This is a genomic window from uncultured Brevundimonas sp. (assembly GCF_963974615.1).
GTDB lineage: Bacteria > Pseudomonadota > Alphaproteobacteria > Caulobacterales > Caulobacteraceae > Brevundimonas.
In genome coordinates, this window is sequence record NZ_CAXBDH010000012.1 from 54222 (window position 1) to 109993 (window position 55772).

A 55772-nucleotide genomic window follows, 5' to 3' on the forward strand; every position below is an offset into this window, starting at 1 on the left:
AGACTTGAAGCGCCACTATCGCGCGAATGCCGAACTGCCTCCAATGAAATCGGCGTCACCTGAATTTGCGCAGGCCCCGCGGTCCCATCCGTCCGGCTCCAGCCCGCTTGCCCAGCCAGTCCTTCCAGTCCGGCCAGTTGCGCCGCCGCCCGCCGCCGTCGGTCCATTCCGGCCCCGGTTCGGCGTTGAATACGGTCAGGTCCTGCAGTCCGCCCTGCTTGTACGACTGCAGCTTGACCCCCTTGCCGCGGCCCATCTCGGGCAGTTCGGCCAGCGGGAAGATCAGGGCCTTCAGGTTCTCACCCAGCGTCGCGATGTGGTCCCCCGTGACCCGCAGGGCCGCCAGAAGTTCACCGTTCAGCACCTGTTTGCCGCCGCGCTTCTGGGCCAGCAGGTCGTCTTCCGGCGCGATGAAGCCGTATCCGGCCTTTGACGCCACCAGCAGTTTTGCCCCCGGCTGATGCGCCAGTACGGCGACGATCCCGGCGCTCTCGTCGAGGTCGATCATCAGCCGCAGGGGCTCACCGTGTCCGCGACCGGATGCCAGCTTGTCGGCCCCGATGGTGAAGATACGCCCGTCCGACGCCGCCACCAGTATCTTGTCCGTGGTGAAGGCCGGCTCGAGAAAGGCCAGGGCGTCGCCCTCCTTGAATTTCAGCTCCGACGGGTCCTCGACCTTGCCCTTGGCCGCCCGGATCCAGCCGCGTTCGGACAGGATGACGGTGATCGCCTCGCGCGGGATGAAGGCCTCGACCGGGGCATAGGCTGAAACGTCGACGGCTTCGGCGATCGTGGTCCGACGTGGCGACACCAGCGCCTTGCGCACCAGCTCCAGCTCCTTGGCGATGGCCTTCCACTGTTTGGCCGGCGACGACGACAGCGCCTGCAATGCGGCAAGCTCCTCGGCCAGAGTCTTGTATTCCTTCTCGATCGTCATTTCCTCGATCCGCGCCAGCTGGCGCAGTCGGGTATCGAGGATGAAATCGGCCTGCAGCTCCGACAGGCCGAAGCGCGCGATCAGCACCGCCTTGGGCTGCTCCTCCTCGCGGACGATACGAATGACCTCGTCGAGGTTGAGGAAGACGATCCGCAGCCCTTCCAGCAGGTGCAGCCGCTTCTCGACCCGGTCAATGCGCCAGTTCGAACGCCGCACCAGCACGTCACGGCGGTGATCGAGGAAGGCCTGCAGACAGGCCTTCAGCCCCATCACCCCGGGTGTTCCGCTGGCGTCCAGCACGTTCATATTGATCGGAAAACGTACCTCGAGGTCGGACAGCTTGAACAGGCTCTCCATCAGCACCTCGGGCTCGACCGTGCGCGACTTGGGCTCGATGACCAGCCGGATATCCTCGGCCGATTCGTCGCGCACATCGCCCAGCAGCGGGGCCTTCTTCTGGTCGATCAGATCGGCCAGCCCCTCGATCAGCCGGCTCTTCTGCACCTGATAGGGCATCTCGGTGACGATGATCCGCCACACGCCCCGGCCCAGGTCCTCGGTCTCCCACCGTGCCCGCAACCGCACGCCACCGCGCCCGGTCTCATAGGCGTCGAGGATCGAGGCGTGGCCCTCGACCGCCACCCCGCCGGTCGGGAAATCCGGTCCCGGTACGATGCTGGCCAGTTCCTCCGTCGTCGCCTCCGGGCGCTCCAGCAGCAGGAAGCAGGCGTCGATCAGCTCGCCGACATTGTGCGGCGGGATCGAGGTGGCCATGCCGACGGCGATGCCGGAACTGCCGTTGGCCAACAGATTGGGAAAGCCCGCGGGCAGGACGACCGGCTCTTCGTCCTGATCGTCATAGGTGGGTCGGAAGTCGACAGAATCCTGATCGATGCCGTCCATCAGCAGAACGGCGGCGGCCGTCAGCTTGCACTCGGTGTAGCGCATGGCCGCGGCGTTATCGCCGTCGATGTTACCGAAATTGCCCTGACCGTCGACCAGCGGATAGCGCTGGGCGAAATCCTGGGCCAGACGGACCAGCGCGTCATAGATCGAGGCGTCGCCGTGCGGGTGATAGCCACCCATGACCTCGCCGACAACCTTGGCGCATTTGCGCGCTGCCGCCTGCGGGTTCAGCCGCATCTGGTGCATGGCGTACATGATGCGCCGGTGCACCGGCTTGAAGCCATCGCGCACGTCCGGCAGGGCCCGGTTGGTGATGGTCGACAGGGCGTAGGCCAGATAGCGCTTGGACAGGGCGTCGCCCATCGGCTCGTCGACGATGCGGCCGCCTTCGGGCGGAGGAGTGTGAACGGTCATGCAACTTCGAATCAGGGATGCGGAGCCGGAAGTCTAGAGCAACCAGGCTTCAGCGGTGGATCATTGCCGTTCGTCGGCACAGGCGACGCAGACGGCCGCACAGGGATCCAGCGCCAGGCGCGCGGCAGGGATCGCCTCGCCGCAGTCATTGCAGAAGCCATAGTCCCCCGCGGCCAGCCGGGTCAGGGCCGCGTCGAGGCGGCGCACCTGAAGTCCGCGTTGGGCATCAGCCGCCTGGGCCATGGCCTGCATCTGCAGCGCATCCTGACGCGACAGCCGTCCGACGCTCTGTTGATCCAGTTCCACCGGACGACGGTTGTCGGCCGCGCCTTCCCGCAGGGTGACGAGCTCCTGTTTCAGGGCTTCAAGGCGGCGACGGATCCCGGTGTCAGTCATCCGGACAGCTAATCCCGATCTCGCCGGTCCCGCAAATCTACAGCCGGTCCATCTCTCCCAGCTTGTCGATCATCCAGACCCGGGCCGCGGGGATCGGCCGGTTTTGCGGATGAAACACGAACTGTTCGAGAAAATGCCCGGTCAGGGCCAGTCCGGCCCCGACGTCGCCCGGCCCCAGTCCCGCCTGCGCCCCCAGCATGAAGGGCGGCAGCACCAGCAGCTTGTCGGCATAGGGTGCACCCGCGTCGCGGCTGACCGCCCGGCCAGTGCGCGGGCTGACCCAGACCAGATCGTCCATCGACCCGCTGACGGCGCAGCTGGACAGGTCGAGGCCAAAGCCCAGATCCTCCAGCAGACCGGCCTCGAACCGCACGAAGACGGCCGGCCAGACCTCGGGCAGGGCAAAGGCCGCCATCAGGGCTTCGAACGCCAGAAAGGCTCCCGGATGGGGCTCACGCTCCGGCAGGGCCCCTTGTGCGACCGCGGCGGCGGCGGCCAGGCCGGTCAGGGCCATGGAATCCTCGAACAGGGCGCTGGGCCCCTCGCCTACCGCCTCCAGCCGGGCCGAACCCAGATGGTCCGAGGTCCGGGCACGATAGTCGGCGATGACCCGGGCCCCGGGCTGCAGGAAGGGTTTCATCTTGCGCGAGGCCCCGCCGGCCACATAGGCGGCCCGCCGCCCGTGGCTCTCGGTCAGCAGTTCGACCACCACGCCGGTGTCCCCGTGTGACCGGGCCGACAGGACGAAGGCTTCCTCGTTGAAATCCATGGGCCGGTGTTAGCTGGCCGAACCGACTATGGCTACGTGGCGACCTCTGTCTTATTCGGCAGCGGCCCTGATCCTGGCCGTCATGTCTCGGGCCAGGGCGTTGGGAATGGGAAAGGTCAGGGCATAGAGGGCCACGCGCCAGCGGCCATCCTCGCCGCGCACCACGACACCCGTCCCGCGACTGGTACCGTAGCTGGCACTGTCCAACGCTTCGTCGAACCAGATGACACAACGGCACTCCAGTGGAACCATGCTGAGCGAGCGCGAGCGCGGCGTGTAGGTCCAGCCCCGGCCACGGGCGAAATAGGGATCGGCATAAGCCCGGAATTCGGCAACGCTCCAACGCTCGGATACATCGGTGCCGATGTAGACGGCATCCGGCGCGAACAGGTCGAAATAGGCCGCGCCGTCGGCCAAAGCCGCCGCCTTGTGCAAGGCATCCAGCACCGCTGCGGCGGCCAACGCCTCCGGTGCGTCGGTGACCTCGCCCGGCGCATCGATCACGGGCGTGGCCGCTTCAAAGGCACGAATCTCGGCAGTCATCCCTTCGGCCAGATCGTTGGGAATGGGATAGCTCAAGGCATAGCGGTACACGCGCCAGTCTGCGCCTTCGCGGACCAGCACCCCCTCGCCCCGCGCTGTCCCGTAGGTCGTACTGTCCAGAACCTCGTCGAACCAGGCCACGCAGGCGCAGGGGTCCGGGGCCAGGGTCACATGGCGTTCGCGTGCCGCGTAGACCCAACCCTCACCACGCGCGAATATCGGCGCGGCCAGGGCCAGAAAACCCTCCCGGTTCCAGCGCTCCGATGTCTCGTTGCCGATCCAGACCATGTCGGGCGCAAGACGTTCTGCCCAGGCTTCGGCGTCTGATCCTGCGGCGGCGGCATGCATCTCCTGCAGGGCTGCAGCGGCTGCCTGTTCCGGGGGATCGACCCGGTCGGCCCCGGGGGCGGGCCCGGTCAGGACGATCAGGGCTGAGGCGATGAGAGACAGCATGGCGGGGCTCCGGGACGGCTCGACCATGCCTGACACCCCCCGGACGAACAATGCCATTCCGTCGGTCACCGGGACGCGGGTCCTTGCCCGGTCCTAGCGGGCCAGCGCTGTCGGGAACGGCCGCCCCAGGGTCTCGGCCATCGCCTGTTCAGCGATCAGGAACACCTGGTCGCGCTGGTGGTAGTTGTTGGACAGGACGATCACCGTGACATCGGCCTCAGGCTGGTAGGTCACCAGGTTACGGAACCCGGACCAGCTGCCGGTATGATAGATTTGCCGGTCCTCAAAGGCGGGCCGCACCTGCCGTCCCAGACTGTTGGCGAACAGGCCGAAGCCCCAGTCGCGCCGGACCCGTCCCCGCTCCTTGGGTGTGCTGTTCGGAGCATGATCGGCCGTCATCTGCGCATAGGCCCTGGGACTGACGACCCGGTCGTGGTGCAGGGCGCGCTCCCAGACCAGCATGTCGTCCAGAGTCGAATACAGGGCTCCGGCCCCGAAAACGATGCTGACGTTGGCGTCCTTCTGCGGCGTCAGACCGCCGGGGAAATGGGCGTAGCCGGTGACCAGATTCCGAGCCTTGCCGTCGGCGTCAGACCCCGTATCGGCCATGCCCAGCGGCGTGAAAAAGGTCCGCTGCAGATAGGTGGCCAATGACATCCCTGACGCCACTTCGACCACGGCCCCCAGCAGGTTATAGCCGGCATTATCGTAGCGAACCTTGGTTCCGGGCGGAAACTGAAGCCGGTACTGTTTTGAGTCTTCAGTTAATTCTTCGGAAGTCGCGGGCGTGACCCGCTGCAGGCCCCAGGCCGGTCGGGCCATCAGGTCCGGCACGCCCGAGGTGTGAGCCAGCAGGTGGCGCAGGCGGATCGGAGCCCAGGCTTCAGGGCATGGCTGGATCCATTTGCATAGCGGATCATCGACCGACAGCACCCCCTCGTCCTGCAGCTTCAGGATGGCGGCGGCGGTGAACTGTTTGCTGACTGAAGCCAGACGGAATCTGGACTCCAGCGCCAGGGGGCGGCCCTGCTCGTGGTCGGCCATGCCATAGACCTGACGGACCAGAACCTGATCGCCACGCGCCACCAGTACTGCCCCGCTGAATCCGCGCCCCCCGCGCGAGACCCGGTCCAGGGCTTCGGTCAATTCAGGCAGGGCCTGGACCACCTGAACGGGCGGCCGTGGAGCCGGGGTCTGGGCTGCAGCCGGGATCTCGGAGGTGACAGGTCGGCTCGAGGCGACCCCTGCCGCGACCGCCGCGCCGAGCACGGTCGCCGCAATCAGGGCCAGGGTCAGTCGCGGATGGCCACCGGCCTGTCGGGGAACATGGAACACGAAACGTCTACTCTCGTTCGATCCGGCGGCCCTTCGGCCCACCTTGCTCAATCTGCCTCAGTCCGGCGATTCTGCGCGATGCGCCACAGCAGGTCTGGCAGACGATCCTGACCGAAGAAGGGCTCGCCGCGATAAACGAACAGCGGCACGCCCCAGTGACCCGCCGCCGCCTGGGCTGCCTCATGAGCGTCCAGCACTGCGTCCAGCCGGTCAGCATCGGCCACGGCACCAGACTCCAGCGTCGCCGGATCCAGTCCGGCCGCGACGGCGGCACGGGCCAGATGATCGCCCTGGTCCCAGCCGTCGACCTCGCCCGACCAGATCAGATGCGAGACCGCCTCGACATAGGCCAGACCCGCGCCCTGTTCGGCCGCCAGCACACCCAGTCGGCTCAGACGGCCGATATAGGGCTGGTCGGCGGCGATGGTCCCGCTCGCCAGATCCTGTACGACCGGATCGGGCCGCGGCCAGCGAAACGACAGACCCAGACGTTCGGCGATCCGGGTCACGTCCCGGAACAGATAGGGCGGCCACATCGGATTGACCGACTTGAAAAAGTCCGGGGTCCGCACGGCCAGCGGCCGCACCACGCGCAGGACGAAGTCGATGTCGTGTTCAACCGCCAGCGCCCGGACCTGGCTGACCGCCAGCCAGGAATAGGGACTGCGGAACGAGAAGTAGAAGTCGACCGGGGCCGGTGTCACCCCGGCGGCCATCAGGCGTTGAAGTCCAGGCCGAACTGGGCGTACAGCGCCTTGCTGTCCTGCCATTTCGGGTCGACCTTGACCGTGACGAACAGGTGGACCTGACGGTCCAAAAGCAGGGTCAGTTCCTCGCGCGACTTCTGGCCGATCCATTTCAGCGTCTGGCCGCCCTTGCCGATGATGATCGGCCGCTGGCTCTCGCGCTCAACATAGACGGTCTGTTCGATCCGCACCGAGCCGTCCGGTTTCTCGTCAAAGGCCGTGGTCTCGACCGCCGCCGAATAGGGCAGCTCTTCGTGGACGCGCAGATACAGTTTTTCGCGCGTGATCTCGGCCGCCAGCACCCGGATCGGCACGTCGGCGCTCTGGTCCTCGGGATACAGCCAGTGCCCCTTGGGCATGCCCCGGGCCAGCCGCTGCTTCAGGTCATCGACCCCGTCACCGCTCAGGGCCGAGATCATATAGACCTCGGAATAGACGCCGGTTTCGAACAGGGCGTGGGACAGGGCCAGCAGGGTGTCGCGGCGCATGCCGTCGATCTTGTTCAGGGCCAGAATGACCTGGACCCCGGTCGCCTTGAGATTGGCGATGATGGTTTCGGTATCCTCGGCCGAGCGGCGGTCAGCGGGCGTTCCATCCTTGCCTTCCGAAGCGATATGCGAGGCCGCGTCGATCAGGTGAACGACCACGTCGGCGTCCTGGGCTCCACCCCAGGCTGAGGCGACCATGGCCCGGTCCAGCCGGCGGCGCGGCGTGAAGATACCGGGGGTGTCGACCAGAACGATCTGGGCGTCGCCGTCGATGGCGATCCCGCGCACGGGAAAGCGCGTCGTCTGAACCTTCTGGGTCACGATCGAGACCTTCGACCCCGTCAGCCGATTGACCAGCGTCGACTTTCCGGCGTTCGGCGCGCCGATAATGGCGGCGAATCCGGCGTGCTGGTTGGGGTTTTCGGTATCGGTCAAATCAAGCCTTCACGTTTCAGGAGTGCCGTCGCGGCCGCCTTCTCCGCCTCCTGACGTGATCGGCCGGTCGCGGTCAAGGCTTCGACCCCTTCTACCACGGCTTCGACGGTGAAAGTGGGGGCATGATCGGACCCGCTGCGATTGACTACGCGATAGACCGGCAGGGGCCGCCCCAGCTTCAGCGCCCATTCCTGCAGCACCGATTTCGGATTGCTGACGGCCCGTTGCGGCGCGGCAGCGAATTCCGGGGCCCAGGCCCGGTCGAAGACCTGACGGGCGGCGTCGAGGCCGCCATCGAAATAGACCGCGGCGAGAATAGCCTCCATGGCGTCGCCCAGCACGCTCTCGCGGCGGCGACCGCCCTGTTTGGATTCCCCGGCCGACAGACGCATGGCCGGTCCGACTCCGAGGGCCTCGGCCACGCGGGCGCAGGCGACCTTGTCGACCAGGCTGTGCAGGCGCGAGGACATGTCGCCCTCATCAGCCTCGGGAAAGTCCCGCATCAACCGTTCAGCCACCAGCAGACCCAGGACCCGGTCGCCGAGGAACTCCAGCCGTTGATTGTCGAGAATGGGCCGTCCTGCGGCATCCCGCACTGCGCCCTCGCCGACGCTGGCATGGGTCAGGGCGCGCTCCAGCAGGGCTGGATCATGAAACGCATAGCCGAGGCGGCCCCGGAATGTGGTGACCGCCTCGGCCCTGAGATTGGCCATCAGTCCAGAACGGTGAAGAACCGGCTCGGACGAATCTTCGAGAACCAGCTGACCGGATTCCACAGCGAAGCTCCCGGCGACCAGGAGAACATGATGATCTGCGCCTTGCCGACCAGATTTTCGGCCGGCACCAGACCGACGCCGCCGCGCTCCGGATACTCCCGGCTGTCGACCGAATTATCGCGATTGTCGCCCATCATGAAATAATGGCCGGCCGGAACGGTGAAGACCTCGGTGTTGTCGAGCGGGAAGCCCGGGCCGAAATCATTGATCGTGAAGTCCTTGCCGCCGGGCAGGGTCTCGACCAGGCGGGTCACCGGACGCGGGCCGAAACTGTCGGCGACCTGCGTCTGGTTCACCACCACATCCTGAACCAGGGTTCCGTTGAGGAACAGCTGGTTATTGATCATCTGGATCCGGTCGCCCGGCAGGCCGATCACCCGCTTGATGTAGTCGGTCCTGTTGTCCGACGGCAGTTTGAACACCGCGATATCGCCACGATGGGGCGACCGCTCGAGGATCCGGCCATTGAACAGCCCCGGGCTGCCCGGAATGGAGTGTTTGGAGTAGCCGTAGCTCCATTTGGTCACGACGATATAGTCGCCCTCATAGAGGTTGGGCTCCATCGACGCCGATGGGATGGTGAAGGGCTGGAACAGGAAGACCCGCAGAACCAGCGCGATCAGCAGGGCGAACACGATCGTCTTCACGATCTCGACGAACTCGTTACCGGCACCGCCGGACGATTTTCCCGACGACTTGTCGCGCGCCGCTACCGGCACAGGGTCCGTTTCTTCGAAAGGCGCATCGCCGTCATCGCTCCAGACCGGACGCTTTTCGTCGCCGCCTGCAACGGGCGCTGCCTCGGCCACGTCATGATGGGATTCCGTAGTCTCGCTGTGGGCATGCGCTCCGTCATCATGAATTTCATGCGCGTGGGCCTCATGGCCGTGATCGTCATGACCCGCGACAGCCTCGTGGTGCCCATGGTCGGCAGGGACATCTTCAGGGGCATGTCCGGCGTGATCCTCGGCCGGCACGGCTGAATGAGGCTCATCATGACCCTGCGGTGCGGCATCATGGTCCACTGCCGCAGCAGCGTGATCGTCATGATGGCCGGACTCGTGCGCATCGTGCGGCTTGTGTTCGTCGCTCATGTAACCCTTGTCCCCCAGCCGCTGTCCGCGGTTTTTGACTGCGCACGGGTATAACGTGATTAAGCCATCGGCAAGGCTTCGATCACCACGAAGGCGAGTGCATACGGATACTCGTCGCTGAGCGTCAGGTGTATCCGGGCTTCGTGACCGTCAGGTGTCAGCCGGACCAGGTGATCGGCCGCGTGGCCCGTCAAGGTCAGCGTCGGCTGACCGCTGCGCTGATTCACCACCCCCATGTCCCGCCAGTAGACGTCACGGCGCATCCCTGTTCCCAGGGCCTTGGCGCAGGCCTCCTTGGCCGCGAAACGCTTGGCGTAGCTCCAGGCCGGCTCGGGCTTGCGGTCAGACCGGGCGCGCTCCAGTTCCGTGAAGCAGCGCAGTTTGAACCGGTCGCCGAACCGCTCCAGCGAGGTCTGGATGCGGCGAATATCGGTCAGATCCGTTCCGATACCGAGGATCATCGGCAAGCCTCGTCCATCACCGTGCGCATGCGCCGCACGGCCGCATCCAGCCCGACAAAGACCGCCTCCCCGATCAGGAAATGGCCGATGTTCAGTTCGCGAATATGCGGAATGGCCAGCATTCGGGCTGCCGTGGCGAAATCCAGTCCGTGACCCGCATGAACCTCGATTCCTTGCTGATCTGCTGACTCCGCTCCAGATCGTATACGGCTGAATTCATTCATCTGGTCCTGGCCCTGCAAATGGCAGTAGCGCCCCGTGTGAAACTCGATCACATCGGCCCCGACGGTCGCTGCCGCCGCGATCTGGCGGGGATCGGCCTCGATGAACAGGGACACCCGGATGCCGGCCGCCTTCAGCGTCGAAACGACCGGGGCGATCCGGGCCTCGTTCCCGGCGACCGCCAGACCGCCCTCAGTGGTCACCTCCTCGCGCCGTTCGGGCACCAGACAGGCGGCGTGCGGCCGGTGACGCAGGGCGATGGCCAGCATCTCGTCGGTGACGGCCATTTCCAGATTCAGCGGCCTTTGTGAGCCCGCGCACAGCGCGACCAGAGCCTCAATGTCGGTATCGGTGATGTGGCGTCGATCCTCACGCAGATGCGCCGTGATCCCGTCTGCGCCGGCCGCCAGCGCTTCCCGGGCCGCGCGAACCGGGTCGGGGTGGACGCCGCCGCGGGCGTTCCTGACCGTCGCCACATGATCGATATTGACGCCAAGCCGGACGCGATCCCTCATCGTCGCCTCCTAGGCTCCGGCCAGACGACGGCTGCCGGGATCCTCGATCGGCAGCGCCGCCAATTCCGGCGGCAGGGCATCGGCGGGCCAGGCCGGTACATCCAGCGTCGCCAGGGCGATCAGGGGAACGCCGACGTCAGCGCGCCCACCGGAGCGATCGACGATACAGGCCGCGGCCACGACCTCGCCCCCGGCGGCCTGGATCGCCGCGATACATTCGCGTGAGCTTAACCCCGTGGTGACGATGTCCTCGACCATCACCACCTTTTGGCCCCGCTCGATCTGGAAGCCGCGCCGCAGTTTGAAGGTCCCGCCCTCACGCTCGACATACATCGACGGCACCTTGAGGTGGCGGGCCGTCTCATAGCCGGGAATGATCCCGCCCACGGCCGGGGAGATAGCCACATCGACCGGTCCGACGGCGGCGATGATCTTCTGCGCCAGCGCCTTGCACAGCCGTTCGCAGCGCGCGCCGTCCATGAACACGAGGTTCTTCTGCAGGAAGACCGGGCTGTGCAGGCCGGAGGACAGGACGAAATGTCCCTCGCGCAGGGCACCCACGGCGCGGAACTCGTTCAGGACGTCTTCTGAGGTCATGGGCATCGTCATAACGATCCCCGGTGCCCACGGCAAAGCCTATCCCCGCGTGCGCTCGACCGTGTCGACCGAGGGATTGGCGCGCAGGGCCGCCATGATGGTGGTGGCATGTTTGGCATCCTCGACCTCGAGGTCGATATCGACATCGAAGAAATCCTGCTGGCGCAGTTTCATCACCAGATTGAGGATATTGCCGCCGGCCTCCCCGATCAGGGTGGCAACCTCGCCGAGGACCCCCGGCGCGTTCTTGATGGTGGCATGCAAACGGGCGGCGGCGACCGCGCCCTGCTCGGCATGGGCTGTCCATTGCAGATCCTGCCAGACCGAATCGTCATCGGCGACATCCGCCAGGCGTTGGCAATCTATGGTGTGCACCGTCAGACCCACGTCCGGCTCAAGGATACCGACAATGCGGTCGCCCGGGACAGGAGAACAGCACTGGCCGAAATGAACGCTGATGCCCGGGGTCAGACCCCCGCCGCGCACAAACAGTCGCGCCTGCTCGTCCACAATCCGGGTACGGTCAGGTCCGGCCTTCATCCGCCCCTTCAGGGCCGGGAACAACGTCTCCGCGACCTTGGCGGCCGGCAGTCGCCCCCGACCGATAGCTTCATAAAGGTCATCCTCGCTGGCGATCGCCATTGTTTCCAGAACGGACACCAGCGAGACTTCGGCCAGCAGCTTTTCACCCCGGGCCAGGGTCTGCTCCAGGGTCGCCCGGCCCAGCTTCTGAAACTCTTCGCGCTCGCTGGTGCGAATGTGGCGACGGATCGCCGAGCGGGCGCGACCGGTGACAGTCAACGACCGCCAGTCGGCCGGAATTTCCCGCTTGGCCCCGCGAATGACCTCGACCACGTCACCGTTCTGAAGCTGGGTCCGCATCGGCTTCAGCTCGCCGTTGATCTTGACCCCGACAGCCGTGTCCCCGACCTCCGTATGAACCGCATAGGCGAAATCCAGCGCCATACCGCCCCGGGGCAGGGTGATCAGAGCCCCCTTGGGGGTGAACACGAAGACCTGGTCGAGATACATTTCCAGCTTGGCGTGTTCGACCCAGTCCTCACCGCCCTCGCCGTGCTCGATGACCTGCACCAGATGCCGCAGATTTTGCAGGGGGTCACGACCGCCATCCCGCTCCATGGCCTCCTGATCGAAGCCGTAGCTCTTGTTCTTGTAGGCCCAGTGCGCGGCCACGCCGTCCTCGGCGACGCGATCCATGGCCTCGGTGCGGATCTGCATCTCGATGCGCAGACCGGACGGGCCGACGACCGTCGTGTGCAGCGAACGGTAATTGTTGGATTTCGGCGTCGAGATGAAATCCTTGAACCGCTCCGGCACGACCGGCCAGGCGCGATGGATCACACCCAGGGCCCGATAGCAGTCGTCCTCGGCCTGAAGGATGACGCGAAACCCGTAGATGTCCGACAGGGACGAAAAGCCGACGGATTTACGCTGCAACTTCCTCCAGATCGAATAGGGCGTCTTCTGACGCCCGAAGACATGCGCCTTGACCCCGGCTTCGGCCAGCACCTTTTCCACTTCGCTCGATACGCCGGCGATGGCCCGGCCATGCTCCAGCTTCAGCGCTTCCAGCCGCCGTTCAATCGCTGTCCGCGCCGTGGGATTCAGATGTTCAAACGCCAGCTCTTCCAGCTCGGAAGCGATCGAATGGATACCGATTGATCGACCCAGCGGGGCATAGACCTCGAGCGTCTCGCGGCTGATGCGTTCGCGCTTCTCCGGCTTGACGTATTTCAGGGTCCGCATGTTGTGCAGACGGTCAGCCAGCTTGACCAGCAGAACCCGGACGTCCCGGGAGATGGCCAGGATGAATTTGCGCAGGTTCTCGGCCTGACGCGTGTGCTCGGCCTGGAGTTCCAGTCGACTCAGCTTGGTCACCCCCTCGACCAGGGAGGCGATCTCCTCGCCGAACATGGCCGCGATATCATCCCGGGTGGCCGAGGTGTCCTCGACCACATCGTGCAACAGGGCGGTGACGATGCTGGCGGTGTCGAGCTTGTAGTCGGTCAGAATGCCCGCGACCTGGATGGGGTGGGCGAAATAGGGGTCGCCCGAGGCCCGCAACTGCGAACCGTGCATCTTCATCGCATAGACATAGGCCCGGTTCAGCAACGCCTCGTCGGCGGTCGGGTCATAGGCCTTGACGGCTTCGATCAGCTCGAACTGCCGCAGGACCGGCGCACGATGAGGGGTAATCACGTCTTCAGAAGAGACGCGATCCTTGCTGTTCGTAGTTTCGTGAGCCGACGGAGCCTTCGACGGCCGCGCCGGCAGTATAGTGATACCGTTGGCGGGTTCTGCCGTCAGTATCGCTCCTCCTGCCCACCGTCGCGGTCGCTTTGCAGCGCACGGATCAGCTCGGCTTCGGCCATGTTCATGTGCTGCGGTTCGGCCAGCAGGGCCACGACCTCGGCCTCATCCTCGGCCTCGGTACGTTCGTCGACACGCTGCAGGGTGACAATGACCGTCTCGCGCAGTTCGTCCGGCTTGACCGTGGACTCAGCCAGTTCGCGCAGGGCCACGACCGGGTTCTTGTCGTTATCCCGATCAAGCGTCAACGGCGCGCCATTGGCGATGGCGCGGGCACGATTGCCGGCTAACAGAACCAGACCGAAACGGTTCGGCACCTTTTCGATGCAGTCTTCGACAGTGACGCGGGCCATGAAAATCCTTTGGCGACGGGGAGAACCGAGCAAAGTAAAGCGTTACGCGCGTTTGTGCAACGCCGCATGGGCAGGAATGAGGCGCGATCCCGGGCTGAATCGCGATCGCACCGTGAGCCTGACGTTTGGTCAGGCGACCGAACCCCGGTCATTGACCCAATCCTGGCGAACGAAACGGCGAAGCGCAACCGTTACGCGGGGCCAGCGGCCCTCGCGCTCTTGTCCGGAATGTGAGCATCCCGCCCGACCGTGGCCGATCCGGCCAACTGCCCGGCGCTTGTGCCCGTGACGGGATGGATCCAGTCCGGGGCGATTTCGGCCAGGGGGGCCATAACGAACAGGCGTTCTGCCGCCCGCGGATGGGGCAGGATCAGCCCGTCCAGATCGCCCTTCAGTCGCCCATAGGCGACCAGGTCGAGATCCAGGGTGCGCGGCGCGTTGCGCGTTACCCGCTGCCGTCCGAACGCTTCCTCGATCCGCCCCAACACGGCCATCAGGGCGTGGGGGTCATGCGCGGTTCGCACCATCACCACCCCGTTCATAAACGGAGGGTCGTTCGGGTCCGGCCAGGCCTGTGACTGCCACCAGGACGACTGCGCCATGATATCGACGCCTTCGGACCGGAAGCGGGCTACAGCCGCATCGAGCGCCTCGTGGCACGAGACCCAGGCCCCCTTGTCATTGCACCCCAGCGCAACGAAGACTGCATCTTCCAGATCCGGCAGTCCGTCGATTCTGACGGAGACCGGGCCCGCTTTTTCGGGAATATCCTTGTCCATGATCCTGTATCCGACCGACCGTGTGGCCCTGTTCATTGACGGGGCCAATCTCTATTCGGCGGCCAAGGCGCTGAACGCCGATCTCGACTTCAAGAAGCTGGTCGGGTCGTTCGGTGAAAGGGCCGTCCTGACGCGGGCCTATTATTACACGGCAGTGATCGAGGGCGAAGAGTTCTCGCCGATCCGGCCGCTGATCGATTTTCTCGACTACAACGGCTTCACCGTGGTGACCAAGCCGGTGAAACGCTTCACCGACGGTCAGGGTCAGACGCGGATCAAGGGCAATATGGACATCGAGATCGCGGTCGACATGCTGGAACTGGCCCCGCACATCGATCACGCAGTCCTGTTCTCGGGCGACGGAGACTTCCGCCGGGTGGTCGAGGCGGTGCAGGCCCGGGGCGTTCGGGTCACTGTGGTGTCGTCGATGAAGACCCAGCCCCCCCATATCGCCGACGAATTGCGCCGCCAGGCCGACGCCTTTGTCGAGCTGGCGGACATGCTGGCCGAGTTCGGGCGTGTCCGTGACCCCCTGCACCCGCCTTCGCTCAGGACCTTTGTCCCGGAGGACCGGGATTGACCGTGACCGACTATCCGCCCGAGGCCCCGCAGGATTGTGCCCTCTGCCCCCGGTTGGTGGCCTACAGGCAGGAAAACGCGCGGCAGAATCCTGACTGGTTCAACGGTGCCGCACCCTCGTTCGGGGACCCGGATGCCCGCTTGCTCATCGCCGGACTGGCTCCGGGCCGCACCGGGGCCAATCGCACGGGCCGGCCCTTCACCGGAGATCACGCCGGCCTGTTGCTGTACGACACACTGAAGAAGACCGGTTTCGCCACGGGGGACTATGACGCCCGCCCCGACGACTCGCTCACCCTGGTCGACTGCATGGTCACCAATGCGGTGCGATGCGCGCCGCCGGGCAACAAGCCCCTGCCGGTGGAGGAGGCGACCTGTCGTCCCTTCCTCGTCTCCCGGATCGCCGCCCTGCCGCGGCTCAGGGTCATTGTCACGCTCGGTGACGTGTCACGGCGCAATGTGCTCAAGGCCCTGGGTCTGCCGGCCTCCGCCGCGCCGCCCGGGCACGGCGTGGAAGCTCCGGTCGGCCCCTATGTTCTGCTGAACAGCTATCATTGCTCGCGGCTCAACACGAACACCGGCCGCCTGACACCCGGGATGTTCGAGGCTGTTTTCCGGCGCGCACGGACCCTGATCGGGACCTGAAATCGTAAAACCTGCGGAGCCGGTCGGAGTACGATCCTTGCTCTGGAACTCCCGGTTCGAAGCGACGTTAACGTTTCGATGCTGGAGGGCACGATGCGTAAATCAGAACGGGTATTTTCACATGCGGAGCGTCAGGCCGCCGTATGGATTCTGGTTCTGGCCGCCCTGGTGACGGTGGCCGGACTGATGGTGGAACAGAGCTGGAGGCGCCCTTCCCTGGGTCCGGACGGTATCGACGCCTATGTCTTTGCTGCTCCGCCCGGTGTGCTTGATGCACGGCCCGTTATGGCCTCGCCCGGAAGTCTGAACGTCGGAACCTGACTAACCCTTGTCCCGCATCAGCCGGGCCTTGTCGCGCTGCCAGTCGCGGGTGGCTTCGGTCTCGCGTTTGTCGTGGAGTTTCTTGCCCTTGGCCAGCGCGATTTCCAGCTTCGCCTTGCCCGCCTCGTTCAGATAGAGCTTTACCGGGATGATGGTCCGGCCCTCGCGCTGAACCGCCCCGATCAGCTTGTCGATCTGCTTGCGATGCAGCAGCAATTTCCGGTGCCGCCGCGGCTCGTGGTTGAACCGGTTGGCCTGTTTGTAGGGCGGGATATCGGAATTGATCAGGACGATCTCACGCCCTTCCACTGCGGCATAGCTTTCGGCGATATTGGCGCGACCATCGCGTAATGCCTTGATCTCGGTGCCCAGCAACTGGATGCCGGCCTCGACGAAATCCTCCAGGAAATAGTCATATCGTGCCCGCCGGTTCTCGGCGATCACCTTGGTCTTGGGTTTTTCCGAAGCCATCAGACCACGCCGGCCTCTGACATGGCGCGGTCGATGGCCGGTTTTACCGCCTCGGCCGTGGGCGCGAGCGGCAGGCGCACCGCCTCGTCACAGAGACCCAGTCGGGACAGGGCGTATTTGGCCGGGGCGGGGGAATTGTCGAGGAACATGGCCTTGTGCAACCCGATCAGCCGCTCCTGCCACGACCGCGCCGTCGCCAGATCCCCGGCCATGAAAGCTTCGTACAGGGCGACCATTGCCTCCGGCGCGACGTTCGAGGTCACTGAAATCACCCCGACCCCGCCATTGGCCAGATAGCCGGGACAGCTGGGATCATCGCCCGAGATCAGATCGAAGGCCGCATCGATATTGGCGCGCATCCAGCTGGGGCGGGCCATATCGCCGGTGGCGTCCTTGATGCCGACGACATTGGGATGGATCGCCAGCCGCGCCACCGTCTCATTGGCCATATCGACCCCGGTTCGACCCGGAACATTGTACAGCAACATCGGCAGCTGCACGGCCTCGGCGATGGCCTCGAAATGCAGGGCCAGTCCCGTCTGTGACGGACGATTGTAATAGGGGGTCACCACCAGCGCCCCGTCGGCTCCGGCCGACTTGGCGTGACGGACCAGTTCGATAGCCTTGTCGGTGGCCGAAGACCCGGCCCCGGCGATGACCCGAACCCGCCCTGCAACGATCTTCACGCACAGTTCGACGACCCGTTTGTGCTCCTCGACATGCATGGTCGCGCTCTCGCCCGTCGTCCCCATCGGCACGAGGCCGTGAACTCCGGCCGCGATCTGGCGTTCAACCAGACGCTCGAAAGCACTCTCGTCCACGTTTCCGTCACGAAGTGGTGTGATCAGGGCGGTGATCACGCCCTTGAACAAAGGCACGGTCATTGAAACGATGGTCCTGCGTGGAAGTCGGGCGTTAATCGCCCGGAGTGAATGTAGGAGGGTAGGTTGCCGGCTGTTCGGCTGCAACCGGGATGAATGGGATCAGCAAGATCATGATTGCGACGACTCTGGCCGCCGCCCTGGCGATCCTCGCCCCCAGTCCCGAAACCCTGACCAGCCCGCAGGCGACACCCTATGTCGCCGGCGCGAGCTATCAGGGACGGATACTGACGGATCAGGATGCGGCGTTCTTCCGCGAGGGTCTGACGGCGGCGCGGGCACGCGACGTCATCGGCACGCGTGCCGTCACCGCCCGGATCAGCAATGCGACCGCGCGCAAGCTCATTGAATGGGCCCTGATCGACACCTCGGCCGATATCCTGCCCTTCAGCGATCTTGCCGCCGCCCAGACGACCCTTGCCGACTGGCCCCGGGGTGATTCGCGCGTACTCGCCGCCGAGCGGGCCCTGGACCTGGCTCCGACCGGCCCCGAGGCGACCCTCGCCTTTTTCTCCGGCCGGCCACCTGCAAGCATCTACGGGGTGATCGCCCTGGCCGACGCCCTTGACCGCAGCGGCCGGCGCGCCGAGGCCGAGACCCTGGTTCGGGAGTGGTGGCGGACCCGGTCGTTCGATTTCGCCGAACAGACCCGGATCCTGTCACGCTGGGGAAGCGCATTGTCCCAGGCGGATCATGAGGCCCGGCTGAACCAGTTGCTACTGGGCCCCCACGGCCCCGCGACCCGTGAGATGATGACCCTTGTCTCGCCCGCGAGACGCTCGGTTGCCGAGGCGGTTTTGGCCCTGCGCACGGCCTATAACGGCGACACGATCGTGGCCGGACTGACGCCCGCCCAGGCCATGGACCCGGCTGTCGTACTTGAGCGGGTCCGCCTCCTGCGTGCCTCCGGTCGGCAATCCGAAGGCTTCCGCCTGTTGTCGGCCCTGCCCGCCGCGCCGGGCCACAGCGAAGGGCAGAACGCCCTTTGGAGCGAACGGCGCAACTATTTCCTCGATGCCCTCGAGCGCCGTGAATGGCGCGCCGCCTATGACTCCATGGCCGCTCACGGCTTCCCGGGTGGCGAGCGCATGGTGGATGCGGAATTCTTTGCCGGCTGGGTGGCCCTGACCCGGTTGAACGACCCCGCGCTGGCAGCCCGTCATTTCGAGGCGCTGCGCAACATGTCCTCGACCCCGATTACCCAGGGTCGGGCGCTCTACTGGCTCGGTCGCGCCGCCGACGCCCGGGGCGACACCGCCGCCGCCCAGGGCTGGTACCAGCAGGGATCCCGCTACATCCAGACCTTCTACGGTCAGCTGGCCGCCGGGAAGGCCGGGATCACCACCCTGACCCTGCCGGCCGACCCGGTCCCGACCGAAGCCGATTCCGCACGGTTCGAGGCCAATGAGCTGGTTCGGGCCACCCGCATTCTCGGTGAAACCGGTGAGACCTCCCTGTTTCGCGTCTTCGCCTATCACCTCGATGACACCCTGCCGGGAATCACGGATCTGGCCCTGCTGATGGACATGTCGCGTGGTTATGGCGAGGGCTTCACCGCCATGATGGTCGGTCGAACGGCCAGCCAGCGCGGCTATCTGATGCCGGAGCGCCAGTATCCGATCCGGATTCCGCCCCAGGTCGGTGGTGCCGCGCCCCTCGCCTTCACCCTCGCCATCACCCGCCAGGAGTCGAGCTTCGACCCCCGGGCCCGGTCGGGTGCCGATGCCCGTGGCATGATGCAGTTCCTGCCCTCCACCGGTGCGGCCGTGGCCCGGCAGCTGGGCATGCCGTTCAGTGCCGACAGCCTGTGGGACCCGGACTACAATATGACCCTGGGCAGCTATCATCTCGGCGATCTGATGAACCGGTTCGGTGGCTCGATGCTGCTGACCACGGTCGGCTACAACGCCGGCCCGGCCCGACCGCCGCAGTGGATCGCGCGCTGCGGTGATCCGCGGGACGCCCAGAACGATCCGGTCGATTTTATCGAATGTGTTCCCTTCACAGAAACCCGTAACTACATGATGCGGGTCATGGAAAACATGGCAGTGTACAAGGCCAGACTGAACGGTGGCTCGGCCCCGCTGACGACCGCAACCGACATCGCTCGTGGGGCACCGCCCGGGCCGCGTCCCTATCTGCCCTAGAGCGAAACCCGGGCCCTGAACGCGGATTCGGTCTGGACCGGTTTGATTCAGGGTCGATCCGGGACGGCATGGCGACGGGCGGCCAGCAGCGGCCCGTCCGGGCCGTCGACCCAGACCGCGTTCAGCCCGAACACCCGGCGCAGGACCTCGGGCCGCAGGGCGTGCCCGGGGACGCCGTCCTCAACCACCTCACCACCATCCAGCACCACCACCCGGTCCGCGAACCGGGCGGCCAGCGCCAGATCGTGCAGACTGACCAGAACCGCCTGACCACCCCGGGCGCGGGCCGTCAGCCGTTCCAGCACCATCAGCTGGGCGTCAGGATCCAGACCCGCGATCGGTTCATCGGCCAGCAGGGCCCGGGCATGAGTGGTCAGCAGCCGCGCCAGCAATACCCGGGCGCGTTCCCCGCCGGACATTTCGGACACGCCCCGGTCGCCCAGATGAGCGATATCGACTTCCGTCAGCGCCGCCCGGGCCCGGGCCGTCGCCGCCTCGCCCGTCAGCCAGGGGGCTCCCAGGGCGGCGACCTCCACGGCCGGCAGATTCCAGGCGATTCGTCGTTCCTGCGGCAGATAGGCGACCCGCTCGGCGCGCACTCGCGGTGTCAGTTCCGCCACATCCTCACCGGCCAGCGTCGCCCGGCCCTCGGTCAGGGGCAGCAGGCCCAGCATCGCGCGTATGGCGCTCGACTTGCCGGCCCCGTTGGGCCCGCACAGGGCCACGATCTCGCCCGGCGCGACGGCAAGGCTCACCGTCTTCAGCACCGGCCGCCCGCCGATCGTCGCCGAGACTGTTTCCAGACCCGCCGCGCTCACAGCCGCCACTCCCGCGCGGCCCGCCAGGCGATCAGGGCGAACAGCGGGGCCCCGACCAGGGCGGTGAACACCCCCAGCTTCAACTCCTGATCCGTCGGGGTCAGCCGCGCCGCCAGATCGGCGACGACCAGCATCAGTCCGCCGGCCAACGCCGAGGGCAGCAGCAGCCGCCCCGGATCCCCCCGCACCGCGGCGCGCACCAGATGTGGCGCCGCCAGGCCGACGAACCCGATCACGCCCGCAACGGCGACGGCAGCCCCGGCCGCAACGGTGGCGGCGATCAGGGCGAACAGACGCAACCGCATCATCGGCAGGCCCGAGGTCGCGGCCGTCTCCTCGCCCAGCGACAACAGCCTCAGTCCGGGGGCCGCCAGCACGGCGAAACCAGCCGAGACCAGCACGGCCGGTGTCACCCACGCCACATCGATCCAGCTGCGGTTCTGCACCGAGCCCATCAACCAGCTCATCACCTCGGCCGTAGCGATCGGCGACGGGGACAGGTTGAAGATCAGGGCGGTCGCCGCTCCGGCAAAACTCGACAGCGCCACCCCGAACAGGATCAGGGCCTCCGGTGCCCTGACCCGGGCCGAGAACAGGATCAGCAGCACCCCGGCGACCGTCGCACCGATCATGGCCGCGATCTCGACTGTGCCCGGAATCGCCGCGGCCCCCATGACGATGGCGAAGGCCGCGCCGAGGGCTGCTGTCGCCGACACGCCCAGCACACCCGGATCGGCCAGCGGATTGCGCAGCAGTCCCTGCATCACGGCACCCGACAGCCCCAGCGCAGCCCCCACCATCAGGGCGGCGACAGCCCGCGGGGCCCGGACCTGCCACAAGACCTCGGCGGGACCCGATTGCAGATGGGTCAGGGCCTCGGCGTACAGGGCCATGCTGAAGACGCTCTCACCCAGGGTGATCGCGAAAATCAGGGCCACAAGGATCAACACGGCCAGAACCGCCGTCAGTCCCGTCTGCCTGAACACCCGGCTCATGGTGCCGCCGCCAGCATCGCGGCGGCATCGGCCGCAAACCAGGCCGGGCAGGACAGCACCGCTGACGGCAGGATGGCCGCGACATGACCCGAGGCGGCCCGACGCACCACGGGATGACGTCCCGCCCCGCGCCAGTCGGCACGAACCTGATCGAAGAAACCCAGTATGAACCGCGCCGGGGGAGCCAGGGCGATCCGCTCGACACTGACCGGCGCAAAGCCCGGCCCCAAGGCCAGATTGGTGAACCCGGCCGCGACCAGAATCGCCCCGACCAGGGTCTCGCGTCCGGCCGTAAAGCCACCGGCCGTCAGATAGAGGGCGGTGCGGTGCGGGTCCGCAGGTCGCTTCGCCTCTGCCAACCGGGCATCCATTCGCTGAATCATGCGCTCGCCGCGCCCGGTCTGTCCCAGTCCCCGGGCAAGCGCGCGCACATTGGCCTGCACCCCGGCCATATCCGGGGTCTCGTTGATCATCAGAACCCGGCTTCCCCGCCGTTCCAGCGCCGCCAGCAGACGCGGCTCACCGCCCCAGTAGCGAACCACCACATCCGGCTGGAAGGCGATCGCCGCCTCCAGGGTCGGCCGAACCCTGCGGTGCCCGCGGGCCGCATTACGCATCCAGGAATCGGGGTCGTCGGCGCGCGGCGACAGCGCCAGTTCGGCCTCGGGGGCCAGGGCCAGAACATACTGGTCAGCGCACTGGTCCAGCGACAGAATCCGCAACGGCCGCGCCGATACGGGTGCCGCTATGACCGTCAGAATGGCGACCAGGGTCGCTACCTTGTCCGGCCTCACGGCTTGAGCAGGCCTGTGAACAGGGCGTCCAGCATCGTTTTCACCAGCAGGTCGCGGTCGACCCAGTCCAGATGCGGCTTGGTGATCATCAGGGACACGATGCCGTGCCCGCCGGCCCACAGGGCCTGGGCCGTCGCCCGACCGTCGCCGCGCAGATATCCGGCCCGACCCGCATCGACGACTGCGGTCTCAAACGACCGGTACAATTCCGCCCCGGTCTGTTGCGCCGTCGAGACCGGGGTCCCTCCGACCTCGGTGGACCGGGTCAGATAGACCAGACGATAGGCGTTCGGATTGGCAAAACCGAAACGGACATAGGCGTCAATCATCCGGCGCATCCGCAACACCGGATCATCGGTTTCGGCCAAAACCGCGCGGTTCAGGGCAATCAGGGCCTCAAAGGCCTGACGGCAAATCTCGTCTAGGATCGCGCGCTTATCGGGGAAATGCATGTAGAGCGCGGTCGAGGACAGACCGACCTCATCGGCGATCTTGCGGATCGTGGCCCCCTCATAGCCGCGGTCGACGAAGATACGTTCGGCGGCCTCCAGGATTTCGGCGCGCCGCTCATGACCTTCGCCTTTCGGCTTGCGCGCAGACCGTGGGTTGAGGGTGATAACGCCGGACAATCCCGCACTCCGAAAGACCAGATCCCTGAATAGCGGTATTTGGCTGGCACCGCCAACGCCACACGTATGCCGCTTGCGAATAGTTAATACTCGTTATACGGGTATATAATGGCGGGAGCGACGATCCGTTCACTGGCGACCCGGACGCGCGACCGCGCGGCGGCCGATGACACCCCGCCCCGAAGTGCCTCGCGGATCGGGGCGACCCCGGCCCAGGCGGCAGTAGGTCTGGTTTTTGTGACGGCCCTGACGTTAGCGATCATTTGGTGGCCGGTGGCCACATCGCTCGCGAGTGAGCTGCTGGTCGCGGGCATCTTTCTTCTCTGTGGCGTCTGGCGAATTGCCCTGGTGATCCTCAGCCGGCCCGGCACCGGATCCCCGCCCACGCCGACCCGGTGGCCCCGCTATACTGTCCTGGTGCCGCTCCATGACGAGGTTGAGGTCATGGCCCAGCTGGTGCGTCGCCTGTCGGCGATCGACTATCCTGCGGACCGGCTGGAAGGCTGGCTGATCCTTGAGGCGCATGACCACGCGACGCTTGAGGCGGCCGTGAGCACGCCGCGACCCGACTGGCTGAATCTGATGGTCGTCCCGCCCGGCAAGCCCGGCACCAAGCCGCGGGCCCTGAATTTCGCCCTGCCCCGCATCAGGGGCGAGCTCCTGACGGTCTATGACGCCGAAGATGCGCCACATCCGCGACAGCTGAAGGAGGCGGCCAGTCATTTCGCGGCCGACGGAACCGGGCGGCTGGCCTGTCTCCAGGCCCCGCTGCGCGTGCGCATCGACCCCTCCACTCCCAGCTTTCTGGGACACCAGTTCGCCGCCGAATACGCCGCCCTGTTCGAGGTCATCCTGCCGGCCATGAGCCGGATCGGCCTGCCGTTTCCACTGGGCGGCACCAGCAATCATTTCCGGGTCGACGTGCTGCGCTCGGTCGGCGGCTGGGACGCCTGGAACGTCACCGAGGACGCCGATCTTGGCTTTCGTCTGTGGCGTCACGGCTGGCGTCTGGGCGTGATCGGCAGCCCAACCCGGGAGGCCCCGCCGGTAACGCTGGAACAGTGGCTGCCCCAGAGAACCCGATGGCTGAAAGGCTATATGCAGACCTGGGGTGTTCATACCCGTGACCTGACGGGACTGGGCGCGCGCGGGGTGGTGTCGCTGATCATGACACTCGGGGTCGCTCTGATTTCCGCGGCCGTTCATGCGCCCTCGCTGGCCTGGATCGCGACGGCCGTCGTCATCGCCGCGGTCACGGGCCTGCCGCCGGCGACACCTGCGCCGACGCTCGGAGTCTTCCTGCTAGGGACTTCGGCGGCCTGGCTGACCTGTGCCATCGGCGCGCGCCGGGCCGGACTGCCCTATCATGTCCGGGATATGCTCATCGCCCCGGCCTACTGGTCCCTGCTCAGCCTCGCCTTCGCCCACGCGCTGTGGCGGCTGATCCGCGAGCCCTTCATCTGGGACAAGACCCGCCACAAGGCCGATCCGGTCGAGGCCATCGACACCGTCCCCGCCGCCGACTCTGGACGAATGGCCGCCTGAGCGCCTATCAGCCGACAATGGCTCCGGTTCTGTCCCCCACACCTGAAACCCTCGTCACGCGGGGCTGGCCCGACTACGCCCTGCTCGACAGCGGCGACGGTCGCAAGCTGGAGCGCTATGGCCGCCACACCGTGGTCCGGCCCGAGCCCCAGTGTTTCTGGTCGCCGCGCGATCCCGAGGCCTTCACCCGGGCCGACGCGATCTTTGACCCGCAGGACGAGGACGACGACGGGCGCTGGCGTTTCGCCGACGGCGCGATCGCCGACTTCCCGCTGGCCTGGCGCGATGTTCGCTTCACCAGCCGCTTCACCCCGTTCCGCCATCTGGCCTTCTTCCCCGAACAGGCGGCCAACTGGGACTGGCTGGACGGCCGCGTTCGCGCGCTGGTCAAGGAACGCAAGGACGGGCCGCGCCCGAAGATCCTCAACCTGTTCGGCTATACCGGTGTCGCCAGTCTGGCCTGCGCTGCCGCCGGGGCCGAGGTCACCCATGTCGACGCCTCCAAAAAGTCGGTCGCCTGGGCCCGCGAGAACGCCGAACTGTCCGGCATGTCGAACAAGCCGATCCGCTGGATCGTCGAGGACGCCCGCAAATATGTGGCCCGCGAGGTCCGCCGCGGATCGAAATACGACGGCATCATCCTCGACCCACCCAAATACGGACGCGGCCCGACCGGTGAGGTCTGGCGGCTGTTCGAGGACCTGCCCGGTCTGGTGACCGACTGCGCCGCCCTGCTGGGCGACGACGCCTCCTTCCTGCTGCTCAACGCCTATGCCGCCCGCATCTCGGGCCTGTCCCTGGCCCATGTGATGGCCGAGGCTACCGCCAGCCGGGGTGGCCGGATCGACTGGGGCGAACTGGCCCTGGCCGAGGACGGCAAGGACGGCCGCGCCATCGGCCTCAGCTTCTTCTCGCGCTGGAGCGACCGGTGAGCGACGACCGCCTGATCACCTCCCTGACCAATGACACGGTCAAGGCCGTGCGCGCTCTGCATATGCGCAAGGAACGCGAGGCCACCGGCCGCTTCCTGGCCGAGGGGCTGAAATTCATCGGCGAGGCGCTGGATCAGGGCCGTACCCCCAGCCTGCTGATGGTCGGGATGGAGGCGCGGCCGCATCCGTTGCTGGACCGGGCCATGGCCGAGACCCGCGCCGCCGGTGGCGAAGTGGTCACCGTCACCCACCCGATCCTCGAAAAGATCAGCCGCCGCGACAATCCGCAGACCGTGCTGGGCGTGTTCGACCAGACCTTCGTTAAACTGACCGACATCGACCCCGCCTCGGCCCCCTGCTGGGTGGCGCTGGAGCAGGTCCGCGACCCCGGCAATCTGGGCACCATCATCCGCACCGCCGATTCCGCCGGCTGTGGCGGGGTGATCCTGATCGGCGACTGCGTCGACCCCTATTCGGTCGAGGCCGTGCGCGCGACCATGGGCTCGGTCTTCGCCGTGGCCATCGCCCGCTGCACCGCCGAGGCCTTTCTCGACTGGCGCGCGACCTGGCCCGGCAGCGTCATCGGCACCCGACTGGACGCGACCCACGGCTATCGCGACGCGCCGGTGCGGACTCCGGCCCTGATCCTGATGGGCAATGAGCAAGCCGGCCTGACCGACACCCTCGCCGCCGCCTGCGACGTCAACGTCAAGATCCCAATGCGCGGCCGCGCCGACAGCCTGAACCTGGCCGTGGCCACCGGGGTGATGATTTATGCGGTGACGGACGGACCCTAGCCGAGCGGAACGGCCAGCGTCGCCTTGTGGCGTTTCTTCACGAAACTGGTCTCGAACCGCCGCACGACGGGTTGTTCGAGCACGGACAGGGTGAAGGCATTGAACACCTCCATGTCGGCGGCCACGACCAGCAGGACGATGTCGAAGGCCCCGGCAATATCGAGACACAGCTGGACCTGCGGATGGGCGATCAGGCGCTGACGCAGCCGATTGCTCTCGTGCGGGACGTGGCTCTCCAGCTGGACATGGATCACCGCCGACAGCGGATGGCCCGCCGCGGTGTCTGACAGGACCGCCGTCTCGACCTCGATCGCTCCTTCGGCCCGAAGTCGCCGCACACGACGGGCGACCGCCGAGGACGAGCGGCCGACCTGTTCGGCCAGCCGGTCCGCCGTCTGCAGATTATCCCATTGCAGACACATGAGGAGCGCCCGGTCCAGTTTGTCCAACACACGCGTCATCTGTCACTCACCGGCGATGTTTGCCAGAATTTGGCATTTCGACGTGAACGAATGCCCGAAATGTCCGCCGCTTCCAAGCGATAACAGGGCATCAAACCAAAGGATTCCTCCGCATGCGCTTCGTCGCCTTTCTGATCGCCATCGCTCTCGCCGCGACCGCCCTGCCCGTCCGGGCGCAGGCTCCATCACCGTCGGCCGCCGCGCATACCATTGAGCCCGCAGCCGTCGTGGCCGAGGTGCGCAGGGTGATCGGCGAACGCTATGTCCTGCCGGAGCGCCGGCCGGCGCTGGACGCGGTGCTGGCGGAGGGTCTTGCCTCGGGTCGCTACGCCGTCACCGACGGCGAGGTCCTGGCCGAACGGATCAACGCCGATCTCGATCGGGTCGGGCAGGACAAGCACCTGAGCTTCCGCTTCGATCCGCGCGAGGCCGCCATGCTCGCGGTCGGGTCGGTCGAGGAACCCGGTGACAATGCCGTCTTTGAACGGCTGGTTCGCCAGGCCAACCACGGGGTCACCGAGTTGCGTGTGTTGCCGGGCAATGTGCGGCTGATGACCTATGACGGTTTCCACTGGATCGGGGCCGAAAGCGCCGCCGCGCTCGACACCGCCATGCGTTTTCTCGCGGGCGGCGACGCGGTGATCATCGACTTGCGCGGGAACGGCGGCGGCAACCCCGAGGCGGTGCAGTATATCATCAGCCGGTTCCTGCCGGTCGATACGCCGCTGGTCACCTTCTATATGAACGGATCGGCCGAGGCTGATGGCTTTGCGGCCCTCCCCGTGCCACCCGAGCAACAGATGATCGGCAAGCCGCTCTATGTCCTGACCAGCGGCGGGACCGGGTCGGCGGCCGAGGAATTCACCGGCCACGTCGCCGGCTATCACCTGGGACAGATCGTCGGAGCCAACACAGCCGGGGCAGCCTTCCGCAATGACATCGTCGCCGTCGCCGACCAGTTCGTGTTCAGCGTCTCTGTCGGCCGCGCCGTGCTGGCGTCGACGGGTAAGGACTGGGAGGGGGTCGGTCACGCGCCGACGATCACGACCGAAGTACCGGCGGCCCTCGACGTCGCCCACGCCACCGCGCTGCGAACCCTGGCTGCCACCGCGCCCGCCGACGAACGCCCGGCGCTGGAGGCCGTGGCCGAAGCGATGGAGGCCCGAGCGCTCGGGCGCACGCCGGACCTGGCCCTGACGGCCTATGCCGGTGTCTATGGCGAGCGCAGTCTCACCACGGACGGCGTGCGGTTGTTCACGCAGCGCGGCGGCCGCCCGCCGATCCCGCTGATCCCCCTCGGCGGTCACCGCTTCGCCGTCGAAACCGCGCCGGCCATGCGGATGGTGTTCGAGGCGGCGGGCTCGACCATTCAGGCCATGACGGTCGACTACGCCGGCGGTCCCGCCCAGCCGCGGGTCGAACGTACCGACGCTCCCCGCTGATCGTCAGGTTCCGCGCGGTTTGACCCGGTTGGTCGGCGGGGCCTCGGCCGGGTTCTCGGGCCACGGATGGCGGGGATAGCGGCCGCGCATCTCGGCCCGAACCGCCGCCCACGACCCGGCCCAGAAGCCCGGCAGGTCCTTCGTCACCTGCACCGGCCGCCGCGCCGGTGACAGCAGGGCCAGGGTCAGGGGCACGCCACCAACGACCGGATGCGTCGTCACGCCGAACAGTTCCTGCACGCGGATATCGACGCGCGGCCCGCCCTCGGCGGCATAGTCGATCGCGGCACTGCCCAGCGGTGTGGTCAGCCGCGCCGGAGCCAGCTCGTCCAGTGCCCTGTGCCGGTCCCACGGAATCAGGGTGCGCAGGCCCTGTTCCAGTGCCGCATCACCGATACCCGCCAGCGACTTCGCCGAGTCCAGCAGGGGCCACAGCCAGGTCTCGCGCGTCGTCTCCAGCCCCGCATCCGTCACATCGGGCCAGCCGTCGTCCAGGGTCCGCAGAAAGGCCAGTCGCGCCCGCAATGCCCCGGCCCGTTCGCCCCAATTCAGGCTCGACAGTCCTCCGGCCTCGACCTCGGCCCGCAGCGCCGCGGTGATCGCCGCCCGATCTGGCGCACCGGTGACCTTTTCGTCGACGACAATGGCTCCCAGTCGCCGGATGCGCCGCATCTCCATCCGTCCCGACGGGACCTTCGTCAGCCGGTCCTCGATCGTGATCCGGTGTTCCAGCGTCGCGGGATCGACCGGCGCGGCCAGCCGGATACGATCGTGCGCCTCGCCCCCGCCCATTTCGGCCACGGCCAGCCACGGTTCGCGCGCCAACGTTTCGGTCGGGTCAAGAAAGGCTCCGCGACCCGAGGCCAGCAGCATCTCACCCGGCTTACCCCGCGCCCGCGCCACCCGCTCGGGAAAGGCCTCGGTCAGCAGGAGCCCGGGATCAACGGAGCCCCCCTTGCCGCCCCCGGCGGACCGGGCCCAGCGTTCCGCCAATTTCATCGCATCGCGCGCCCGCGGCGACCGATCCTGCCGCAACTGCCGCAGTCGCTCGCCCAGGTCCGGGTCCCGACCGCCCAGTCCGGGTTCGCTCAGGATCGCCGCGATCCGCCCGCCGGTCAGGGCGTCCCCGGCGTCAGACGCCACCGCCATAAGATGGGCCAGACGCGGCGTCAGCGGGATGCGGATCAATCGCCGCCCGTGCGCCGTCAGACGCCCCTCCCCGTCCAGCGCTCCCAGCCGGGCCAGCACCGCCCGTGCCTCGGCGAAGGCTCCGGCCGGCGGCGCGTCCAGCAGGGCCAGCCGCTCGGCCGTGCGTGCCCCCCACCGTGCCAGATCCAGGGCAAAGCCGGTCAGGTCGGTCTCCAGAATCTCGGGCCGCTGGTGCGGGACCAGACCGCGGGTCTGTTCCTCGTCCCACAGCCGGTAGCAGACGCCCGGTTCGGTTCGCCCGGCACGCCCGCGCCGCTGTTCGGCGGACGAGCGACTGACCTTCACCGTCGCCAGTCGGGTCAGGCCACTGGACGGCTCGAAGCGCGGCACCCGCGACAGCCCCCCGTCGATCACCACCCGCACTCCCTCGATGGTCAGGCTGGTCTCGGCCACCGAGGTGGCCAGCACCACCTTGCGTCGACCGGATGGCGACGGCTCCAGCGCCCGGTCCTGTTCAGTCTTGTCCATGGCCCCGTACAGCGGCACCACATCGACGGCCGGATCGCGCAGCCGCGCCTTCAGCACCTGGGCCGTGCGATGGATCTCGCCCTGCCCCGGCAGAAAGACCAGCACCGAGCCCGTCTCATCGCCCAGCGCTTGCACTACCGCCCGGGCCATCGCCTCTTCCAGCCGTTCGACGGGATTGCGCCCGGCATAGCGGGTCTCGACCGGGAACATCCGCCCCTTCGCCTCGATCACCGGGGCCCCGTCCAGCAGCCGGGCCACCCCCACGATGTCCAGCGTCGCCGACATCACCAGCAGCCGCAGATCCTCGCGCAATACCATCTGGCTATCCCGCGCCAGGGCCAGTCCGAGGTCGGCGTCGAGACTGCGTTCGTGGAATTCGTCGAACAGCACGACGCCGACACCCTCCAGACCGGGGTCGTCGAGGATCATCCGGGTGAAGACGCCCTCGGTGATCACCTCGATCCGGGTGTCCGGTCCGATACGACTCTGCAGCCGGGTGCGATAACCGACGGTCTGACCGGGCGTCTCACCAAGGGTCGAGGCCATGCGCGCTGCTGCCGCCCGCGCCGCCAGTCGTCTCGGCTCGAGCACCAGAATTTTCGCGCCCGCCAGCCACGGCTGATCCAGCAGGGCCAGCGGCACGACCGTGGTCTTGCCCGCGCCCGGCGGGGCGGCCAGCACCACTGTACCGTTCGCCGAAAGCGCAGTCTTCAGCTCCTCGAGAACGGCGTGAATGGGCAGCATCCCGCGGGTCTAGCCGCATCGGGACGCATCACGAAAGCGTCGTGATTTATTCACCTTGCGTAAACCGCGTTGCCAGCCGGGTCCGACGCCGCTAGCGTCCGCGACATTGAAGGCGGCCCGGGGAGGGTTTGCCGTATATAGGGGGCGAGACTCTATGTCCGCAGAAGGCCTTAGGCCCAAGGGGAACCGCCTGTTCCTCAAGAAATCCGTAGCCCAGATCCAGAAAGAGGCCGCCAAGAGCGAGCTGAAACGGTCCCTGGGTCCCATCAACCTGATGAGTCTGGGTATCGGCGCCATCATCGGTGCCGGTATCTTCGTGCTGACCGGTCAGGTCGCTGCAGACTATGCCGGTCCGGCCATCATGCTGTCCTTCGTGGCCGCCGGTATCGCCGTCGCCCTCGCCGGCCTCTGCTACGCCGAACTGGCCTCGACCATGCCGGTCTCGGGCTCGGCCTATACCTATGCCTACGGCACCCTGGGCGAGATCTTCGCCTGGATCATGGGCTGGCTGCTCGTCCTCGAATACGGCATCGCCGCCTCAACCGTCGCGGTCGGTTGGTCCGGCTATGTCGTGTCGATCATGGGCGATTTCGGTCTGTCCCAGACCCTGTTCCCGGCGATCCAGTACGCTGGTCAGGAGGGGGCCATGTGGGCCACCCCGATGATCGAGGCTGTTCGCGCCGATCACGGCACGGTCCTGGCCGCGACGGGCACCTTCAACCTGGTGGCGGCCATCGGCATCGCTGCCGTGTGCAGCCTGCTGGTCCTGGGTGTCAGCGAGTCGGCGAACGTGAACAACGTCATCGTCGTCATCAAGATCATCGTGCTGCTGACCTTCATCGGCGTCGGCATCTCCTATGTGAACCCCGACAACTGGCATCCGTTTATTCCCGCCGCCGACCCGGCCGTTCCGGGTCGCTACGGCTATGACGGCATCATGCGCGGGGCGGCGATCATCTTCTTCGCCTACGTCGGCTTCGAAGCGGTTTCGACCGCTGCGGCCGAGGCCAAGAACCCGTCCCGGGACGTGCCGATCGGCATCCTCGGCGCGCTGATCGTCTGCACTGTCATCTATATGGCCGTCGCCGCTGTCATGACCGGCGTGGTTCCCTATGCCGAGCTGAGCAGCCCGGCCCCCGTCGCCGTCGCCATCGACCGTATGGGCCTGCACTGGGCCGATATTCCGCTGGCGGTCGCACCGGGCGGTCAGCTGAACCTCATCAGCTTCCTGATCAAGATCGGGGCCATCACCGGCCTCAGCTCGGTCATGCTGGTGCTCTGCTACGGTCAGACGCGCATCTTCTACACGATGGCCCGTGACGGCCTGCTGCCGCGGGTCTTCGCCATCATCCATCCGAAGTTCCGCACCCCCTGGCTGGGCACCATCCTGCTGGGCGTGCTGATCGCGACAACGGCGGCCTTCCTGCCGATCAGCCTGCTCGGTCAGCTGGTGTCGTTCGGCACGGCGGTGGCCTTCTCCATCGTCTGCCTGTCGGTCATCTATCTCCGGGTCAAACACCCCGAGCTGCCCCGTCCGTTCCGGGTTCCCGGCGGTATCTTCACCGCCCTGCTCGGCATCGCCGCCTGTATGTATCTGGCCTGGAAGAATTTCCAGCCGATGCTGGAGTCGGCCTTCCCGACACCGGACCAACTGGCTGCCGGTGCCATCGCCGACCCGCTGACCCTGCAGCTGCTGGGTGGCTACGCCGCCATCGGTGCCGTGATCTATGCCGTCTACGGCTTCTGGCACTCCAAGCTGGCCAAGGGCATCGACATCACCGAGGACGTCTCGCTCGAAAGCGCTTCTGACGCCTTCGTGCATGGTGTCGACCCCAAGGTCCACGACCCCAAGGACTGATCCTCGATCAGCCCCTGAAACGAGAGAGGCCCGGGAGCGATCCCGGGCCTTTTTCATTGTCCGCATTGCCCACCGCGTCGTGCTCGCCTTTGTTGTCACAGGCCTTTCCATCGGCGGGAGGGCGTTGTCGGGAGTTTTGTGCAGTAGCGCCGCAATACATCCGCGTCAGATACGTGGGCATAGCGGGCGGTCGACGTGATGAAGTCGAACACCGGACGGTGCCTGAACCCCGGCGCGGACCGTCTGACCGAGCGGCCGCAGATTGGGTTGGCACGACCTACAGCCCCCTTCTTCCCAAGGCGGACCAATCCCCCGCTTGTTGCGGTCGAATTCCCGCCAAAGGCGAGGTACCGGGATCGACAAGCACAGGAGTTGTGACCCTCGTCGGAATGGTGCATTTGTTTGAATGCCAAGGCCTAATCCTGCCCGACCTGAGGCCGGTCGCCTGTTCGTAGTATGCTTTTTCAGGGAGCGGTCCTGGGTATTTTGGGGAGCCGCCTGTCATGTCTTCGATCAATTCCCGTGAGTCTTTCGGCGCGCGCACGTCCTCGTTTGTGATCGATTCCAGGGCCTCCGGCCTGATCCGCACGGGCCTGCTGGGCGGTACGGCCCTGGTCGCGGCGGGTCTGGTCGCGACGGGGGCCATGGCCCAGACCTATGTGGTTGGCGGCAGCCCTGTCGTGCTCAGCGGCGGCGGGACGGTGATCGTCAATGCCGATATTACCGCCATCACTCACGCCCTTGAACTCACAGGAGCCTTTGCGATCGAGGTCCGTACCGGTGTTCAGATCAAGGCGAACCAGCAGGCCTTGCGCCTCATTGGCTCCGGTAGCAGCGCGACCAATTTCGGGGCCATCACGTCGTTGGTTAACGGTTCAATCCCAATCCTCTTTTTAACACCCGACTCCGTCAACAACCGTGTCATCAACGAGGTCGGTGCTTCAGTTGTTTCGTCAAACGGCACGGTCATTTCCAGCCGCGGAGTGCTGACCCTCATCAACGCTGGATCGATAACCTCTGTTACCTCGACGTCGGCGTTACCGCCGGCGGTTGTTGCCGATGGCGCGCTGACCCTCACCAACAATACCGGCGGGACAATTTCAGGCGCCCAAGGGGTACTTGCCCTGGGGGTGGGCACGGTGACCAACGCCGTGGGCGCGACGATCACCAGTTCTCTTCTTCCCGCCGTTTATCTCACCGGTTCTGGATCGGTGCTCGACAATGCCGGGTCCATCTCAGTGAACCCCGGTTCGGCTTCGGCCGTGCAATTTTCTGGTTCTGGAACGGTCGTGAACCGAACGGGCGGAACCATCTCCTCCGCCCGTGGCAACGGCTTGCGGATGGACGGGCCGGGCGCATCCGTCACCAACGCCGGTTCGATCGAGGGGGGCACAATTGGCGTGCTCCTGCTCGGAACAAATGCTGTCCTGAACAACAGCGGCACGGTCAGCGGTGGTCTGAACGGCGTGCGCCTCGACGGCGGCACGAGCACGATCACCAACCAGTCTGGCGGTGTCATTGGCCTCATGCCCTCGAGCGGCATGTCCACAGCCATCCTGCTGACGGGGGCGGGCTACACTCTGAACCTGGAGGCCGGATCGACCGTCAACGGCATGATCGACGCCTCGACCACGACAGGTCTCAACACCGTGACCATCGGCGGCACAGTAACCGGCACCTATTCCGGTGGCTCGGGGTCCGATGCCGTCACCCTGCTGGGCGGGGCGACTGTCGCAGCACTACTGGGGGGAGCCGGTGACGATTCCCTGAGCTTGAGCGGCCTGGCCGACGGCACGCTGAATATCGGCCTGGTGTCCGGTTTCGAGAGCCGGACGATGAACGGAGACGGTACCTGGACTCTGAGCGGGGTGGACGCTGAAGCCGTCGACTGGACCCTGAACAGCGGCACCCTGCGTCTAACCGGCGGCCAGTCGGTCAGCGACAGCGCCGGCATCCGGGTCAATACCGGCGCGGCCCTCTCGGTCGGTGCCAGTGAGACCATCGGGGCCCTGAACGGCACTGGTAATGTCGCGATCAGCTCAGGATCTTTGACCTTTGGCGGCGTGACGTCGGTCTTTAGCGGCACCCTGTCCGGCGGCGGTTCGCTGGTCCATACGAGCGACCTGTTCAGCCTGTCAGGCAATCATACGCTGCAGTCGCTGAGCAATACCGGCGGTGAGCTGCGCTTCGTCGGCACCACCACCGGCGACGTTGCTGTCACCGGTGGCAGCTTGACCGGGACGGCCACGATCGGTGGGGCCCTTACGGTCTCCAACGGCGCGACCCTGTCGCCCGGTGTGGTTGGTCAGGCCAGCAGCATCGGCCGTCTCTCGGCCGGTAGCCTGACCCTGAACGGCGGCACCCTGTCGCTGGGCGTGCTGGGTACGGCCGGTGGCAACCTGTCCGACACCCTGGTGATCTCGGGCACAGCCAATCTGACCGGCGGCCTCATCGCCCCGACCTTCCTGGCCCCGGCCGGCGGCTATGATTTCGTGACGCACTATACGTTCCTGACGGCCGGCCAGCTGGTCGGCACCTTCGGCAACGGCGTCGAGTTCACCGCGGCGACAGGGCAGACGGGGATGTACTGGCGGGTGGTTTATGACCGGACCCCGAATGCGGCAGTGCTGGAACTGCGCAAGCTGACCGACTTCACTCTCGAGGTCGACGGCAGCGGCAACCAGAAAGCGGTCGGCCAGGCCCTGTCGAGCGGTCAGCTTGAGGCATCGGGCGACTGGGCCGGGGTGCTGGATCTGTTGTCCGGCCTGAACGGCACGCAGCAGCAGGCGGCGTTCGACAACCTGGGCGGCGAGGCCCTGGCCGATGTCTCCACCTCGATGTTCGCCGCCAATGATGCCTTCCTTGGCGCTGTCCGCGACGGCAGTGCCACCCACACGCCGGGTTCGGCTCCGCTCAGCTTCGCCAGCGCCTTCAGCTTCGTCGGCGGTCGCGACGGCGCGGCGGCCATGGTCACCGGCGTGCTCGACGCTTTTGACCCGTCGGCCGAGGCCGGTACGGGGCGCGGTGGCTGGATCTCGGTCCATGCCAGCGACATCGATCTTGAGGGCAAGGCCGGACAGGCCGATCTACAGACACGGCTGAACGGCTTCGTCGGCGGCTATGCCGTCGGCACCGGCGACTATGTGCTGGGCGCGGCGGCCGGGGCGACGCGGGTCGAGGGCAATGTGGCCGAACGACAGTCCTCCTTCGAGAGCGACCTGATCCATGCCGCCGGCTATGTGCGCTTTGACAACGGACGCTGGGCGGCTGACCTGACCGCCTCGGCCTATGGCGGCGAGATCGACAGCCGGCGCACGGTGACCGTCGGGGCCTTCACCGGACAGGCCACGGGCCAGACCCATGGCGAGGGCCAGTCGGTGTCGCTCAGCGTCGCCCGCCGCATCGCCAATGAGCGCGGCGGTGCGGTCTCGGTCGGCCTGATGGAGACGATATCGCGCAGCACGATCAACGGCTTTACTGAACGGGCCGCCGGTGGCCTGTCGCTGGAGGTCGCCAACCAGGAGCGCAACTGGCAGACGACGCAGCTGAACCTGCGCGGGACCCAGGACTACCGGCTCAGCGGCGGCCAGCCGATGCGGCTGTACGGCGGCATCGGGGCGCTGGTGACCACGGGCGACCGTGAGGCCGCGGCCGACATGCGCTTCAGCGGGGCCGGGACCGGCTTCGGCGGCTTTGTCATCAAGGGGGCCGAGGCCCCGCCGCTGGCCGGGGTCGCTGAGTTCGGCATGGAATACCAGGCCCGCAAGGGCCTGACATTGTCGGCCGGTTATCGTGGTGTGGTCAGCGCTCGCCTGCGCGACAACCAGTTCGGGGCCCGCTTGAGCGTCCAATGGTAGGTGGTGACCTGCCCCTGAGAATTTCTTCCCCTCGGCGCTAGAGTATTGCCGGTGCCGTCGTTGATCGGAACCGAAGTCGTGACCAATTGCGGGACGGCGGCGATCTCGGCCGGGGCCTGTAGGGCTTACCCGCACAACGCTTCGCATGTCCGCGATCTGTTGCGGGCTTTGCCGTCTTGTTAGCCCGGCTCAATGCCCCTAGAACCCCCGCCAGACCTAAGCGCGGATGTGGCGGAACTGGTAGACGCACTGGATTTAGGTTCCAGCGCCGCAAGGCGTGGAGGTTCGAGTCCTCTCATCCGCACCATCGTCACCGCCCGCACCGGCCCGGTCGCGGGTTTTCTTTTGCACCAATCGTTCTTGATTTGTTCCATTTCTCGATATAGCCTTTGTCATGGCTCCAGTCGCAAGGAAAGGGCGCGGTGCCCGCACCAACGCCAGTGGCCGGTTCGAACCGGTGGTCCACGAGGCCGTCGATGACGGCTGGACCGACGAAGACCAGACCCCCGCGCCCCTGCGCACCACCCTGACGCCGGAACACGCCCGCACCATCATCACCAAAAACACCAGTCCGGATGTCGGTTTCGACCGCTCCATCAACCCGTACAAAGGTTGCGAACATGGCTGTATCTACTGCTACGCCCGTCCGTCCCATGCCTTCATGGGCCTATCCCCGGGCCTGGATTTCGAGAGCCGCCTCTTCTTCAAACCCGAAGGCGCGCGTCTGCTGGAACAGGAGCTCGCCGCCCCCCGCTACCGATGCAAACGCATCCACCTGGGCGGCAACACCGACCCCTACCAGCCGGTCGAGCGCGATCTGAACATCACCCGGGACCTGCTGCAGGTCCTGCAACGCTTCAACCAGCCGTTCAGCATCATCACCAAATCGGTGCTGATCGCCCGCGACGTCGACATCCTCGGCCCGATGGGCCGCGCCGGCCTGACCCAGGCGATGGTTTCGATCACCACCCTCGACCGCGCCCTGGCCCGGACCATGGAGCCGCGCGCCTCGACCCCGACCAAACGACTCGAGGCGATCCGCAAGCTGGCCGACGCCGGCGTGCCCGTCGGGGTCGGTTTCGCCCCGGTCATCCCCGGTCTCAACGATCATGAGCTGGAATCGGTGCTTGAGGCTGCGGCCGCAGCCGGGGCCACCTCGGCCATGTATGTGATCCTGCGCCTGCCGCTGGAGATCAAGGATCTGTTCCGCGAATGGCTGGCCGACGCCCGCCCCGACCGTGCGGCGCGGGTCATGTCGCTGATCCGCCAGACCCGCGGTGGCAAGGACTACGATCCCGACTGGTCGCAACGCATGCGCGGCACCGGCCCCGTCGCCGACCTGATCGCCGCCCGCTTCAGGGCCGCCGTTAAACGCTATGGCCTCGATACTCCCCGCCTCCCGCTGGACGTGACACAATTCCGGGTGCCACCCGACATGAAGACGCAGATGGATCTCTTCGACCTCCCTTCCCCCCTTGCGGGGGAAGGTGGCTCGCAGCGCGAGACGGATGGGGGCCTGCCGGATGCAGCCTGAGCAAACCATCAGACGCGCGCGCCGTCTGCGCAAGACGACGACCCATGCCGAAACCTACCTCTGGACCCTGCTCCGTGACCGGCAGCTCGATGGCCTTCGCTTCCGTCGCCAGGTTCCGATCGGAGACTATGTCATCGATTTCGCCTGTCTGTCGGCGCGGTTGATCGTCGAAGCGGACGGCGGGGTGCACGTGTTGAGGACTTTTGACGACGGGAAGCGGGACGCCTGGCTCCGGAGTCAGAATTTTACCGTGGTCCGCTTCCGTAACGCGCAGATCATGGATCGGCCGCATGAGGTTATAGCCGCCATCCGTGCGGCGGCCACACCCCCATCCGAGCGGCTGCGCCGCCCACCTTCCCCCGAAATGGGGGAAGGGATCGCAACACCTTGTCCTTCCCCCCCTTGCGGGGGAAGGTGGCTCGCAGCGCGAGACGGATGGGGGCCTGCCGGATGCAGCCAGAATCGCCGATCAGGTGCCCCGCCGTCTGCGCAAGGTGCTGATCCCCGCCAAGACACACCTGCGGACCCGAATGCCCGGCACGAGAAAATTGCTGACATCCCTGCGGGAGCAACACCCCCATCCGAGCGGCTGCACCGCCCACCTTCCCCCGAAATGGGGGAAGGCGTTCGAGGCGCCTAGTCCTCCTCAGCCCCCGCCGGATCGATCGCGCGGGTGACCAGATCGCGCCAGACCGGGTCCGTATCATCGACCAGATCGACATCCTCCAGCAGGGCCACGGCCCCGCCGCCGTCGGGCAGGATCAGGCCCAGAACCTCCATCTCCTCGCCATCCGGGCCCAGATGCGTCTCGGCTTGGACCGCCACAGCCGCCTGTTCACCGTCGTCGTCCCACCAGATCAGCGGCTGGGGCAGATCCATCGTGATCGTCCGCGGATCGTCGGTGTCGCTGAGCGCGAACACCGCCCGGCGCGCCTGCACATCGTCCAGAGTCGCTACGGCTCCGATGAACGGCACCAGCCGGTTCCAGTCGTCAGCGTCGAATCCGCCGCCGTCCTCGTGGGGCAGGTTGTCATTCATCGTCATCGCCGGAACACCCCGACCAGCTCGACATGGGCCGACCACAGGAACTGGTCGATCGGCGTGACCCGCTCCAGCACGAAGCCGGCGTCGATCAGCACCCGGGCGTCGCGGGCGAAGGTCTGGGGGTTGCACGACACGCCGACGACCACGGCCGCCCTGGTATCGACGATCTGCAGCGTCTGATCGATGGCCCCGGCGCGCGGGGGGTCAAACACGATGGCGTCACAGCCCTTCAGGTCATGCGGCGTCAACGGGCGGCGGAACAGGTCGCGGGCCTCGGCCGTAATCGGCCTCAATCCGGTGGCGGTGCCGAGCCCGCCCTTCAGGGCCGCGATCCCCGCCGCCGAGGAGTCGGCCGCCAGCACCGGGGCCACCGTCGCCAGCGGGAAGCTGAACGCCCCCGAGCCGCAGAACAGGTCGGCGATCTTCTTGGCCCCATTCACCGCCGCCACGGCGCGCTCGGTCATGGCCGCCTCGGCCTCGGGGACCGCCTGCAGGAAGCCTCCCGGCGGCAGGGGCACGGTCGCCGGGCCGAACATCACCGTCGGCTGCCGCATCATCGCCAGTGTCTCCCCGGCCAGGCTCAGCCGGGCCAGGTCGGCGATATTGGCAGCGCGGATCGCCTGCATCTGCCGGTCGCGCGACAGACCACCCGACTTACGTTCGACCCCGGTCACATCGACGTCCAGTCCGGTCAGGGTCAGCGTCACATGCAGGGTGGGGGCGGATTTCGGATGCTCCAGAAAGGCCTCGGCCACCCGGGTCAGGGCCGGAATGGCCGCGACCAGCCGCGGGTCGGCCACCGGACAGGCGCTGATCTCGACCAGCCGCCATGACTTGCGCGCCTTGAACCCCAGGATCACCCGGCCACCCGTATCGCGCCGGGCATGCAGGGCCAGTCGCCGCCGCGTGCCCGGGGGCACGGCCACCGTGGCCTCGATTTCAGTCTCGATACCTTCGCGGGCAAGGGCCAGCCGCACCTGCTCGCGCTTCCAGTCCAGATAGGGGCCGCTGGCCCAGTGCTGCAGGGAACAGCCGCCACAATCGCCATAATGGGGCGAGACCGGTGCGATCCGCTCGGCGCTGGGCTCGACGATCTCGATCTCCCCGGCGCGGCCGTCCCGAACCACGGCGCGGACGGATTCGCCCGTCAGGCTCAGCGGCACGAACACCGGCCCGTTCAGGGTCTCGGCAATGCCGTCACCCTGGGCCCCCATCCGGGTGATCTTCAGCAGTGTCTTGGGCTCGGGATCGGTCATACCTGCCTTCTAGCCCGCCCGCCTCGCGTGAGAAACCTGAACGAAGATGAACGGCTTGCTCAATGGCCGTTCAGCTTCACCCGCCTATTTCTCGACCTCCCAGACAGGGGCTCGAACAATTCGGCACCCAGGTCTGTCCCAGGGAAACAGGATCACCCCGATGTTTGAGCGTCTTACCCGAAACGCCGCCGCTGTCGCCGCCCTCGCCGCCGCCGGTGTGATGATGGTCCCGGCCGCGGCCGCGGCCCAGTCCTACGGCTATCAGGGCCAGACCCGGAACTATGGTTCCGGTGCCTATGCCCAGCCCTATCAATATGGACGCTATGACCAGAACGGCTATGGCCGTCAGGCCACCGATCCCTGCGTCCAGGGACGCCAAACTGCCGGTGGCCTCGTCGGGGCCACGGTCGGGGCCATCGCCGGCTCACAGATCGCCGCCCGTGGCCGTCGCACCGAGGGCAGTATCCTCGGCGGTGTGCTCGGGGCCGTTGTCGGGGCCAGCGTCGGTAACAGCTCGGCCCAGGGCTGCGACAACAACCGCGCCTACGGCAATACCGGATACGGAACCAACACCGGCTACAACTCCGGCTACGGCACCAATGCCGGCTACGGCGCCAACACCGGCTACGGCTCCAACGGCTACGGCTATGACAACCGGGCCTATGACCGCAGCGGCTACGGCGACCGGACGTATGACCGGACCTATAACGACAACCGCTACGCTGGCTACGGCCAGACCGGTGCCTATCCGGTTCAGGACACCCGTTATCAGAACACTGACCAGTGCCGCCTCGCCGAGAGCCGCATTCGTCTGCCTGACGGTCGGGATGAGGTGCGCTACGTCCGCACCTGCCCCGACCAGAACGGCCGCTATCGCGTCGTCGATTAAATAACAGCCCCCCTGTCGATCGACGACGTGACGGGAGCCGCCGGTGGAGAAATCCGCCGGCGGCTCTCCTACGTCCGGGCTAGACCATTTTTGTTTCAGGTCGACTCGACCTGAATCCAAAAAATGGTCCAGATTCAAACTGGAGCAAAATCTGAGCCGAGTTGGACTGCGTCCAACTCAACCGATTTCGCTCTAGCGTTTTTGCGCCCACAACAGGAATTCGACGTTGCCGTCACCGCCCGTGATCGGGCTTTCGGTCGTCTCGCGCACCGTCCAGCCCACGCTGTCCAGCCAGGCGCTGACTGACGCCACGGCCTTGCGATGCGCCTCGGGATCCTTGATCACCCCCTTCTTGCCCCCGCCGCCGGGCCCCTCGGCCTCGAACTGCGGCTTGACCAGGGTAACCAGATCGGCCCCGGCCGCGGCCAGAGCCAGCGCCGCCGGCAGCACCTTGGCCAGACCGATAAAGCTGGCGTCGCAGACGATCAGTTCCGGGGTCTCGGGAATCAGCTTCGCGGTCAGGGTCCGGGCGTCTGTCTTCTCCAGATTGACCACCCGTTCGGCCGCCGCCACCCGCGGATGCATCTGGTCCGAGCCAACGTCGACGGAAAAGACCCGGTGGGCCCCACGCGCCAGACAGACTTCGGTGAAACCGCCGGTCGAGGCCCCGATGTCCAGCACCACCCGCCCCTCGACCGGTACCGGCCACAGACCCAGGGCGTGATCCAGCTTCAGGCCGCCACGCCCGACCCAGCGATGGGCATCAACGACGGTCAGCACCGCGTCATCCGGAATGGACTGGGACGCGATCCGCGCCGGAACACCGTTGATGGTCACACCGCCGGCCTCGATCGCGGCCCGGGCCTTGGACCGGCTGTCGGTCAGCCCCCGGGCGACCAGCAGCTGGTCCAGGCGAACCCGTTTCATCCCATCTCGTCCAGCCGGGCCAGGGCGGTCTGCAGCCGGCTCCTGCCGTCCTCGGCCTCGGCCAATTTGGCGCGCTGTTCCTCAACCACCTCGGCGGCGGCCTTGGCCACGAAATTGGGATTGCCCAGCTTCTTGTTGAAATGGGCGATGTCACTGTCGAAGACGGCGATCTCCTTGCCCAGCCGGACGCGTTCGGCCGCCACATCCACCAGCCCCTCCAGTGGAATGAAGGCCGACGCCCCGCCGACCAGAATGGCGATCGAACCCGGCGGCTGGCTGGCCACGGTCGAAATGCCGCTCAGCCGGGCCAGGGTCGTGATCAACTCCGCCGACGCGTCAAACTGCGCCTGCAGCTCCGGCGTCGGATTGAACAGGGCCAGAGTCATCTTCACGCCTGCCGGCACGCCGATGTCGGCCCGGCTGGAGCGTAGCTGGGTAACCACGCCGATCAGCCAGTTGATCTGTTCCGAGGCCGCGGCGTCGCGGTAGCTGTCGGGCAGCTCCGGCCAGGCCGCGCCGATCAGCATCGGCTCGGTACGCGCCGCCCCGTCCCCGGCCAGCTGGGCCCACAGCTCCTCGGTGATGAAGGGCATGACCGGGTGCATCAGTTTCAGGGTCTGATCCAGGGTCCAGGCGGTCATGGCCCGGGTCTCGGCCTTGGCCGCCGCGTCACCGGACTGGAACACCGGCTTGGCCAGCTCCAGATACCAGTCGCAGAACACGTTCCAGACGAACCGGTACAGGTGCGAGGCCGCGTCATCGAAACGCCCACCCTCGATGGCCTTGGCCACCGCCCGCTCGGCCTGGACCAGTTCATCACGGACCCAGCGATTGAGGGTCTGCTGCACTCCGGCCGGATCGAACCCGGCCACACGCCGCGCCTCATTCATCTGGGCGAAGCGCGAGGCATTCCACAGCTTGGTGCCGAAATTACGATACCCTTCAATCCGCTCCCGGGACAATTTGATGTCCCGTGTGCCCGACAGGATGGCCATGGTGAAGCGCAGGGGGTCGGCTCCCAGCTCGTCGATGATGACCAGCGGGTCGATGACATTGCCCTTGGACTTGCTCATCTTCTGGCCCTTCTCGTCGCGGACGAGGCCATTGATGATCACCCGCTTGAACGGCACCACGCCGTCCATGAAGTGCAGACCCATCATCATCATCCGGGCGACCCAGAAGAAGATGATGTCGGCCGCCGTAACCAGATCGCTGGTCGGATAGAAGCGCTCCAGATCTTCGGTCTTGTCCGGCCAGCCCATGGTCGAGAACGGCCACAGGGCCGAGCTGAACCAGGTGTCGAGAACATCGGGGTCACGAAGCACATAGATTGGATAGTCGGGATGGTCGCGACCCAGCTCTGGAACCCCGGCTTGCTCTAGCAGGGTGTGAGCGTCCGCCCAGGAACTGACCTCCACAAACTTGACGCGAGAATCGCGACCATCAGCGGCCCATTTGGCCTCCCATTTTGCACGGAAACCCGCGTAAAGCCCCTCAAGTTGAACCTGAACTTCGTCCCAACTCTCGGCGACACAGTGTTCGTAGCCTGACGTGCTTGGATACTCCGGTAGCCCCGTTTCCGGATCAGGCTTTGGAATATACCAGGCCGGGATCCGATGGCCCCACCACAGCTGGCGGCTGATGCACCAGGGCTCGATGTTGCGCAGCCATTCGAAATAGATCTTCTCGTAGCTCTTCGGCTCGAACTCGGTCGCCCCCGTCTCTACGGCCTTGATCGCCGGCTGGGCCAGGGTGTGGGCGTCGACGTACCATTGATCCGTCAGCCACGGCTCGATCACCACACCCGAGCGGTCACCGTGCGGGATGACGTGGCGGGTCTTCTCGATCTCACGCAGCCAGCCCTCGGTCTCGGCCCGGGCGACGATGGCCTTGCGCGCCGCGAACCGGTCCATGCCGTCATAGTCTGCGGGCACGTCGGGCGTATCGGCGGCGGTGATGCGTCCATAGGCGTCCATGATGTTCAGCGCCGCCAGCCCGGCCCGCTTGCCGACCTGAAAGTCGTTGAAGTCGTGCGCCGGGGTGATCTTGACCGCGCCCGAACCCTTGGCCGGATCGGCATAGGCGTCGGCGACGATCGGAATCCGCCGACCCACGATCGGCAGGGTCACGAATTTCCCGACCAGTCCGGCATAGCGCTCATCATCCGGATGCACCGCGACTCCGGTATCACCCAGCATGGTCTCGGGCCGGGTCGTGGCCACGACGATGAAGTCGCGCGTTTCGAACTCGGTGGCCTTGCCATCCTCGTCGAAGGCGACCGGGTGCTCATAGCTGACCCCGTCGGCCAGCGGATAGGCGAAATGCCAGTAGGATCCCTCCATCTCGCGCTGCTCGACCTCGAGGTCGCTGATCGCGGTCTGGAAATGCGGATCCCAGTTGACCAGTCGCTTGTCGCGATAGATCAGGCCTTCCTTGTGCAGCTGCACGAACACCTTGCGCACGGCCGCGTTCAGCCCCTCGTCGAGGGTGAAGCGCTCGCGGCGCCAGTCGCACGACGCACCCAGCCGGCGCAGCTGCTGCACGATGGCCCCGCCGCTTTCGGCCTTCCATTCCCAGATCTTGTCGACAAAGGCCTCGCGGCCCATCTCACGCCGCCCGACATTGCCCGCGGCCGCCAGCTGGCGCTCGACCACCATCTGGGTGGCGATACCGGCATGGTCCGTGCCCGGCAGCCACAGCACCGCCTTGCCCTTCATCCGGTGATAGCGGGCCAGGATGTCCTGCAGCGTGTTGTTCAGCGCGTGGCCGACGTGCAGCGACCCGGTGACGTTCGGTGGTGGAATGACGATCGAATAGGCGTCATCGGCCCCGTCGGTGGCCTTGGCGGCGCGCGGCGCGAACAGGCCGCTCTTCTCCCACGCCTCATACAGGCGGGGTTCGGCAGCCTTGGGATCGAAAGTCTTGTCGAGCATCAGCGAAATCGATTCGGAATAAGGAAAGGGCGGCCCCACCGGAGCCGCCCTCTCTGATCTAGTCTGTGGTGACGCGAAGGGCTAGCCGGCGGAACGGGCGATACGTTCAACTTCCTTGCGGACCTGGGCCTCGACGATGCCGGGCAGGTTGGCGTCGAGCCACTCCTTCAACATCGGTCGCAGCAGGGCGCGGGCCAGATCATCGATGGTCAGGCCACCGGATGACGCCTCCGAACCCGGCCGCATCGTCGCGGCCAGTCCGGCGAAGGCCGAGGCCGCGCTGGCCGCGGCGGTGTCGCCAACGATCGGGTCATAAGAGGGTTCGGGCTCCGGAGCCGGGTCAGGCTCGGACGGGAAAGGCTCGGGTTCCGGCTCGGGTTCCGGCTCAGGCTCAGGCTCGGGTTCCGGTTCGGCCGGCTGTTCCGCCGACGGATCGACCACATCCAGATCCCCGATGGATTCGGCGGCGGGGGCCTCATAAGGCTCGGTCAGTTCCAGAACATCGTCGTCCGCGGCGATCTCTTCGGGTTCGGCTTCCGCTTCGACAGCTTCGACAGCTTCAGGCTCGGGCTCGGGCGCAGCCTCCTCGGCCGCCGGCGATTCGGCGGCCTCTGCAGTCTCGGCCGGAGCGTCATCCTCGGAAATAATCCGGCGAATCGACGCCAGGATTTCCTCCATCGTCGGTTCCTGGGCGGTCTGGTCGGTCATGGCGTACCCTTGACGAAGCCTGCTGGCGCGGCACTGACGAGCGGTCAGTTTTTACAGAGACCGGCACCAACACCCGCCCCCGCATGCCTTGTCGTCGCATCTACGCCGACCGGAATCAACGATCGTTTTTCGCCTGTCAGGCTATAATTCGAGAACAAAGCCGGATCAGACCATACCCCGATCCGAAACTGTACGTCAGGGTCAACCCTGGGGTGCAGTGCGGATGATTCCGGACTTCAACTGCTCATCGATCGGCGCATCGGCGGCGTCATTGGCCGGCATGATTGAAGGGGCAGCGATTCGGTCGATGGCCTCGATGACACCATCCCACGGCAGCGCCCCCCGGTTGCGGACGCGGTTATAGTTGGCTCCGGCGTCATAGACGTCGATGTTCGCGTTCAGGTCCTGTCCCTCCAGCCGCCCCATGGCCGCCAGAAGCTGGGCCTGGGCGACGTATTCGTTGCGGCGCGCCGAGGCCAGGGCCACCTGGGCGTTGCGCAGCTCCAGCTCCTGGTTCAGCACGTCCAGCGTGGTCCGCAGACCGACCTGGGCCTCCTGCCGGACGCCTTCAGCCGCGACCGAGGCGGCCCGCACGGCCTCCTGTCCAGCCTGCAGCGTCGACCGGGCCGAGATCACCTGGGCATAGGCCGTGCTGACCGAACGCAGCACCTGACGCCGTTCACCCTCACGATTGATCTGGGCGACATTGGCCTGTTCCAGCGCCTGGGCGACCCGCGACCGGTTTAGTCCGCCCGTGAACAGCGGCACAGAGAGCGTGGCCCCGGCCTGAAAACTGGTGGTGTCCCCCAGGTCGAAACGTCTCAGGCTGTCGCTGGCCCCGCCGTAGGACGCGGTCAGCCGGGCTGACGGCAGATATTCAGAACGGGCGGCGGCGACCCGGGCCTCGGCCCCCTGCAGGGTATAGTCAGCCGCGCGCACACCGGGATTCTCGACCAGGGCGACGTCCAGCGCCGCATCGAAATCGGTGGGGACACCCGGCAGGACCGGCAGGGTCTCCAGATTCGCCGGAGCCTGGCCGACGACCGCCGCATACGCGGCGCGGGATACCGACAACTGGGCCCGGGCATTGGCCAGATCGGCTTCGGACTGCGCCAGACGGGCTTCAGACTGGGCCACGTCGGTGCGCGTGATCTCACCCACCTCGAAGCGGGCGCTCGATTCCTCGAGCTGACGCTGGAGCACTCCACGATTGTCCTGACGCACCTGCAGGATCTCCAAATCACGCAGCACATCGGCATAGGCCTGGATCACCGCAGCCAGCACCTGTTGTTCGACATCCCGCAGGTTCTCGCGGCCAGCGAGGATATTGGCCTCGGCCGCAGTGATGCTGTGTCCGACGCGCCCGCCGCTGTAGATGGTCTGGGACAGGCCGACACTGGCCGTGGCGGAGGTCGAATCGAGATCAGCGCCGCCCTGAACTTTTGAATAACTGTAGCCGGTCGTTGCGCTGGCCGTGACCTGCGGGCGCAGACCGGCCCGGGCCTGAACGATTGATTCGTCGAGCGCACGCTGGGTGGCGCGCTGGGCCAGCAGGGTCGGGTTGGTCCGATACGCCAGGGTCAGGGCTTCCTGCAGCGTCTCGGCCCAGGCCGGCGCTGCCAGTCCGGCGACGAGAGCGGCCATAGCCACCGATGCGAGCGCGCGTGAGCGTTTCAACATAACCGTTCCTGCCTGACGGTCCCTCATGAGGCCCGTCGTCTGTCCAATGCTGCGTAGTGCGAGATCACAACGCCCCACGCCAGTTAAGATTTTTTCACGCGCCCGAAGACGCATGTCCTCACCCATGCCGTAACCTAGAGGGCAAATGTGGGGAGTGGTGCCAATTCCGCCAGCACCGACGGGGATGCATCGAACAATTCCCGCCGCGACAGACCGTCTCGACCCCGCACATACAGAACCGCCTTGCCGGCCGGGCCCGACCGTTCGACGACCGCCAGACGGCCACCGGGCTTGAGGGCGGCGATCCACGCATCGGGGCGGACCGGGGTGGCCGCCTCACTGACGATCAGATCGTAACCTTCGCCATGCGGTTCGGAGAACGGGGCCTGAACGGTCTCGACACCGGCCTCAGCCAGAACCGCCCCCACCACCTCCAGCACCGCCGGATCGTCTTCCTGGGCGATGACCTTCAGTCCCATCCGGGCCAGCACCGCCGCCGCATAGGGGGCGGCGATCGCCAGCACCTGTTCGTCGGGACGCGGGTCCAGGGCCATCAACAGCTTCGAGACCTCACGGGCCGCCATCAGCTTGCGGCGGCCGGCGATCTCGACCTCCAGCTCGGCATAGGCGGCGAAGGCCCGGTCCGGCGCACAGAAGCGCTCCCGGGGCACGGCGAGCAGGGCGGCCTGAAGCACCCGGTCGGTGACGTCATTCACGCGGACCTGGGAGTCCACCATGACCTTGCGTGCGGCGGCGAAGTCCATCTGTCGCTGATCCTGATCTGGCGGCGCGGAAGATGCACCGGAAAACTCGGGCGCTTATAGGTCCGTGCGTTGCAGCCGACAATCCGATCTGATAGCGAACTGCCCTCGCGAACGCGCCTTCCCCTCCCGGGGGGTCCGGCGGCCTGATGGCGGAGTGGTGACGTAGCGGACTGCAAATCCGCGTACCCGGGTTCGATTCCCGGTCAGGCCTCCATCGCGACCAACCGTAATACGGGGCGGGTTTTCCCCGCCCCGCCGGGCCCCGGTCCCGGTCCCGGCCCGGATCAGCCGACCGGGGCGGTGATCCAGCCGACGGCGCTGGCGATTCCGACCGCGGCCATGACGATGGCGACCGCGATTCCGATCCGCGCATTGCGATGAACAAAGAAAAACACTGACTCAAACATAGGCACCCTCCCCGGACACCTCACAGCGCCACAATTCCCGCCGTTCATCAAGGTGCACAAGGGATTAACGCGTTGACGCTTTGGTGATCGCGCCCGGTCAGCGGGTCAGTTGATACAGGGCGACCGCCCCGGCCGTGCCGACATTCAGCGAATCAAATCCGCCCGACATGCGAATTCCGGCGGGGCGACAGCGGCGGATCAACTCCGGTCCCAGACCGGGCCCCTCGGGTCCCAGAACGATCGCCTGCCGATCCCGGCGTGGAATCGCCGCCAGCTCCTCGTCGGCCGACGGCACCAGGGCGATCACCTCGAAACCGGCCCGCTTCAAACCCTCGATCATCGCGATGCCGGACACCCCGGTGACTGTCGGTGTTCTCAGCACGGCCCCCACCGAGACGCGAATGGCCTTGCGATAGAAGGAGTCACAACAACGGTCGTCGAGCACCACACCCGCGGCTCCGAAGGCGGCCGCATTACGGAAGATTCCCCCCATATTGTCATGATTGCCGATCTCGCTGGCGGCGACGACCACGGCCGTCGGGTCCAGACCGGCCAGGAATTCGTCCAGACCCAGCGGTGCCGGCTTCTCGCCCAGGGCCAGAATTCCGCGATGCAGGTGAAAACCGGCGATTCCATCCAGCACCGCCTGTGGAGCCACATGGACCGGGGTCGCCTCGGGCAGTCGCTCCAGGATCGGTCGCTGGGCTTCCAGCCGTTTTTCGTCCAGCAGCACAGAAACTGGTCGACAGCGCGATTCGGGCGAGGCCAGAACCCGCAGAACCACCTCCCCTTCCGCTACGAACAGGCCCTCACGTCCCGTCAGGTCGCGTTCGCGAATATTGCGAAAGGCCGCGATACGGGGATCCGCCGGGTCTTCGATGCGGATGATTGTCATGGTTCGTCTTTTCCCGTTGCGCTTTCCCGACGCCCGCTGCTATAGCGCCCGCCTTCCCGAGCGTCTGTTCCGCGGTAGCTCAGTGGTAGAGCAGCCGACTGTTAATCGGCTGGTCGTAGGTTCGAATCCTACCCGCGGAGCCACTCGCCCTTCCTGCCTGTCGGCGCGACAGGAAAAAAGCCCGACGCAAGCGCCGGGCTGAAGTGGGTCGGTGATGGTGGGTGTCCCCAAAGAAGGAAGACACCCCATTCGATCGACCGCTTCGGTTAATCGAACATGAAGATGTTAACCCGCCCGGTCCGGCAGCCAGGTCGTCTGCGGTGCACCGGTGTCCCCCTTCCAGCCGATCCGCCAGCCTGCCCCGGCCCGCGCCACCGACATGTCCGTGGCGACCGGCGCTACGTCCCCGGGATAGGTGAATACGACCCCGTTCAGCCGGACCGGTACGGTGCCGACCCGGTTGAACACGGCGGTCCAGTGCCCACGACTGTCCGGTGACGCACCGATTTCGGGTCCGTCACCGACGGCGACCCTGACAGTCTGTGTGGTCCCCTCGACCTGCCCCGAGACCAGCATCATATGGCCGTCACTGTCGATGGCTGCCAAAGCCGGTGCCTGATCCAGCCGGCGACTGGCCCGACCTGACCGCAACAGGACGATCGGCCCGCGCCCGCCCCGGATGATCAACAGACGTTCCGGGGCCGGAATGGCATCCTGACCGACCTGGGCCTCGGGATAGAGCATCAGGTCTTCGTCCGGGACGGCCATGCGAATCTCGAAGCGACCGTCGGCATCCGCTCCGGAGGCGTGAGCGGCCCCCGCGGTACTGCGCAGCACGACCCGCCCCCCGGGCTGGGCCACACCCCGAAAAATGAGGACGCCAGACGTCTGGTCGACCGTTTCGATGTGCGGCGGTGCGGTCCAGCTGCTGACCGACCCCGGTGGAGGATCCGTCGGTATGGTCGTCTGTTCCGAACATCCCCAAAACAGCATGGACGACAGGATCACTCCGACGATGGTTCCTGTTGCGATCCTGCGTTTCATCCTGCTCACCGGCACTATATGGCTGATGTCCCAGATAGCGCGCGCGAACGCAGCCTGTCTCCCCTTCGCATTCGAGACCCCATAATGTCTGCCCCCGTTTCCATCCTCCCCTTCGACGGCAAGTCGGTCTGCCTGTTCTGTGGCTCGTCCGATGGTGCGAACCCCGACTATGTCGCCGCCGCCCGGGCCTTCGGGGCGGAAACCGCCAGGGCCGGCTGGCGTCTGGTTTACGGCGGCGGTGGCGTCGGACTGATGGGGGCCTCGGCACGCGGGGCTCATGAGGCCGGTGGCCGGGTGCTCGGCATCATGCCGGCCTTTTTACGCAGTCGCGAACGCCTCTACGATGAGGTCGAGACCCTGGTCGTCACCTCGATGCATGAACGCAAGACGCTGATGTATGACCAGTCGGACGCCTTTGTCGTCGCTCCGGGCGGAGTCGGCACACTGGAAGAGGTGATCGAACTGCTCTCCTGGAAACGGTTGGACCTCCATTCAAAGCCCATCATCTTTTTGAATATAAACGGCTTTTGGGACTCCCTGTTTGCTGTGATGCGGCACAGCGTGGCCGAAGGAATGACCCCCTCGTCCTTTCTCCAGGCCTGGGTCGTCTGCGACACGGTGGAGGCCACGATAGCGGCCCTTCAGGCCTCGGACGTTACGCCACACTTGCAACATGATCCGCGATAAGTAATCACTGATTAGTGTCCCAATGTCCGTTTCGTTTGAAAATGGACATTGACAGTCCTTTTAAAAAACTGACACTGATCCCGGGGCGATCACGCTCCTGCTTTTCCGGAGGCTATCCATGCGTGCCCTGATCATCGCTGCTGCCCTGTTTGCGGCCACCCCCGTGCTCGCCCAGACCCCGGCGGCCACCAGCCTCACCCTCGCCGAGGCAAGCTCGGCCCCGACCGGTCGAACCATCGTCGACGGAGCCGCCTGGCGCTGTGACGGAGCGACCTGCATCGCCACCGGCGGTGCCAACCAGCCGGCGCCCCGCGCCTGCCGCCGGGTCGTGGCCCGTCTCGGCAAGGTCACGGCCTTTTCCTACAAGGGTGTCGCCCTGTCAGCGGCTGAACTGGCCGTCTGCAACGCTGACTGAATCCTGAACGGGCGGGGCCGCCGTCAGGCGGCCTCGCCCTTCAGCCGCTGCACGATCCGTTCGCGGCCGATCATCGGCACCAGCGTCGCCATGTCCGGCCCGTGCGCCTGACCGGTCAGGATCAGCCGCAGCGGCATGAACAGCCCCTTGCCCTTGGCTCCGGTCGCCGCCTTGACCGCCGCGGTCCACACTGACCAGGCCGTCTCGTCGATCGTCGCGGGCAATACCGTCAAAGCCGCTTCCGCGAAACCGGTATCCTCAATAATCGGGGTAATCGGTCCGCGAACCATGGCTGCCATTTCAATGACATCTGCGAATTTCTGAAGGTTCTGCCGCACAGCAGACCAGAAGGCCTCGCCCAGATCACAGTCCAGAGCCACCAGACGCGGTGCCGCGACTTCGTAGCTCATGGCATGCAGGGCCTGGGCATTGAGCCGGTCGAGATCGGCCGTGTCATAGCGGGCCGGCGACCGCCCCATCTTCGAAAAGGCAAACCCGGCTCCGAGAGCTTCAACGGTCCCGGCTACGTCCAGCGGGTCGGACGTCCCGATCCGGCCTAGGTGGCTGGTAATGGCGATCGGTTCATAGCCCTGGTCGCGCATGTCACTGATCGACAGCGACCCAAGGCGTTTCGACAGGGCCTGTCCGTCAGCGCCGACCAGCAGTGGGGTATGGGCAAATCCGGGAACCCCGGCTCCCAGCGCCTCGAAGATCTCGATCTGGGCCCCGGTATTGGTCACATGGTCCTCACCGCGGATCACATGGGTGATACCCATGTCGATGTCGTCCACGACCGACGGCAACGTATAGAGAAACAGGCCGTCCTCCCGGATCAACACCGGGTCTGACATCGAGGCCGTGTCGACCTCGGCATGGCCGCGCGCCAGGTCTTCCCAGGCCACGCGCTTGCCCTCGAGACGGAAACGCCAATGCGGCTTGCGCCCCTCGGCGTCATAGGCGGCCTTCTCGGCCTCGGTCAGCTCCAGGGCGGCACGGTCATAGATCGGTGGCAGTCCGCGCGACAGCTGCACCTTGCGGCGACGGTCCAGCTCGTCGCCGGTCTCATAGCAGGGATACAGGCGCCCGGCGGCCTTCAGCCGGTCGGCAGCCGCCTCATAGCGATCGAACCGTTTGGACTGGTTATGGCGCTCGTCCCAGATCAGACCGAGCCAGGCCAGATCGTCCTCAATGCCCTGTTCGAACGCGGCCGTGGAGCGGGCCAGATCGGTATCGTCGATGCGCAGGACGAACTGTCCGCCGTGAGCCCGGGCGAACAGCCAGTTGATCAGCGCCGTGCGCACATTGCCGACGTGCAGCTTGCCGGTGGGCGACGGGGCGAAACGAACCTTGACGGACATGGATGCGGCAACCTTGAAAGCGAGGCGCGTTGGTCGCGCCACCACCTCCGCAAGTCAAGCCGCCGTGCCGTTCAGGCGACGATCAATCGTCGCGGTGAACCCGCTCGCGACGCTCATGCCGTTCCTGGGCCTCGACCGACAGCATCGCCGTCGGGCGGGCTTCCAGTCGGCCGAGGGAAATCGGTTCGCCGGTTTCTTCGCAATAGCCGTAGTTACCGTCCTCGATCCGACGCAGGGCGTCATCGATCTTGGAAATCAGCTTTCGCTGGCGATCCCGCGTCCTCAGCTCGAGGGCTCGGTCGGACTCCGAGGACGCCCGGTCAACAAGATCCGGATGATTTTCGGTCTCGGCCTTCAGATTGACCACGGTCCCGCGCGACTCCCGCAGGATGTCCTCCTTCCATGCCAGCAGCTTGGCTTTGAAATAGGCCAGCTGCCGCTCGTTCATGAACGGCTCGTCATCGGTCGGTTGATACGAAGCTATATTGCCCACTACCCCAGACGCTAATGCGTTCATCGCACTCACGCTCTTTTACTGTTCGCGCCCCCCTGCGGCACGACACGCGTATAGGCAGGGAGACGAGTCGCTGCAACGCGTTCGCGTTCCGGTGATGCTGCCAAGCTCACCAAAGACCCCAAGCGTGACAATTCTTCATCACTTCCTGCCGTCGCATGGTGGTTTAGTTCAGCAGTTACGGCAGCTTATGTTGCACTGCGGCGTAAATCTGCCTTGGCCAGCTCAACCGCCGCGCGTAGGTCGATCTGATCCAGCAAACCGTCCAGGGCGGCGTCAGGGTCGGCCCCCCGTTCCTCGCGCAGCGTCCGGGCCAGCCGCTCCAGCGCCACCTCCCCGGTCTCACCGGACAGCAGGGCCAGCTTCAGTTCTTCCAGCCGGTCCAGCAGCCCCCCGCCTCGACGGATCGCACGGCGGCGACGCTCGGTCGCGTCCTCCACGCCCTGCAGCGCCATCAAGGCCGAAACCCCTGAGACCCCGGGCGTGCCGCCGACCGGAGCCGCTGCGGCGGCCGGAGTCGCTCCACCCGATGCGGGCAGGGAAAATCCGCCGGCGCTTCGGGTCGGGCGGGGCGATGATGATGACGACAGACCCGAGGGGCCGGAAACCTTCATGCGAGCGAACTCCAGATCATGATCGACAGTCACCGTCGACCGTCACTGTTTGGTTAACGGCCCGGCAATTTCTGCCGCTCGGCTCCGGCGAATATCCAGCCCCATCATTGTTTTCATGACGTAATTTCTTCGGCATGAACTTCGCATGGTTAAGGACGACACCTGTCACTGGACGCCCGACCAATGAAAAAACTGCTTACCCTCCTTCTTGCTCCGCTGGCCGTGGCCCTGGTGGCCTCACCCGTGGCGGCCCAGTCCCGCATCAAGGACATTGCGGCCATCGAGGGCGTCCGCACCAACCAGCTCGTCGGCTACGGCCTGGTGGTCGGGCTCAACGGCACCGGGGACTCCCTGCGCAACTGCCCGCTGACCCGGCAGTCGCTTGAGGGAATGATGGAACGCCAGGGCGTCAACATCCGCGGGGCCAACGCCAATACCAAGAATGTCGCCGCCGTCATGGTCACGGCCGAACTGCCGCCCTTCTCGACCCCCGGCTCGCGCATCGACGTCAATGTCGCCGCCATGTGCGACGCCAAGAGTCTGCTGGGCGGCCAGGTGCTGGTCACCAGCCTGCAAGGGGCCGACGGCGAGGTCTATGCCGTGGCCCAGGGCTCAATCCAGACCGGAGCCGTCTCGGCCTCGGGCGGGTCCGGCTCCTCGGTCACCCGTGGCGTGCCCACCGCCGGGCGCATCGCCTCGGGCGGGGTGGTCGAGCGCGAGACCGGCTTTGAGCTGGCCAATATGGACGAGGTCCGCCTGACCCTGCGCAATCCGGACTTCACCACGGCCCAGCGCGTCGCTGCCGCCATCAACCAGATCTATCCCAGCACGGCCCTGGCCGAGAACGGCACGGTGATCGCCCTGCGCGCGCCGGGCCAGATGGGCATGGCCGGCTATATCAGCCGGGTCGAAAACCTGACGGTCCAGGTCGACGTTCCCGCCAAGGTCATTATCGACGAGGTCAACGGCGTCATCGTCATGGGCAGCGCGGTCCGGGTCTCAACGGTCGCCATCGCTCAGGGCAATCTGACCATTTCCGTGCAGGAGACGCCCCTGGTCAGCCAACCCCTACCCTTCAGCCAGGGCCAGACTGCGGTCGTGCCGGACTCCACCGTAACCGTCCAGGAGGACCTGGGTCGCGAGATCCGCATCGTCGACGGCGGTACCTCCCTCACCACCCTGGTCAACGGCCTCAACGCCCTTGGGGTCAGTCCGCGGGACATGATCGGGATCCTCCAGGCCATCAAGGCCGCCGGGGCCCTGCAGGCCGAAATCGAGGTGATGTGATCATGAGCGACCTGGCCGTTTCCCCTTCCCTGCTGATGCCGACCGCCGCCCCGAATGCCGCCCCGGCCCGCATGCGCGAGACCGCCGAAGCCTTTGAGGCCTCCTTCCTGTCCCAGATGCTCAAGCCGATGTTCGAAGGGCTCTCGACCGAGGCCCCGTTCGGCGGGGGCGAGGCCGAGGCCACCTGGCGCGGCTTCCTGGTCGACGCCATGGCCAAACAGACGGCCAGGGCCGGAGGCATCGGTCTCGCGGACAAGGTTCTGGCCGAAATGCTGAAAATGCAGGAGCAATCACAATGACCGCCAGGAACGCCGCCGACGCGGCCGCTGATCTGAACGCATCCGCGCGGGTGCGGCAGCTGATCGATCTGACCGATCGGTTGACCCACCGGCTTTCGCAGGAGTCGAAGGCCTTCGAGGCCCGGCGTCCGCAGGATGTGGCGGCAGGTCTGGCTGAAACCCAGGAACTGGCGAACTATTATCGACGGGAGTCGGCCCAGCTCAAGGCGACCCCTTCGGCCCTGACCGGGGCTCCGGCCGGTGACCGCGCGGCCCTGCTCCGTTCAACCGAAGCCTTCGAAGCCGTTCTGGCCCGGCATGTCCTGGCTGTGGAAGCCGCCCGCATCATTTCGGAAGGCCTCGTGAAGGCCATCGCCGAAGAGGTTTCGGCCGCC

Annotated in this window: 54 protein-coding genes and 3 tRNA genes (1 of these 57 only partly in view); 21 read left to right on the forward strand and 36 right to left on the reverse strand. The window is 66.4% G+C overall.

The window, feature by feature from the left end; all coding sequences use genetic code 11:
- Positions 1–55 precede the first annotated feature (55 nt).
- The 15 genes from parC to folK all read right to left on the reverse strand — a co-directional run bounded on the left by parC (position 56) and on the right by folK (position 14550).
- Positions 56–2257, reverse strand: coding sequence for a DNA topoisomerase IV subunit A (gene parC, locus AAC050_RS09825; protein ID WP_339914899.1), 2202 nt, complete (start codon positions 2255–2257; stop codon positions 56–58).
- A 60-nt stretch (positions 2258–2317) separates the two neighbouring features.
- Positions 2318–2653, reverse strand: a complete 336-nt coding sequence (locus tag AAC050_RS09830) for a TraR/DksA C4-type zinc finger protein (RefSeq protein WP_339914900.1) — start codon at positions 2651–2653, stop codon at positions 2318–2320.
- A gap of 37 nt (positions 2654–2690) precedes the next feature.
- The gene (recO, locus tag AAC050_RS09835; protein ID WP_339914901.1) at positions 2691–3422 is read right to left on the reverse strand and encodes a DNA repair protein RecO; all 732 of its coding nucleotides are present in this window, start codon (positions 3420–3422) and stop codon (positions 2691–2693) included.
- Between the two features lie 51 nt (positions 3423–3473).
- Positions 3474–4418, reverse strand: coding sequence for a nuclear transport factor 2 family protein (locus AAC050_RS09840; RefSeq protein WP_339914902.1), 945 nt, complete (start codon positions 4416–4418; stop codon positions 3474–3476).
- Between the two features lie 93 nt (positions 4419–4511).
- A complete protein-coding gene (locus AAC050_RS09845) occupies positions 4512–5753 on the reverse strand; it encodes a serine hydrolase domain-containing protein (protein ID WP_339914903.1) in 1242 nt (413 codons plus the stop codon).
- Positions 5754–5800: 47 nt separating this feature from the next.
- The gene (locus tag AAC050_RS09850; RefSeq protein ID WP_339914904.1) at positions 5801–6469 is read right to left on the reverse strand and encodes a DsbA family protein; all 669 of its coding nucleotides are present in this window, start codon (positions 6467–6469) and stop codon (positions 5801–5803) included.
- The gene (era, locus tag AAC050_RS09855; RefSeq protein ID WP_339914905.1) at positions 6469–7422 is read right to left on the reverse strand and encodes a GTPase Era; all 954 of its coding nucleotides are present in this window, start codon (positions 7420–7422) and stop codon (positions 6469–6471) included. Before era ends, AAC050_RS09850 begins: the two co-directional genes overlap by 1 nt.
- Positions 7419–8135 (reverse strand): ribonuclease III, encoded by a 717-nt coding sequence (gene rnc / locus AAC050_RS09860; RefSeq protein WP_339914906.1) that lies wholly within the window; start codon positions 8133–8135, stop codon positions 7419–7421. The genes era and rnc overlap by 4 nt, the downstream gene beginning before the upstream one ends.
- Positions 8135–8917, reverse strand: coding sequence for a signal peptidase I (gene lepB, locus AAC050_RS09865; RefSeq protein WP_339914973.1), 783 nt, complete (start codon positions 8915–8917; stop codon positions 8135–8137). The genes rnc and lepB overlap by 1 nt, the downstream gene beginning before the upstream one ends.
- Positions 8918–9351: 434 nt before the next feature.
- The gene (gene acpS / locus AAC050_RS09870; protein ID WP_339914907.1) at positions 9352–9753 is read right to left on the reverse strand and encodes a holo-ACP synthase; all 402 of its coding nucleotides are present in this window, start codon (positions 9751–9753) and stop codon (positions 9352–9354) included.
- A complete protein-coding gene (locus AAC050_RS09875; RefSeq protein WP_339914908.1) occupies positions 9750–10490 on the reverse strand; it encodes a pyridoxine 5'-phosphate synthase in 741 nt (246 codons plus the stop codon). The genes acpS and AAC050_RS09875 overlap by 4 nt, the downstream gene beginning before the upstream one ends.
- A gap of 9 nt (positions 10491–10499) precedes the next feature.
- Positions 10500–11087 (reverse strand): orotate phosphoribosyltransferase, encoded by a 588-nt coding sequence (gene pyrE / locus AAC050_RS09880; RefSeq protein ID WP_339914909.1) that lies wholly within the window; start codon positions 11085–11087, stop codon positions 10500–10502.
- Positions 11088–11126: 39 nt separating this feature from the next.
- Complete coding sequence (locus tag AAC050_RS09885) at positions 11127–13307, reverse strand: bifunctional (p)ppGpp synthetase/guanosine-3',5'-bis(diphosphate) 3'-pyrophosphohydrolase (protein ID WP_339914910.1); 2181 nt, start codon at positions 13305–13307, stop codon at positions 11127–11129.
- Positions 13308–13411: 104 nt separating this feature from the next.
- Positions 13412–13771, reverse strand: a complete 360-nt coding sequence (gene rpoZ, locus AAC050_RS09890; protein WP_339914911.1) for a DNA-directed RNA polymerase subunit omega — start codon at positions 13769–13771, stop codon at positions 13412–13414.
- 191 nt (positions 13772–13962) lie between these two features.
- Positions 13963–14550, reverse strand: a complete 588-nt coding sequence (gene folK, locus AAC050_RS09895) for a 2-amino-4-hydroxy-6-hydroxymethyldihydropteridine diphosphokinase (RefSeq protein WP_339914912.1) — start codon at positions 14548–14550, stop codon at positions 13963–13965.
- On the opposite strand from folK, the gene AAC050_RS09900 reads away from it, so the two are divergent.
- The 3 genes from AAC050_RS09900 to AAC050_RS09910 all read left to right on the forward strand — a co-directional run bounded on the left by AAC050_RS09900 (position 14549) and on the right by AAC050_RS09910 (position 16095).
- Positions 14549–15130, forward strand: coding sequence for an NYN domain-containing protein (locus AAC050_RS09900; RefSeq protein ID WP_339914913.1), 582 nt, complete (start codon positions 14549–14551; stop codon positions 15128–15130). The two genes, folK and AAC050_RS09900, sit on opposite strands and share 2 nt — an antisense overlap.
- A gap of 2 nt (positions 15131–15132) precedes the next feature.
- Complete coding sequence (locus tag AAC050_RS09905; protein ID WP_339914914.1) at positions 15133–15774, forward strand: uracil-DNA glycosylase; 642 nt, start codon at positions 15133–15135, stop codon at positions 15772–15774.
- 93 nt (positions 15775–15867) lie between these two features.
- Positions 15868–16095: a hypothetical protein gene (locus AAC050_RS09910; RefSeq protein WP_339914915.1), complete on the forward strand. Its 228-nt coding sequence runs from the start codon at positions 15868–15870 to the stop codon at positions 16093–16095.
- Here the strand turns inward: AAC050_RS09910 and smpB are convergent, their stop codons facing one another.
- Positions 16096–16566, reverse strand: coding sequence for an SsrA-binding protein SmpB (smpB, locus tag AAC050_RS09915; protein WP_339914916.1), 471 nt, complete (start codon positions 16564–16566; stop codon positions 16096–16098). It abuts the gene before it with no gap.
- Entirely contained in the window at positions 16566–17450 is an 885-nt protein-coding gene (dapA, locus tag AAC050_RS09920; RefSeq protein ID WP_339914917.1) for a 4-hydroxy-tetrahydrodipicolinate synthase, read from the reverse strand. The genes smpB and dapA overlap by 1 nt, the downstream gene beginning before the upstream one ends.
- 110 nt (positions 17451–17560) lie before the next feature.
- On the opposite strand from dapA, the gene AAC050_RS09925 reads away from it, so the two are divergent.
- Entirely contained in the window at positions 17561–19594 is a 2034-nt protein-coding gene (locus AAC050_RS09925) for a transglycosylase SLT domain-containing protein (protein ID WP_339914918.1), read from the forward strand.
- A 47-nt stretch (positions 19595–19641) separates the two neighbouring features.
- Here the strand turns inward: AAC050_RS09925 and AAC050_RS09930 are convergent, their stop codons facing one another.
- From AAC050_RS09930 to AAC050_RS09945, 4 genes are read right to left on the reverse strand one after another with little or no spacing between them, the layout of a single operon-like run.
- Entirely contained in the window at positions 19642–20412 is a 771-nt protein-coding gene (locus AAC050_RS09930) for an ABC transporter ATP-binding protein (RefSeq protein ID WP_339914919.1), read from the reverse strand.
- Entirely contained in the window at positions 20409–21407 is a 999-nt protein-coding gene (locus tag AAC050_RS09935) for an iron ABC transporter permease (RefSeq protein WP_339914920.1), read from the reverse strand. Before AAC050_RS09935 ends, AAC050_RS09930 begins: the two co-directional genes overlap by 4 nt.
- A complete protein-coding gene (locus AAC050_RS09940; protein ID WP_339914921.1) occupies positions 21404–22201 on the reverse strand; it encodes an ABC transporter substrate-binding protein in 798 nt (265 codons plus the stop codon). The genes AAC050_RS09935 and AAC050_RS09940 overlap by 4 nt, the downstream gene beginning before the upstream one ends.
- A complete protein-coding gene (locus AAC050_RS09945; RefSeq protein WP_339914922.1) occupies positions 22198–22830 on the reverse strand; it encodes a TetR/AcrR family transcriptional regulator in 633 nt (210 codons plus the stop codon). Before AAC050_RS09945 ends, AAC050_RS09940 begins: the two co-directional genes overlap by 4 nt.
- Positions 22831–22938: 108 nt before the next feature.
- On the opposite strand from AAC050_RS09945, the gene AAC050_RS09950 reads away from it, so the two are divergent.
- The 3 genes from AAC050_RS09950 (at position 22939) to AAC050_RS09960 (ending at position 26104) form a co-directional block, all read left to right on the forward strand.
- A complete protein-coding gene (locus tag AAC050_RS09950; protein WP_339914923.1) occupies positions 22939–24375 on the forward strand; it encodes a glycosyltransferase family 2 protein in 1437 nt (478 codons plus the stop codon).
- A gap of 17 nt (positions 24376–24392) precedes the next feature.
- Complete coding sequence (locus tag AAC050_RS09955) at positions 24393–25307, forward strand: class I SAM-dependent methyltransferase (protein ID WP_339914924.1); 915 nt, start codon at positions 24393–24395, stop codon at positions 25305–25307.
- Between the two features lie 62 nt (positions 25308–25369).
- Positions 25370–26104, forward strand: a complete 735-nt coding sequence (locus tag AAC050_RS09960) for an RNA methyltransferase (protein WP_339914974.1) — start codon at positions 25370–25372, stop codon at positions 26102–26104.
- Here AAC050_RS09960 and AAC050_RS09965 read toward each other — a convergent pair.
- On the reverse strand, positions 26101–26565 hold the full coding sequence (locus AAC050_RS09965) for an Lrp/AsnC family transcriptional regulator (RefSeq protein ID WP_339914925.1): 465 nt from the start codon (positions 26563–26565) through the stop codon (positions 26101–26103). The genes AAC050_RS09960 and AAC050_RS09965 overlap by 4 nt on opposite strands.
- 113 nt (positions 26566–26678) lie before the next feature.
- Here AAC050_RS09965 and AAC050_RS09970 point away from each other — a divergent pair, with 113 nt between their 5' ends.
- Positions 26679–28007, forward strand: coding sequence for a S41 family peptidase (locus tag AAC050_RS09970; RefSeq protein WP_339914926.1), 1329 nt, complete (start codon positions 26679–26681; stop codon positions 28005–28007).
- Between the two features lie 3 nt (positions 28008–28010).
- Here the strand turns inward: AAC050_RS09970 and hrpB are convergent, their stop codons facing one another.
- A complete protein-coding gene (hrpB, locus tag AAC050_RS09975; RefSeq protein WP_339914927.1) occupies positions 28011–30428 on the reverse strand; it encodes an ATP-dependent helicase HrpB in 2418 nt (805 codons plus the stop codon).
- A 154-nt stretch (positions 30429–30582) separates the two neighbouring features.
- Between hrpB and AAC050_RS09980 the strand changes: the two genes are divergently transcribed.
- The 5 genes from AAC050_RS09980 (at position 30583) to AAC050_RS10000 (ending at position 38317) form a co-directional block, all read left to right on the forward strand.
- The gene (locus AAC050_RS09980) at positions 30583–32286 is read left to right on the forward strand and encodes an amino acid permease (RefSeq protein ID WP_339914928.1); all 1704 of its coding nucleotides are present in this window, start codon (positions 30583–30585) and stop codon (positions 32284–32286) included.
- Positions 32287–32789: 503 nt separating this feature from the next.
- Positions 32790–36143 (forward strand): autotransporter domain-containing protein, encoded by a 3354-nt coding sequence (locus tag AAC050_RS09985; protein WP_339914929.1) that lies wholly within the window; start codon positions 32790–32792, stop codon positions 36141–36143.
- A gap of 222 nt (positions 36144–36365) precedes the next feature.
- Positions 36366–36450, forward strand: a tRNA-Leu gene (locus tag AAC050_RS09990).
- A gap of 87 nt (positions 36451–36537) precedes the next feature.
- On the forward strand, positions 36538–37677 hold the full coding sequence (locus AAC050_RS09995; protein ID WP_339914930.1) for a PA0069 family radical SAM protein: 1140 nt from the start codon (positions 36538–36540) through the stop codon (positions 37675–37677).
- Entirely contained in the window at positions 37667–38317 is a 651-nt protein-coding gene (locus AAC050_RS10000; protein ID WP_339914931.1) for a DUF559 domain-containing protein, read from the forward strand. Before AAC050_RS09995 ends, AAC050_RS10000 begins: the two co-directional genes overlap by 11 nt.
- Here the strand turns inward: AAC050_RS10000 and AAC050_RS10005 are convergent.
- Positions 38314–38715 carry a hypothetical protein gene (locus AAC050_RS10005; protein ID WP_339914932.1) on the reverse strand — a complete coding sequence of 134 codons (402 nt, stop codon included), beginning with the start codon at positions 38713–38715 and terminating at the stop codon, positions 38314–38316. The two genes, AAC050_RS10000 and AAC050_RS10005, sit on opposite strands and share 4 nt — an antisense overlap.
- Positions 38716–38717: 2 nt before the next feature.
- On the reverse strand, positions 38718–39977 hold the full coding sequence (locus tag AAC050_RS10010; protein ID WP_339914933.1) for a class I SAM-dependent RNA methyltransferase: 1260 nt from the start codon (positions 39975–39977) through the stop codon (positions 38718–38720).
- A gap of 160 nt (positions 39978–40137) precedes the next feature.
- On the opposite strand from AAC050_RS10010, the gene AAC050_RS10015 reads away from it, so the two are divergent.
- Complete coding sequence (locus AAC050_RS10015; RefSeq protein ID WP_339914934.1) at positions 40138–40866, forward strand: glycine zipper 2TM domain-containing protein; 729 nt, start codon at positions 40138–40140, stop codon at positions 40864–40866.
- Positions 40867–41058: 192 nt separating this feature from the next.
- On the opposite strand, the gene AAC050_RS10020 is transcribed toward AAC050_RS10015, so the two are convergent.
- The 5 genes from AAC050_RS10020 to AAC050_RS10040 all read right to left on the reverse strand — a co-directional run bounded on the left by AAC050_RS10020 (position 41059) and on the right by AAC050_RS10040 (position 47878).
- Positions 41059–41793 (reverse strand): TlyA family RNA methyltransferase, encoded by a 735-nt coding sequence (locus tag AAC050_RS10020; RefSeq protein WP_339914935.1) that lies wholly within the window; start codon positions 41791–41793, stop codon positions 41059–41061.
- Positions 41790–44726 carry a valine--tRNA ligase gene (locus AAC050_RS10025; protein ID WP_339914936.1) on the reverse strand — a complete coding sequence of 979 codons (2937 nt, stop codon included), beginning with the start codon at positions 44724–44726 and terminating at the stop codon, positions 41790–41792. The genes AAC050_RS10020 and AAC050_RS10025 overlap by 4 nt, the downstream gene beginning before the upstream one ends.
- A gap of 81 nt (positions 44727–44807) precedes the next feature.
- Positions 44808–45434, reverse strand: a complete 627-nt coding sequence (locus AAC050_RS10030) for a DUF2497 domain-containing protein (protein WP_339914937.1) — start codon at positions 45432–45434, stop codon at positions 44808–44810.
- 201 nt (positions 45435–45635) lie between these two features.
- Positions 45636–47114 carry a TolC family outer membrane protein gene (locus tag AAC050_RS10035; RefSeq protein ID WP_339914938.1) on the reverse strand — a complete coding sequence of 493 codons (1479 nt, stop codon included), beginning with the start codon at positions 47112–47114 and terminating at the stop codon, positions 45636–45638.
- Positions 47115–47248: 134 nt separating this feature from the next.
- A complete protein-coding gene (locus AAC050_RS10040) occupies positions 47249–47878 on the reverse strand; it encodes a protein-L-isoaspartate O-methyltransferase (RefSeq protein ID WP_339914939.1) in 630 nt (209 codons plus the stop codon).
- A 140-nt stretch (positions 47879–48018) separates the two neighbouring features.
- Between AAC050_RS10040 and AAC050_RS10045 the strand changes: the two genes are divergently transcribed.
- A tRNA-Cys gene (locus AAC050_RS10045) sits at positions 48019–48092 on the forward strand.
- A gap of 70 nt (positions 48093–48162) precedes the next feature.
- On the opposite strand, the gene AAC050_RS10050 is transcribed toward AAC050_RS10045, so the two are convergent.
- The gene (locus AAC050_RS10050) at positions 48163–48285 is read right to left on the reverse strand and encodes a hypothetical protein (RefSeq protein ID WP_339914940.1); all 123 of its coding nucleotides are present in this window, start codon (positions 48283–48285) and stop codon (positions 48163–48165) included.
- A gap of 97 nt (positions 48286–48382) precedes the next feature.
- Positions 48383–49180 (reverse strand): RNA methyltransferase, encoded by a 798-nt coding sequence (locus AAC050_RS10055; protein ID WP_339914941.1) that lies wholly within the window; start codon positions 49178–49180, stop codon positions 48383–48385.
- 68 nt (positions 49181–49248) lie between these two features.
- Between AAC050_RS10055 and AAC050_RS10060 the strand changes: the two genes are divergently transcribed.
- Positions 49249–49323 (forward strand) — tRNA-Asn (locus AAC050_RS10060).
- A 142-nt stretch (positions 49324–49465) separates the two neighbouring features.
- On the opposite strand, the gene AAC050_RS10065 is transcribed toward AAC050_RS10060, so the two are convergent.
- A complete protein-coding gene (locus AAC050_RS10065; RefSeq protein WP_339914942.1) occupies positions 49466–50224 on the reverse strand; it encodes a hypothetical protein in 759 nt (252 codons plus the stop codon).
- Positions 50225–50305: 81 nt separating this feature from the next.
- On the opposite strand from AAC050_RS10065, the gene AAC050_RS10070 reads away from it, so the two are divergent.
- On the forward strand, positions 50306–50911 hold the full coding sequence (locus AAC050_RS10070; protein ID WP_339914975.1) for a TIGR00730 family Rossman fold protein: 606 nt from the start codon (positions 50306–50308) through the stop codon (positions 50909–50911).
- 118 nt (positions 50912–51029) lie between these two features.
- Positions 51030–51326 carry a hypothetical protein gene (locus AAC050_RS10075; protein WP_339914943.1) on the forward strand — a complete coding sequence of 99 codons (297 nt, stop codon included), beginning with the start codon at positions 51030–51032 and terminating at the stop codon, positions 51324–51326.
- A gap of 23 nt (positions 51327–51349) precedes the next feature.
- Here AAC050_RS10075 and gltX read toward each other — a convergent pair whose 3' ends face one another.
- From gltX to AAC050_RS10090, 3 genes are all read right to left on the reverse strand, one after another.
- Positions 51350–52684: a glutamate--tRNA ligase gene (gltX, locus tag AAC050_RS10080; protein ID WP_339914944.1), complete on the reverse strand. Its 1335-nt coding sequence runs from the start codon at positions 52682–52684 to the stop codon at positions 51350–51352.
- A gap of 82 nt (positions 52685–52766) precedes the next feature.
- Positions 52767–53201: an RNA polymerase-binding protein DksA gene (gene dksA / locus AAC050_RS10085; protein ID WP_339914945.1), complete on the reverse strand. Its 435-nt coding sequence runs from the start codon at positions 53199–53201 to the stop codon at positions 52767–52769.
- Positions 53202–53386: 185 nt separating this feature from the next.
- Complete coding sequence (locus AAC050_RS10090) at positions 53387–53812, reverse strand: flagellar assembly protein FliX (RefSeq protein WP_339914946.1); 426 nt, start codon at positions 53810–53812, stop codon at positions 53387–53389.
- Positions 53813–53995: 183 nt separating this feature from the next.
- Here AAC050_RS10090 and AAC050_RS10095 point away from each other — a divergent pair, with 183 nt between their 5' ends.
- The 3 genes in view from AAC050_RS10095 to AAC050_RS10105 are tightly spaced (at most 2 nt apart) and all read left to right on the forward strand, a layout consistent with a single transcriptional unit that may run on beyond the window.
- The gene (locus AAC050_RS10095; protein ID WP_339914947.1) at positions 53996–55099 is read left to right on the forward strand and encodes a flagellar basal body P-ring protein FlgI; all 1104 of its coding nucleotides are present in this window, start codon (positions 53996–53998) and stop codon (positions 55097–55099) included.
- A 2-nt stretch (positions 55100–55101) separates the two neighbouring features.
- Positions 55102–55398 carry a rod-binding protein gene (locus AAC050_RS10100; RefSeq protein WP_339914948.1) on the forward strand — a complete coding sequence of 99 codons (297 nt, stop codon included), beginning with the start codon at positions 55102–55104 and terminating at the stop codon, positions 55396–55398.
- Positions 55395–55772: the 5' portion of a flagellar basal-body protein FlbY gene (locus AAC050_RS10105; RefSeq protein ID WP_339914949.1), read on the forward strand. Its footprint extends 84 nt past the window's final position; the window shows 378 of its 462 coding nt (coding positions 1–378); the start codon lies at positions 55395–55397; its stop codon lies off the right edge, out of view. Before AAC050_RS10100 ends, AAC050_RS10105 begins: the two co-directional genes overlap by 4 nt.

What these genes read in the sequence shown, in the direction of transcription:
- AAC050_RS10025 (WP_339914936.1), bottom strand. Translation starts at nt 44,726, where the DNA reads ATGCTCGACAAGACTTTCGATCCCAAGGCTGCCGAACCCCGCCTGTAT.
- AAC050_RS10020 (WP_339914935.1), bottom strand. Translation starts at nt 41,793, where the DNA reads ATGAAACGGGTTCGCCTGGACCAGCTGCTGGTCGCCCGGGGGCTGACC.
- AAC050_RS10040 (WP_339914939.1), bottom strand. Translation starts at nt 47,878, where the DNA reads ATGGACTTCGCCGCCGCACGCAAGGTCATGGTGGACTCCCAGGTCCGC.
- AAC050_RS10015 (WP_339914934.1), top strand. Translation starts at nt 40,138, where the DNA reads ATGTTTGAGCGTCTTACCCGAAACGCCGCCGCTGTCGCCGCCCTCGCC.
- AAC050_RS10010 (WP_339914933.1), bottom strand. Translation starts at nt 39,977, where the DNA reads ATGACCGATCCCGAGCCCAAGACACTGCTGAAGATCACCCGGATGGGG.
- AAC050_RS10095 (WP_339914947.1), top strand. Translation starts at nt 53,996, where the DNA reads ATGAAAAAACTGCTTACCCTCCTTCTTGCTCCGCTGGCCGTGGCCCTG.
- AAC050_RS09840 (WP_339914902.1), bottom strand. Translation starts at nt 4,418, where the DNA reads ATGCTGTCTCTCATCGCCTCAGCCCTGATCGTCCTGACCGGGCCCGCC.
- AAC050_RS10075 (WP_339914943.1), top strand. Translation starts at nt 51,030, where the DNA reads ATGCGTGCCCTGATCATCGCTGCTGCCCTGTTTGCGGCCACCCCCGTG.
- AAC050_RS10065 (WP_339914942.1), bottom strand. Translation starts at nt 50,224, where the DNA reads ATGAAACGCAGGATCGCAACAGGAACCATCGTCGGAGTGATCCTGTCG.
- AAC050_RS10035 (WP_339914938.1), bottom strand. Translation starts at nt 47,114, where the DNA reads ATGTTGAAACGCTCACGCGCGCTCGCATCGGTGGCTATGGCCGCTCTC.
- AAC050_RS09965 (WP_339914925.1), bottom strand. Translation starts at nt 26,565, where the DNA reads ATGACGCGTGTGTTGGACAAACTGGACCGGGCGCTCCTCATGTGTCTG.
- AAC050_RS09925 (WP_339914918.1), top strand. Translation starts at nt 17,561, where the DNA reads ATGATTGCGACGACTCTGGCCGCCGCCCTGGCGATCCTCGCCCCCAGT.
- AAC050_RS09875 (WP_339914908.1), bottom strand. Translation starts at nt 10,490, where the DNA reads ATGAGGGATCGCGTCCGGCTTGGCGTCAATATCGATCATGTGGCGACG.
- AAC050_RS10005 (WP_339914932.1), bottom strand. Translation starts at nt 38,715, where the DNA reads ATGAATGACAACCTGCCCCACGAGGACGGCGGCGGATTCGACGCTGAC.
- pyrE (WP_339914909.1), bottom strand. Translation starts at nt 11,087, where the DNA reads ATGACCTCAGAAGACGTCCTGAACGAGTTCCGCGCCGTGGGTGCCCTG.
- AAC050_RS10050 (WP_339914940.1), bottom strand. Translation starts at nt 48,285, where the DNA reads ATGTTTGAGTCAGTGTTTTTCTTTGTTCATCGCAATGCGCGGATCGGA.
- rnc (WP_339914906.1), bottom strand. Translation starts at nt 8,135, where the DNA reads ATGGCCAATCTCAGGGCCGAGGCGGTCACCACATTCCGGGGCCGCCTC.
- AAC050_RS09960 (WP_339914974.1), top strand. Translation starts at nt 25,370, where the DNA reads ATGCGCAAGGAACGCGAGGCCACCGGCCGCTTCCTGGCCGAGGGGCTG.
- AAC050_RS10090 (WP_339914946.1), bottom strand. Translation starts at nt 53,812, where the DNA reads ATGAAGGTTTCCGGCCCCTCGGGTCTGTCGTCATCATCATCGCCCCGC.
- rpoZ (WP_339914911.1), bottom strand. Translation starts at nt 13,771, where the DNA reads ATGGCCCGCGTCACTGTCGAAGACTGCATCGAAAAGGTGCCGAACCGT.
- recO (WP_339914901.1), bottom strand. Translation starts at nt 3,422, where the DNA reads ATGGATTTCAACGAGGAAGCCTTCGTCCTGTCGGCCCGGTCACACGGG.
- AAC050_RS09995 (WP_339914930.1), top strand. Translation starts at nt 36,538, where the DNA reads ATGGCTCCAGTCGCAAGGAAAGGGCGCGGTGCCCGCACCAACGCCAGT.
- AAC050_RS09935 (WP_339914920.1), bottom strand. Translation starts at nt 21,407, where the DNA reads ATGAGCCGGGTGTTCAGGCAGACGGGACTGACGGCGGTTCTGGCCGTG.
- AAC050_RS10030 (WP_339914937.1), bottom strand. Translation starts at nt 45,434, where the DNA reads ATGACCGACCAGACCGCCCAGGAACCGACGATGGAGGAAATCCTGGCG.
- dapA (WP_339914917.1), bottom strand. Translation starts at nt 17,450, where the DNA reads ATGACCGTGCCTTTGTTCAAGGGCGTGATCACCGCCCTGATCACACCA.
- AAC050_RS10000 (WP_339914931.1), top strand. Translation starts at nt 37,667, where the DNA reads ATGCAGCCTGAGCAAACCATCAGACGCGCGCGCCGTCTGCGCAAGACG.
- AAC050_RS09910 (WP_339914915.1), top strand. Translation starts at nt 15,868, where the DNA reads ATGCGTAAATCAGAACGGGTATTTTCACATGCGGAGCGTCAGGCCGCC.
- AAC050_RS09955 (WP_339914924.1), top strand. Translation starts at nt 24,393, where the DNA reads ATGGCTCCGGTTCTGTCCCCCACACCTGAAACCCTCGTCACGCGGGGC.
- AAC050_RS09985 (WP_339914929.1), top strand. Translation starts at nt 32,790, where the DNA reads ATGTCTTCGATCAATTCCCGTGAGTCTTTCGGCGCGCGCACGTCCTCG.
- AAC050_RS09830 (WP_339914900.1), bottom strand. Translation starts at nt 2,653, where the DNA reads ATGACTGACACCGGGATCCGTCGCCGCCTTGAAGCCCTGAAACAGGAG.
- AAC050_RS09900 (WP_339914913.1), top strand. Translation starts at nt 14,549, where the DNA reads ATGATCCTGTATCCGACCGACCGTGTGGCCCTGTTCATTGACGGGGCC.
- AAC050_RS09980 (WP_339914928.1), top strand. Translation starts at nt 30,583, where the DNA reads ATGTCCGCAGAAGGCCTTAGGCCCAAGGGGAACCGCCTGTTCCTCAAG.
- hrpB (WP_339914927.1), bottom strand. Translation starts at nt 30,428, where the DNA reads ATGCTGCCCATTCACGCCGTTCTCGAGGAGCTGAAGACTGCGCTTTCG.
- dksA (WP_339914945.1), bottom strand. Translation starts at nt 53,201, where the DNA reads ATGAACGCATTAGCGTCTGGGGTAGTGGGCAATATAGCTTCGTATCAA.
- smpB (WP_339914916.1), bottom strand. Translation starts at nt 16,566, where the DNA reads ATGGCTTCGGAAAAACCCAAGACCAAGGTGATCGCCGAGAACCGGCGG.
- AAC050_RS09850 (WP_339914904.1), bottom strand. Translation starts at nt 6,469, where the DNA reads ATGGCCGCCGGGGTGACACCGGCCCCGGTCGACTTCTACTTCTCGTTC.
- gltX (WP_339914944.1), bottom strand. Translation starts at nt 52,684, where the DNA reads ATGTCCGTCAAGGTTCGTTTCGCCCCGTCGCCCACCGGCAAGCTGCAC.
- AAC050_RS09970 (WP_339914926.1), top strand. Translation starts at nt 26,679, where the DNA reads ATGCGCTTCGTCGCCTTTCTGATCGCCATCGCTCTCGCCGCGACCGCC.
- AAC050_RS09950 (WP_339914923.1), top strand. Translation starts at nt 22,939, where the DNA reads ATGGCGGGAGCGACGATCCGTTCACTGGCGACCCGGACGCGCGACCGC.
- acpS (WP_339914907.1), bottom strand. Translation starts at nt 9,753, where the DNA reads ATGATCCTCGGTATCGGAACGGATCTGACCGATATTCGCCGCATCCAG.
- AAC050_RS10055 (WP_339914941.1), bottom strand. Translation starts at nt 49,180, where the DNA reads ATGACAATCATCCGCATCGAAGACCCGGCGGATCCCCGTATCGCGGCC.
- parC (WP_339914899.1), bottom strand. Translation starts at nt 2,257, where the DNA reads ATGACCGTTCACACTCCTCCGCCCGAAGGCGGCCGCATCGTCGACGAG.
- AAC050_RS10100 (WP_339914948.1), top strand. Translation starts at nt 55,102, where the DNA reads ATGAGCGACCTGGCCGTTTCCCCTTCCCTGCTGATGCCGACCGCCGCC.
- folK (WP_339914912.1), bottom strand. Translation starts at nt 14,550, where the DNA reads ATGGACAAGGATATTCCCGAAAAAGCGGGCCCGGTCTCCGTCAGAATC.